Origin of the sequence: Rhodococcus sp. 14-2483-1-1, from assembly GCF_002259335.1 — a bacterium.
Classification (GTDB): Bacteria; Actinomycetota; Actinomycetes; order Mycobacteriales; family Mycobacteriaceae; genus Rhodococcoides.
In genome coordinates this window covers 285,077-331,699 of the sequence record NZ_NPFX01000003.1, presented here as the reverse complement: position 1 = coordinate 331,699, position 46,623 = coordinate 285,077, and the positions used below count along the sequence as shown (strand labels likewise).

Annotated in this window: 46 protein-coding genes and 1 pseudogene (1 of these 47 running past the window's edge); 27 read left to right on the top strand and 20 right to left on the bottom strand. The window is 64.7% G+C overall.

Going from position 1 to position 46,623, the window contains the following annotated elements:
* Positions 1 to 114: pseudogene (locus CH294_RS27745) on the bottom strand (citrate synthase); the annotation flags it as partial.
* 78 nt (positions 115 to 192) lie between these two features.
* Between CH294_RS27745 and pdxH the strand changes: the two are divergent.
* From pdxH to CH294_RS03290, 5 genes are all read left to right on the top strand, one after another.
* Complete coding sequence (pdxH, locus tag CH294_RS03310; protein WP_094736982.1) at positions 193 to 867, top strand: pyridoxamine 5'-phosphate oxidase; 675 nt, start codon at positions 193 to 195, stop codon at positions 865 to 867.
* A 5-nt stretch (positions 868 to 872) separates the two neighbouring features.
* Positions 873 to 2,171: an MFS transporter gene (locus CH294_RS03305; RefSeq protein ID WP_170944569.1), complete on the top strand. Its 1,299-nt coding sequence runs from the start codon at positions 873 to 875 to the stop codon at positions 2,169 to 2,171.
* Positions 2,155 to 3,084 (top strand): aldose 1-epimerase family protein, encoded by a 930-nt coding sequence (locus tag CH294_RS03300; protein WP_094736980.1) that lies wholly within the window; start codon positions 2,155 to 2,157, stop codon positions 3,082 to 3,084. Before CH294_RS03305 ends, CH294_RS03300 begins: the two co-directional genes overlap by 17 nt.
* A complete protein-coding gene (locus CH294_RS03295) occupies positions 3,081 to 4,019 on the top strand; it encodes a carbohydrate kinase (protein WP_094736979.1) in 939 nt (312 codons plus the stop codon). Before CH294_RS03300 ends, CH294_RS03295 begins: the two co-directional genes overlap by 4 nt.
* Before the next feature lie 70 nt (positions 4,020 to 4,089).
* Positions 4,090 to 5,388 (top strand): citrate synthase, encoded by a 1,299-nt coding sequence (locus tag CH294_RS03290; protein ID WP_032377399.1) that lies wholly within the window; start codon positions 4,090 to 4,092, stop codon positions 5,386 to 5,388.
* A gap of 128 nt (positions 5,389 to 5,516) precedes the next feature.
* Here CH294_RS03290 and CH294_RS03285 read toward each other — a convergent pair whose 3' ends face one another.
* Positions 5,517 to 6,317 carry a carbon-nitrogen hydrolase family protein gene (locus tag CH294_RS03285; protein WP_094736978.1) on the bottom strand — a complete coding sequence of 267 codons (801 nt, stop codon included), beginning with the start codon at positions 6,315 to 6,317 and terminating at the stop codon, positions 5,517 to 5,519.
* Positions 6,318 to 6,363: 46 nt separating this feature from the next.
* Here CH294_RS03285 and CH294_RS03280 point away from each other — a divergent pair, with 46 nt between their 5' ends.
* Positions 6,364 to 7,005: a GntR family transcriptional regulator gene (locus tag CH294_RS03280; RefSeq protein ID WP_032404390.1), complete on the top strand. Its 642-nt coding sequence runs from the start codon at positions 6,364 to 6,366 to the stop codon at positions 7,003 to 7,005.
* On the opposite strand, the gene CH294_RS03275 is transcribed toward CH294_RS03280, so the two are convergent.
* Complete coding sequence (locus CH294_RS03275) at positions 6,977 to 8,326, bottom strand: MFS transporter (protein ID WP_032404389.1); 1,350 nt, start codon at positions 8,324 to 8,326, stop codon at positions 6,977 to 6,979. The two genes, CH294_RS03280 and CH294_RS03275, sit on opposite strands and share 29 nt — an antisense overlap.
* A gap of 130 nt (positions 8,327 to 8,456) precedes the next feature.
* On the opposite strand from CH294_RS03275, the gene CH294_RS03270 reads away from it, so the two are divergent.
* On the top strand, positions 8,457 to 9,131 hold the full coding sequence (locus tag CH294_RS03270) for a DUF2848 domain-containing protein (RefSeq protein ID WP_094736977.1): 675 nt from the start codon (positions 8,457 to 8,459) through the stop codon (positions 9,129 to 9,131).
* Positions 9,132 to 9,216: 85 nt separating this feature from the next.
* On the top strand, positions 9,217 to 9,576 hold the full coding sequence (locus CH294_RS03265; RefSeq protein WP_032377394.1) for an FKBP-type peptidyl-prolyl cis-trans isomerase: 360 nt from the start codon (positions 9,217 to 9,219) through the stop codon (positions 9,574 to 9,576).
* Between the two features lie 7 nt (positions 9,577 to 9,583).
* Here the strand turns inward: CH294_RS03265 and CH294_RS03260 are convergent, their stop codons facing one another.
* The 4 genes from CH294_RS03260 to CH294_RS03245 all read right to left on the bottom strand — a co-directional run bounded on the left by CH294_RS03260 (position 9,584) and on the right by CH294_RS03245 (position 12,934).
* Positions 9,584 to 10,621, bottom strand: a complete 1,038-nt coding sequence (locus CH294_RS03260) for a 2-oxoglutarate and iron-dependent oxygenase domain-containing protein (RefSeq protein ID WP_094736976.1) — start codon at positions 10,619 to 10,621, stop codon at positions 9,584 to 9,586.
* A gap of 62 nt (positions 10,622 to 10,683) precedes the next feature.
* Positions 10,684 to 11,985, bottom strand: a complete 1,302-nt coding sequence (locus CH294_RS03255) for a HAMP domain-containing sensor histidine kinase (protein WP_094736975.1) — start codon at positions 11,983 to 11,985, stop codon at positions 10,684 to 10,686.
* On the bottom strand, positions 11,982 to 12,710 hold the full coding sequence (locus CH294_RS03250; protein WP_094736974.1) for a response regulator transcription factor: 729 nt from the start codon (positions 12,708 to 12,710) through the stop codon (positions 11,982 to 11,984). The genes CH294_RS03255 and CH294_RS03250 overlap by 4 nt, the downstream gene beginning before the upstream one ends.
* A 17-nt stretch (positions 12,711 to 12,727) precedes the next feature.
* The gene (locus CH294_RS03245) at positions 12,728 to 12,934 is read right to left on the bottom strand and encodes a hypothetical protein (protein WP_032378310.1); all 207 of its coding nucleotides are present in this window, start codon (positions 12,932 to 12,934) and stop codon (positions 12,728 to 12,730) included.
* Between the two features lie 141 nt (positions 12,935 to 13,075).
* Between CH294_RS03245 and CH294_RS03240 the strand changes: the two genes are divergently transcribed.
* Positions 13,076 to 14,404: a deoxyribodipyrimidine photo-lyase gene (locus tag CH294_RS03240; protein ID WP_037155010.1), complete on the top strand. Its 1,329-nt coding sequence runs from the start codon at positions 13,076 to 13,078 to the stop codon at positions 14,402 to 14,404.
* Positions 14,405 to 14,410: 6 nt separating this feature from the next.
* Here CH294_RS03240 and CH294_RS03235 read toward each other — a convergent pair whose 3' ends face one another.
* Together CH294_RS03235 and CH294_RS03230 are read right to left on the bottom strand one after the other, a co-directional pair.
* Positions 14,411 to 15,313 (bottom strand): DMT family transporter, encoded by a 903-nt coding sequence (locus CH294_RS03235; protein ID WP_094736973.1) that lies wholly within the window; start codon positions 15,311 to 15,313, stop codon positions 14,411 to 14,413.
* Between the two features lie 73 nt (positions 15,314 to 15,386).
* The gene (locus CH294_RS03230) at positions 15,387 to 17,243 is read right to left on the bottom strand and encodes a propionyl-CoA synthetase (protein WP_094737012.1); all 1,857 of its coding nucleotides are present in this window, start codon (positions 17,241 to 17,243) and stop codon (positions 15,387 to 15,389) included.
* 240 nt (positions 17,244 to 17,483) lie between these two features.
* On the opposite strand from CH294_RS03230, the gene CH294_RS03225 reads away from it, so the two are divergent.
* Positions 17,484 to 17,882: a hypothetical protein gene (locus CH294_RS03225; RefSeq protein WP_094736972.1), complete on the top strand. Its 399-nt coding sequence runs from the start codon at positions 17,484 to 17,486 to the stop codon at positions 17,880 to 17,882.
* Positions 17,883 to 17,952: 70 nt separating this feature from the next.
* Here CH294_RS03225 and CH294_RS03220 read toward each other — a convergent pair whose 3' ends face one another.
* The 7 genes from CH294_RS03220 to CH294_RS03190 form a co-directional block, all read right to left on the bottom strand.
* A complete protein-coding gene (locus CH294_RS03220) occupies positions 17,953 to 19,437 on the bottom strand; it encodes a carboxyl transferase domain-containing protein (protein WP_094736971.1) in 1,485 nt (494 codons plus the stop codon).
* A 24-nt stretch (positions 19,438 to 19,461) separates the two neighbouring features.
* On the bottom strand, positions 19,462 to 20,661 hold the full coding sequence (locus tag CH294_RS03215; RefSeq protein WP_094736970.1) for an ABC transporter permease: 1,200 nt from the start codon (positions 20,659 to 20,661) through the stop codon (positions 19,462 to 19,464).
* Positions 20,658 to 21,551, bottom strand: a complete 894-nt coding sequence (locus CH294_RS03210; protein WP_094736969.1) for an ATP-binding cassette domain-containing protein — start codon at positions 21,549 to 21,551, stop codon at positions 20,658 to 20,660. Before CH294_RS03210 ends, CH294_RS03215 begins: the two co-directional genes overlap by 4 nt.
* Before the next feature lie 16 nt (positions 21,552 to 21,567).
* Positions 21,568 to 22,119 carry a hypothetical protein gene (locus CH294_RS03205; RefSeq protein ID WP_094736968.1) on the bottom strand — a complete coding sequence of 184 codons (552 nt, stop codon included), beginning with the start codon at positions 22,117 to 22,119 and terminating at the stop codon, positions 21,568 to 21,570.
* 2 nt (positions 22,120 to 22,121) lie between these two features.
* On the bottom strand, positions 22,122 to 22,658 hold the full coding sequence (locus CH294_RS03200; protein WP_094736967.1) for a hypothetical protein: 537 nt from the start codon (positions 22,656 to 22,658) through the stop codon (positions 22,122 to 22,124).
* Positions 22,655 to 22,927, bottom strand: a complete 273-nt coding sequence (locus CH294_RS03195; protein ID WP_094736966.1) for a helix-turn-helix transcriptional regulator — start codon at positions 22,925 to 22,927, stop codon at positions 22,655 to 22,657. Before CH294_RS03195 ends, CH294_RS03200 begins: the two co-directional genes overlap by 4 nt.
* 64 nt (positions 22,928 to 22,991) lie before the next feature.
* Positions 22,992 to 23,447 carry a MarR family winged helix-turn-helix transcriptional regulator gene (locus CH294_RS03190; RefSeq protein ID WP_094736965.1) on the bottom strand — a complete coding sequence of 152 codons (456 nt, stop codon included), beginning with the start codon at positions 23,445 to 23,447 and terminating at the stop codon, positions 22,992 to 22,994.
* An 81-nt stretch (positions 23,448 to 23,528) separates the two neighbouring features.
* Here CH294_RS03190 and CH294_RS03185 point away from each other — a divergent pair, with 81 nt between their 5' ends.
* On the top strand, positions 23,529 to 24,359 hold the full coding sequence (locus tag CH294_RS03185; protein ID WP_094736964.1) for an alpha/beta fold hydrolase: 831 nt from the start codon (positions 23,529 to 23,531) through the stop codon (positions 24,357 to 24,359).
* A 64-nt stretch (positions 24,360 to 24,423) separates the two neighbouring features.
* Here the strand turns inward: CH294_RS03185 and CH294_RS03180 are convergent, their stop codons facing one another.
* Positions 24,424 to 26,055, bottom strand: a complete 1,632-nt coding sequence (locus tag CH294_RS03180) for an ABC-F family ATP-binding cassette domain-containing protein (protein ID WP_094736963.1) — start codon at positions 26,053 to 26,055, stop codon at positions 24,424 to 24,426.
* A gap of 59 nt (positions 26,056 to 26,114) precedes the next feature.
* Here CH294_RS03180 and CH294_RS03175 point away from each other — a divergent pair, with 59 nt between their 5' ends.
* Both CH294_RS03175 and CH294_RS03170 read left to right on the top strand, forming a co-directional pair.
* Positions 26,115 to 26,963, top strand: coding sequence for an aldo/keto reductase (locus CH294_RS03175; protein WP_094736962.1), 849 nt, complete (start codon positions 26,115 to 26,117; stop codon positions 26,961 to 26,963).
* Positions 26,964 to 27,003: 40 nt separating this feature from the next.
* Positions 27,004 to 27,831, top strand: a complete 828-nt coding sequence (locus CH294_RS03170; RefSeq protein WP_094736961.1) for a uroporphyrinogen-III synthase — start codon at positions 27,004 to 27,006, stop codon at positions 27,829 to 27,831.
* 18 nt (positions 27,832 to 27,849) lie between these two features.
* Here CH294_RS03170 and CH294_RS03165 read toward each other — a convergent pair whose 3' ends face one another.
* Complete coding sequence (locus tag CH294_RS03165; RefSeq protein ID WP_094737011.1) at positions 27,850 to 28,923, bottom strand: NAD(P)-binding domain-containing protein; 1,074 nt, start codon at positions 28,921 to 28,923, stop codon at positions 27,850 to 27,852.
* A gap of 56 nt (positions 28,924 to 28,979) precedes the next feature.
* Here CH294_RS03165 and CH294_RS03160 point away from each other — a divergent pair, with 56 nt between their 5' ends.
* The 3 genes from CH294_RS03160 to CH294_RS03150 all read left to right on the top strand — a co-directional run bounded on the left by CH294_RS03160 (position 28,980) and on the right by CH294_RS03150 (position 31,909).
* On the top strand, positions 28,980 to 29,711 hold the full coding sequence (locus CH294_RS03160; protein WP_094736960.1) for an enoyl-CoA hydratase: 732 nt from the start codon (positions 28,980 to 28,982) through the stop codon (positions 29,709 to 29,711).
* Positions 29,708 to 31,042, top strand: a complete 1,335-nt coding sequence (locus CH294_RS03155; protein ID WP_037155043.1) for an ammonium transporter — start codon at positions 29,708 to 29,710, stop codon at positions 31,040 to 31,042. Before CH294_RS03160 ends, CH294_RS03155 begins: the two co-directional genes overlap by 4 nt.
* Positions 31,043 to 31,234: 192 nt before the next feature.
* Positions 31,235 to 31,909, top strand: a complete 675-nt coding sequence (locus tag CH294_RS03150; RefSeq protein WP_037175505.1) for a hypothetical protein — start codon at positions 31,235 to 31,237, stop codon at positions 31,907 to 31,909.
* Positions 31,910 to 31,976: 67 nt separating this feature from the next.
* On the opposite strand, the gene CH294_RS03145 is transcribed toward CH294_RS03150, so the two are convergent.
* The gene (locus CH294_RS03145; protein ID WP_037155046.1) at positions 31,977 to 32,924 is read right to left on the bottom strand and encodes an alpha/beta hydrolase; all 948 of its coding nucleotides are present in this window, start codon (positions 32,922 to 32,924) and stop codon (positions 31,977 to 31,979) included.
* Positions 32,925 to 33,121: 197 nt separating this feature from the next.
* Between CH294_RS03145 and shbA the strand changes: the two genes are divergently transcribed.
* Positions 33,122 to 33,697 (top strand): RNA polymerase sigma factor ShbA, encoded by a 576-nt coding sequence (gene shbA, locus CH294_RS03140; protein ID WP_037155048.1) that lies wholly within the window; start codon positions 33,122 to 33,124, stop codon positions 33,695 to 33,697.
* 113 nt (positions 33,698 to 33,810) lie between these two features.
* Positions 33,811 to 35,457 (top strand): membrane protein, encoded by a 1,647-nt coding sequence (locus tag CH294_RS03135; RefSeq protein WP_037155050.1) that lies wholly within the window; start codon positions 33,811 to 33,813, stop codon positions 35,455 to 35,457.
* 70 nt (positions 35,458 to 35,527) lie between these two features.
* Here the strand turns inward: CH294_RS03135 and htpG are convergent, their stop codons facing one another.
* Positions 35,528 to 37,453: a molecular chaperone HtpG gene (gene htpG / locus CH294_RS03130; RefSeq protein WP_094736959.1), complete on the bottom strand. Its 1,926-nt coding sequence runs from the start codon at positions 37,451 to 37,453 to the stop codon at positions 35,528 to 35,530.
* A gap of 94 nt (positions 37,454 to 37,547) precedes the next feature.
* Between htpG and CH294_RS03125 the strand changes: the two genes are divergently transcribed.
* The 9 genes from CH294_RS03125 to CH294_RS03085 form a co-directional block, all read left to right on the top strand.
* Positions 37,548 to 38,663, top strand: a complete 1,116-nt coding sequence (locus CH294_RS03125) for an MBL fold metallo-hydrolase (protein WP_094737010.1) — start codon at positions 37,548 to 37,550, stop codon at positions 38,661 to 38,663.
* Between the two features lie 23 nt (positions 38,664 to 38,686).
* On the top strand, positions 38,687 to 41,101 hold the full coding sequence (locus tag CH294_RS03120) for an HAD-IC family P-type ATPase (protein WP_094608339.1): 2,415 nt from the start codon (positions 38,687 to 38,689) through the stop codon (positions 41,099 to 41,101).
* Positions 41,102 to 41,141: 40 nt separating this feature from the next.
* Positions 41,142 to 41,330, top strand: a complete 189-nt coding sequence (locus CH294_RS03115) for an antitoxin (RefSeq protein ID WP_032377365.1) — start codon at positions 41,142 to 41,144, stop codon at positions 41,328 to 41,330.
* Positions 41,331 to 41,408: 78 nt separating this feature from the next.
* Positions 41,409 to 43,037 (top strand): Na+/H+ antiporter, encoded by a 1,629-nt coding sequence (locus CH294_RS03110; RefSeq protein ID WP_094736958.1) that lies wholly within the window; start codon positions 41,409 to 41,411, stop codon positions 43,035 to 43,037.
* Positions 43,038 to 43,065: 28 nt separating this feature from the next.
* Positions 43,066 to 44,247, top strand: a complete 1,182-nt coding sequence (locus CH294_RS03105; RefSeq protein WP_249305010.1) for an alpha/beta hydrolase — start codon at positions 43,066 to 43,068, stop codon at positions 44,245 to 44,247.
* Positions 44,244 to 45,416, top strand: a complete 1,173-nt coding sequence (locus CH294_RS03100; RefSeq protein ID WP_037156002.1) for a histidine kinase — start codon at positions 44,244 to 44,246, stop codon at positions 45,414 to 45,416. The genes CH294_RS03105 and CH294_RS03100 overlap by 4 nt, the downstream gene beginning before the upstream one ends.
* The gene (locus CH294_RS03095; RefSeq protein ID WP_037155058.1) at positions 45,413 to 46,213 is read left to right on the top strand and encodes a LytTR family DNA-binding domain-containing protein; all 801 of its coding nucleotides are present in this window, start codon (positions 45,413 to 45,415) and stop codon (positions 46,211 to 46,213) included. The genes CH294_RS03100 and CH294_RS03095 overlap by 4 nt, the downstream gene beginning before the upstream one ends.
* A gap of 67 nt (positions 46,214 to 46,280) precedes the next feature.
* A complete protein-coding gene (locus CH294_RS03090) occupies positions 46,281 to 46,586 on the top strand; it encodes a hypothetical protein (protein WP_249305017.1) in 306 nt (101 codons plus the stop codon).
* Between the two features lie 6 nt (positions 46,587 to 46,592).
* A protein-coding gene (locus CH294_RS03085; protein ID WP_094736956.1) for a cation acetate symporter crosses the window boundary here: on the top strand, positions 46,593 to 46,623 show its beginning. The gene runs 1,712 nt beyond the window's last position; 31 of the gene's 1,743 nt are visible here — the first part of the coding sequence; the start codon lies at positions 46,593 to 46,595; its stop codon lies off the right edge, out of view.

Below are 46,623 nucleotides of genomic sequence, written 5' to 3'. Positions count from 1 at the left end.
GCCGCGGTAGCGCAGTGCGCCGCCGTCCTTGTCGGGTTCGGCGATGTCGGAGGTGAACGCGACGACACCTTCGAGACCGGAGACGAAATCCTCGGGAACGTGTTGAACAGCCATGGCCTGTGGACTCCCTCGTCGCGTTTGCGCCCGGCTCTGCGCCGCATCCGGGCGTACTGTGCCAGAACCATAGCGAGCATGTACGCGGGAGTAGCGTCTGGGTTCGTGTCTGCAGATCAACAGCGCCTGGCGCACATGCGCGTCGACTACGGCGAGCCCGACGACCTCGATGTCGATGCTCTGGCCGGCGGGTGGTTCCCACTGGCACAGCAGTGGTTGGCCGACGCGGTAGCGACAGATCTACCCGAGCCCAATGCCATCGTGTTGGGGACCGTCGACGAGGCAGGCAGACCCGCGACTCGCACCGTGCTGTGCAAGGGCCTCGACGCCGACGGCGTGGTCTTCTACACCAATTACGACTCGGACAAGGGCCGTGCGCTCGCGGTGAATCCCTACGCGTCGGTGACGTTCCCGTGGATCGCGAGTGCCCGGCAGCTCACCGTGCGGGGCTCGGTGGTCAAGGTCGACGCCGAGACCACCGAAACCTATTGGCGCACCAGGCCGCGCGGCTCCCAGCTGGGGGCATGGGCGTCCGAGCAGTCACGCGCTGTCGGCTCGCGGGAAGACCTGGTCGCCAAGCTGGCCGAGGTCACCGCAACGTTCGACGGTGTCGAGGTACCGGTACCGCCGAACTGGGGCGGCTTTCGCGTCGAGCCGGAGACGGTCGAATTCTGGCAGGGCCGAACCAGCCGTATGCACAACAGGATTCGCCTGACGGTGGCAAGTGGTGTGATCGAGCGTCTGCAGCCGTGAGCGGGTTGCGCGGCATTCTTGCCGATACGACACCGCTGAAGACTCCGGCCTACCGTCGGCTGTGGTTGGCGAACATCGTCACCGTCATCGGTGCTCAGCTCTCCATTGTTGCTGTGCCGCAACAGGTATTCCAGATCACGCTGAGCTCTGCCTATGTGGGGCTGACGGGTGTGTTCGCCCTGGTGCCGCTCATCGTGTTCGGTCTGTGGGGCGGCGCGCTGGCCGATGTGATGGACCGCCGCACCCTGCTGATGATCACCACGTGCGGTCTGATCGGAACTTCCGCTCTCTTCTGGCTACAGGCGTTCCTGGGCCTGAACAACGTCTGGATCATCTTGGTGCTCTTGGCTGTTCAACAAGCATTCTTCGCGGTGAATCAGCCGACCCGCAGCGCGATTCTGCCCAGGATTCTGCCTGCCGAACAGCTACCGGCTGCGAACTCTCTGAACATGACGGTGTTCAACTTCGGTGCGATCGCCGGTCCGCTCAGTGCGGGCATCCTGATCTACTACATCGGGCTCGAGACCCTCTACTTGATCGACACCATCGCACTGTTCGCAACACTCTGGGCAGTGGTTCGGCTGCCGGGAATTCCGCCGGCGAAGTCGGGTCAGCGAGCCGGATTGCGTTCGGTGTTCGACGGTTTTGCGTATCTCGCCACCCAGAAGGTGCTGCTGGCTTCGTTCGTCGTCGACATCATTGCCATGGTGTTCGGTATGCCCAGGGCTCTCTTTCCACAGATTGCGCACGAGAGCTTCGGTGATCCGGCGTCGGGCGGGCCGGTGCTGGGCATGTTGTTCGCGGCCATGTCCGCAGGCGCGGTGGTGGGCGGAGTGTTCTCCGGCTGGCTTCCACGAGTGCGCAGGCAAGGCCTGGCGGTGCTGATCTGCATCGTCGTGTGGGGCGTGGCGATGATCGGGTTCGGCGTCGCCGTCGGCGCGGCCACCGACGGGGCGACCGCCGTTGCCCTGTGGTTCGCGCTGGCGTTCCTGGCTCTGGGCGGCGGGGCCGACATGATCTCGGCGGCGTTCCGCAGCACGATGCTGCAGACGGTTGCGACCGACGAGATGCGCGGCCGATTGCAAGGTGTCTTCATCGTCGTCGTCGCGGGAGGGCCTCGTATCGGTGACGTGCTGCACGGTGCCGCAGCCGCGTCGGTGGGGACGGCAGCCGCCGCGGCCGGCGGCGGCGTACTGGTCGTCATCGGTGTCTCGATCGCGGCGCTGGCTCTTCCGGCATTCATTCGCTATCGAGTGGGTGCCGTCGTCGGACCGAAGGTGGTAGACAATGACTCCCATGGCTGATGCACAGACCTACTCGTTGACGAGCGGTAAGTATCGGGCAGACATCGCTGCCGTCGGAGCGGGCCTGCGAGTTCTCGAATACGACGGTGCCGCGCTCACCGAGACGTGGGCGGCGGGTTCGAAGCCGCCGCTGTCGGCGGGGCTGGTGTTGGCCCCGTGGCCCAACCGGACGGCCGACGGGACGTTCGCCTTCGAAGGCGTCGAACATCGGTTGGAGATCAGCGAGCCCTCGCGAAACAACGCCAGTCACGGTTTCGTCCGAAAGGTGGCGTGGACTCTCGTCGAACACACCGACAGTCGCGTCGAGCAGAGCGTGGACGTCGGGACGCACCAGGGATGGCCGTTCTCGTTGACGGTGACGGTGGTGCACGAGCTGTCGGCGGACGGTCTCACCGTGACCGCGTCCGCGAAGAACACCGGTGATTCGGCCGCGCCCTACGGGATGGGTTTCCACACCTACGTCCGAGTGGGGGATGTGCCGCTCGACGAGTGCACGCTCGAGCTCTCCGCCGGGACACGGCTACCGCTCGATCCGGTGCGCAATCTGCCCGTGGGCAATTCGGTTCCGACGGCCGATACCGAGTACGACTTCCGGGAGCCGCGCACGCTGCAGGGCGTGCAGCTGGACACCCCGTTCAGTGCGTCGCTGCCCGACGGCGACGGCCGTGCGAACCATGTTCTGCGTGGCCCCGACGGCACTGCGACCGTGTTGTGGACCGACGCGAGCTTCGGCTGGGTGCAGGTGTTCACCGCCGATCCGGCCAACGATCAGGCCTATCCCGACCGAGGGCGGGCGTTGGCGATCGAACCGATGACGTGCCCACCCGATGCGTTGAACTCCGAGATCGATCTGATCGTGCTCGAGCCGGGGCAACTCTGGTCGGGCACCTGGGGAATGAGGTACGAGAAGTGACGATTCTGGTGTGCGGCGAAGCGTTGGTGGACTTGGTCCCGGTGCACGAGGGGCCGCTGCTCTCGCCCAAGCTCGGCGGCGGACCGTTCAACGTCGCCGTCGCGATCGGTCGATTGGGTTCGCCCGTCGCGTATCTCTCACGGATATCGCGCGACCCCTTCGGCGAGCAGATCCTGGCGAGTCTGCGCGACGCAGGCGTCGACGTCTCGTGGGTCCAGCGCGGCGACGAGCCGACCACCTTGGCGATGACCACTCTCGCCGAGGACGGCAGCGCCGAGTACTCGTTCTATGCCGACGGCACCGCCGATCGGCTCGTGGCCGATCCCGGCGATCTCCCGGAAGAGATCAGTGTTCTCTCGTTCGGCACGTTGTCGTTGCTCTACGAGCCCGGTGCGTCGATGTATGCGGGATTGCTGCACCGGGCTCGGGCGGCGGGCAAGCTCACGATGCTCGACCCCAACATTCGCCCGGCCGCCATCGACAGCACCAGCGGCGACATCACCGCCGACGGTTTCCGAGACCGCTTCCGTTCGTGGTTGCCCAGCATCGACATCCTCAAGGTGTCCGAGGACGACTCGTACTGGTTGGGTCTGGGAACGCAGGGGACAACCGTCGACGACTGGCTCTCGGCCGGGGTCACCGCTGTGGTCATGACCCGCGGCGGCGACGGCATCTCGGTATTCACCGCAGCCGACGAAATCTCGGTGCCGGGTGTGGCCGTCGATGTCGTCGACACGATCGGCGCTGGTGACACCGTGCACGGGGCTCTGCTGAGCTTTTTGCAGAAGGAGACCATTATCACATCGAACGCGGTGAAGGCGATGAGCAAGCAAGATTGGCAACAAGCGCTCGAGTTCGCCGCGAAGGCAGCGGCAATCACGGTTTCGCGCCCCGGTGCCGACCCTCCCTGGGCGTCCGAGGCGTCGAGAGACTAGTTTCACTATCGACGTAAGAACTGTCCGCTTCAAGTACGTGTCCGTTACACGAGTTCGAGAGGGACCATTCGTGCCCGCTGAGAATGACGCCAAAGCCACCCTCACCTATCCCGGTGGCGAATACTCCATGTCGATTGCCGAGGCTTCCGAAGGCAACAACGGCATCGAGCTGGGAAAGTTGCTGGCCACCACCGGCTATACGACATTGGACGGCGGGTTCGTCAACACCGCATCGACCAAGTCGGCCATCACGTACATCGACGGTGACGCAGGCATCCTGCGCTACCGCGGATACCCGATCGAACAACTTGCGGGCAAGTCGTCGTTCATCGAGGTCAGCTACCTGCTGATCTATGGGGAGCTGCCGTCCGCAGATCAGCTCGAGACGTTCACCGACAAGATCCGTCGACACACCCTGCTGCACGAGGACCTCAAGCGGTTCTTCGACGGCTTCCCGCGCAACGCTCACCCGATGCCGGTGCTGTCGAGCGCAGTCAACGCGCTGTCGGCGTACTACCAGGATTCCCTGGACCCCAACGATCCGGCACAGGTCGAGCTGTCGACCATCCGCTTGCTGGCCAAGCTGCCGACGATCGCGGCATACGCCTACAAGAAGTCCGTCGGCCAGCCGTTCCTGTACCCGGACAATTCCAAGAGCCTGGTCGAGAACTTCCTGCGCCTGACGTTCGGATTCCCGGCCGAGCCGTACGAGGTCGATCCCGAGATCGTCAAGGCACTCGACATGCTGCTCATCCTGCATGCCGACCACGAGCAGAACTGCTCCACCTCGACGGTGCGCCTCGTCGGATCCTCGCAGGCCAACCTGTTCACCTCGATCTCCGGCGGCATCAACGCGCTGTGGGGCCCGCTGCACGGCGGAGCCAACCAGGCCGTGCTCGAGATGCTCGACAAGATCAAGGCCGAGGGCGGCGACGCCACGGACTTCCTGCGTCGAGTGAAGAACAAGGAAGACGGCGTCAAGCTCATGGGCTTCGGACACCGTGTGTACAAGAACTTCGATCCGCGCGCGACGCTGGTCAAGGAAACTGCGCACACGATCCTCGGCAAGCTGGGCAACGGCGACGAGCTGCTCGAGATCGCCCTCAAGCTCGAGGAGACCGCTCTCACCGACGATTACTTCGTCGAGCGCAAGCTGTACCCCAACGTGGACTTCTACACCGGCCTGATCTACCGCGCGATGGGCTTCCCGCCGCGCATGTTCACGGTGTTGTTCGCGATGGGCCGTCTCCCCGGCTGGATCGCGCACTGGCGCGAGCAGAACGAGGACACGACCGGCAAGATCGGCCGTCCGCGCCAGATCTACACCGGCTACACCGAGCGCGACTACCAGGACGTCAGCTCCCGCTAGCTCCCGCTGTACAACAATGCCGCCGACTCCTTCGGGAGTCGGCGGCATTGTTGTATCCCCGTGCCGAACTCGAAGTTATGGACGGATTTCGGTCGAATTTCGTCCCCAACTTCGAGTTCGCGGCACGGTCAGGCGTCGAAGTGCCTGCGGTTCTTCAAGACCGGCAGCGTCTTTCGCACGGCGTCGACCATGGCGGTATCGATGTCGATCGTCAGCATGCCGGGCGTCGCGTCCAGTTGCCCAAGAATCTCGCCGGTGGGGGAGCAGACGATGCTGTGTCCTACGCCCAATGGTGCATTTCCCTCGGCGGCAGCGGGTTCAGCTTGATCGCAGGCTGCGATGAACGTCGTCGAATCCAAGGCGCGTGCGCGAGCGAGCAGGGTCCATTGGTCGACTTTGCCGTCACCTGATCCCCACGATGCCGGAACGACGACGAGTTCCGCGCCGAGGTCGCCGAGTTTTTGGAACATCGCCGGGAATCGAATGTCGTAACAGGTCGCGAAGCCCACTCGAACTCCGGCGATGTCCACCACCAGCGGGTCCGAACCCGGTGCGACGGTGTCGGATTCGGCGAATCCGAACGCGTCGAACAGGTGAATCTTGTCGTAGCTCGCATCGATGCCGGGGCCGGTGACGAGCAGCGTGTTGGTCACTCGGTCATCCGCGGCGGGGGTGAACATCCCCGCGACGACGGTGATGCCGGCATCGGACGCGATGGAGCGCACCGCCTCGGCCCATTCGCCGTCGAGAGGCTGTGCGAACTTTCGGATGGGTCCGCCGAAGCAGCGCATCGTCGCCTCGGGAAACACGACGACGTCCGATCCGGCATGTGCGGCGGCACGAGCATGAGTGTCGATGAGTTCGAGGTTCTCGGAGGGGTGCTCGCCGCTGGTGATCTGGGCGAGGCTGATGCGAATGGACGAGCTCACGGTGTGACTCCTGGTTTCGTCGGAGGAAGACAGGTATACATATCGTATGCAGCCGCTGTCGGGGAGGGAGAAGGCGTATCTGTTCGTGCGCGATCAGGTGCTGTCGTCACCGGCCGCCACCGGCACTTTTCTCAACGAGCAGGAGCTCGCAACGCGAATCGGTGTATCGCGCACGCCGGTTCGTGAAGCGCTGCTGATGTTGCAGTCCGAGGGTCTGGTCGAGATGGTGCCCAAGCGCGGTGCGCACGTGCCGGCGATGTCCGGACGGCAGATCGCCGAACTGATGGATCTGCGCGGTGTCCTCGAACGGCACGCAGCCACCCGTGCGCTGCGCGCCGGGGACGCTCCGATCGCGGCGATGCAGCATGCGCTCGAGCAGCAGGAATTGCTGATGAACTCCGACAGTGCGGATGCGCCGAAGGAGTTCATCGACTGGGACGGGACGTTTCACCAGAGTCTGATCGATTCGGCTGGAAGCGATCTGCTCTCTCGTACGTATGCCGGCCTGCGAGCGCGCCAGCTTCGCGTGGGGTTGAGTGCTTTGTTCACCGCGGCCAACCGGCAGCATCGGGTGTGCGCCGAGCACCAGGCCATCATCGACGCACTGGGTGCGGGCGATGAGGGCCTGGTGCACGAGAAGATCGACGCTCACCTCGAGGTCACACTTCAGACTCTGCTGCGCGCGTAGCCTTTTCGTTCTCCTGGTTCAGGAGCACGTAGTGCTCGTCCTCGGTGGGGTCGGGGTTGCGCCCGAGTGCGAGGCCGACGAGTGTGACGGCACCGACGATCACGATGTATCCGGCGATCGGTACCCAACTGTCCGTCTTGTCCAACAGGTACACGAAGATCAGCGGTGCCATCGCTCCGCCGAACACTCCGGCGATCGTGTACGCCAACGAGCTACCGGTGGAGCGCAATCGCACGCTGAACTGCTCGGTGACGAATGCTGCCTGTGGCCCGTACATGAACGAGTGGAACGCCAGGCCCACAACCACACCCAGAATCAGCAGTGGTAGAGATCCTCCGCCGATGACGAGGAAGAATATCGCGCTCCAGGCAACACCGCCGACGGCTGCGACGCCGTAGACCAGACGTCGATTGATGCGGTCCGAGACGGCTCCGGCCAGCGGGATCAGGCCGAGCTGGCACGCCGATCCGATCAGGATGGCCGTAAGCACCTCGCTGCGTTCGAAGCCCAGTTTCTGCGTGCCGTAGGTGATGGAGAAGACCGTGAACAGTGCGTAGATGACGTCGGGTGCGACACGAGACATGATGCCTGCCACCAGTGGTCGCAGTTCGGTCTTGAACACTTCACTGATCGGAGCTTCGGAGCGATCGCCGCTCTCCTGAAGTGCTTTGAACACCGGGGTGTCCTCGAGCTTCAATCGGATCCACAAACCGAACCCGACGAGTACGGCCGAGAAGAGGAATGCAACACGCCATCCCCAGGACTCGAACTGCTGGTCGGTCAACGACAGCGTCAAGATTGCAAGTGCGCCGTTGGCGAGCAGGTTACCCGCCGGTGGCCCGATCTGCGCGGCGGACGACCAGAAGCCCCGCTTACGGGGATCACCGTATTCACTGGAGAGCAGAACGGCTCCGCCCCACTCGCCGCCGACGGCAACGCCCTGGCAGAACCGCATGGTGACGAGGATGATCGGGGCGGCGATGCCGATGGTGTCGTAGCCGGGGATCAAGCCGATGGCGAACGTCGTGACGCCGATCAGCATCAGGGTGATGACGAGAAGCTGCTTTCGGCCGATGACGTCGCCGAGTCGCCCGAAGACGAATCCACCGACCGGACGGGCGATGTACCCGACGGCGTACGTCGAGAAGGCCAGCAAAGTCCCGGTCAGTGGGTCGCTGTCCGGGAAGAAGACCAACGGGAACACCAGCGCTGCGGCGGCCGAGTAGACGGCGAAGTCGTACCACTCCAATGCCGTTCCGGTCAGGCTGGCGGCAAAGGCCTTGGCCAGGCCCTTTCTATCCACCGAAACTGGTTCGGTCATGACGACTCCTTCGTGTGCCTGGGATCACTCTATCCGTTGTACGTGCTCCATACTTGCTGTATACAAGACGTATGCGCAAGGCTTTGGGCGTATCGGAAACAGAAAATTTACGAGGAGAGGGTCCTTACTGATGCTCACATTCACGTTGCCCGACGGCACGACCGAGTCGGTAGAAGTGACCGCACTGCTCAATGCGGGCTATGCCGGTCGCAACCAGGAGGAGGTGGCGTCGCATATCGCCGAGCTGGCCGAACTGGGCGTGCCGGCTCCGACGGTGACCCCGGCGCTGTATCCCATCTCGCCGTACCTGGCGCAGCAGACCGATGCCGTTGCCGTCCAACATGGTCGCACCTCGGGTGAGGCGGAATGGGCTCTGGTGATCCTGGGCGACACGATCGACGACGTGCTGCTCACGGTGGCATGCGATCACACCGATCGTGACCTGGAAGTTCACAGCGTCGCGTGGAGCAAGAACGCGGCTCCCGACGTGCTCGGCACCGGTGCATGGCGGTTGAGCGAGGTGGCCGACCGACTGGACGACATCACCCTGACCGGCTGGGCCGATGGAGTGCTCATCCAGTCGGGAACGCTCGGTGATCTTCTCGCTCCGCAGTACTGGCTGGACGTGCTCACCGAACGTGGACTGTTCTCGCGTGGAACGGTATTGATCTCGGGCACCATCTCGATGCACCACGGGGTGAATCAGTTCTCCGACGCCTGGAAGGTGGAGATGGGCGACCCCGCAACCGGCAACGCGTTGACCTGCGAATACAAGACGAATTTGATGCCAGCTCCAATTGGCTGACCGTCACGACGTAAAGTCGAAGCGGAATATGCCCAGAGCTTCACAGCCGGCGTCGGCGGGCCGGCATCAACCGCAGGAGACTTCAGTGACGAAGCCAGTGATCGAATTTCAGGCCGGACCGGCACCATTGGACCTGGTGACGGTCGACCTCGTCGAGGGTGACGGCGCAGAGGCAGTTGCAGGCGGCACCGTCGAGGTGCACTACGTCGGCGTCGAGTTCGATTCGGGCGAAGAGTTCGACTCGTCCTGGAACCGCGGCGAATCCATCCAGTTCCCGTTGCGCGGATTGATTCAGGGTTGGCAGGACGGCATCCCCGGAATGAAGGTCGGCGGACGCCGTCAGCTCACCATTCCGCCGGAGCTCGCCTACGGCCCAGCCGGCGCAGGTCACCGCCTGTCCGGCAAGACGCTCGTGTTCGTCATCGACCTGCTCGACGTCAAGTAACTGCAGGTCAAGTAACTGCAGGTCGAGTTACTGCGCGTCGCACCCGCTCGGCTTCGCGGGTTGCCGAGGCATTCGCCGTTCCGCCTCGGGAACCCGCGAGCTTTGCCTGAATGTGTTCGGCCACGGTCACCGGTCGGTACCGGGGCACTGCGCCGGCCTCGATGCACGACGCCAGCGGCGCGATTACTGCGTCGAGGTTGCCGTCGTGGAAGAAGGCAGCAGAACGCCTGCGCTGGATCGTCCCGCCCGATACCGGTGGCCGCACGCGATGCAGGGTCGACATCCAGCGATCGTTGGTCAATCGGGCTGTCAGATCACCCAGATTCACCAGCATCGCGCCCTCGGCAGGCTGCACGTCGTGCCACAGTCGGTCGGTGCCGAGGACCTGTAGGCCGGGTACCCGATCGGCCCAGAGCACCGTCACCAATCCGTAATCGGTGTGCTCGCTCATCCCGGTGAGTTCGCGCTCCGGTACCTCGGTGCCCGGATCGAGCGCGTAGTTGTTCATTCGCAGCGTGTCCAGTGACCGATCGGTGATGCGTGAGAACAGGTTCGGCGATTCCCCGAGGGCGTCGGCGAACACCCCGGTCAGCGTCCGGGCCACGCGGGCAGCTTCGGCGAAATACAGTTCGACGGCGTTCCGGAACCCGGCCGACTCGGGCCAGGTGTTCGGCTCACCGGTGCCGACGTTGAATGCCTCGAAGTAGTCGTTCATGCCCGATGCCGAATCGAGCCCAAGGCTCAGGCTCAGCGTTTCGCTCTTCGGTGCGGTGTAGCCGCGGTTGAGCTCGGGCGGGCAGATGTAGGCCGATTTCTGCGCTGGGTCGAGTCCGAAGAACGAATCCATCGCCGCTGCGAGCCCGGCAACGATCTCGTCTCGGATGCCGTGTCCCACGATCTGCATGAAACCGACTGTGCTGCATGCATGGTCGACTTTCGATGCCACTCCTCGGCGCGCGGTCGCGTCGGCGTCCGGGGAGCGATCACCCAGGACGTACGGCGAGATGTCGATGATGGGAACGGTGAAATCCGATGACGAGTGCACGAGTCCATCCTCCTCGCATCGGTCGATCCCGCGGGTTTCTCCCGAGTAACGAATGCGGCAACCTAGCGAATCTGCAACTCCATCACCAGGCGCGCGCCGCCCAGTGGACTGTCGGTGAAGTAGACACGGCCACCGTGCAATTCGGCCTGCTGTGCAACCAGTGCCAGGCCGAGTCCCGAGCCACCCTTCGCTGCCCTGGTGCCGCGCTCGAAGCGGCCGAACACCGATTCGCGTTCATCGTCAGGAACACCGGATCCGTTGTCGTCGATCAGAACGCGCACCGTCGTGTCCACCCGTTCGGCGGTGATGACGATCGTGGTTGCGTTGCCGTGCCGGACGGCATTGCCGATCACGTTGTCGACGGCCAACCGCAGACCGGTCGGTAGTGCGCGCATCGTGATCTCGGAATCGGGAGCGGACTCCACGCGGATGTCGAGCTCGGGGTGCAGTCTCTGCGCGTCCTGGGCTGCGACGTCGCAGATGTCGATGATGTCGGTCTCGACTCTGTCACCCTCACTGGACAGTTCACCCGACGCGAGGCGTTCCAGAGCGGTCAGCGTCGTCTCCACCCGTCCCTGCGTTCGCTCGAGGTCACCCAGAATCTCCCGCTGCTGTGCGGGTTCGAGGTCGAGGGTTCGCAGGACCTCGATGTCGGTGCGCATCGCCGTCAGTGGGGTGCGCAGTTCGTGTGCGGAGACGGCCGCGAAGTCGCGTGCGGTGTCGAGGGCGGCATTGGTGCGGTCCTGTGCCTCGTTGAGTCTGGTCAGCATGCCCCCGATCGCGACTGCGAGTGCGTCGGCCTCGGTGACGCCGGTGCGGGTCTCGGGAGCGGTCGGTGGCTGCGCGCTGACTTGCCGGGTCAGCGTCACCAGCGGTCTGACGGCTCGCCCGCCGAACAGCCAGCCCAGGCCGGTGGATACGGCGATCGCAACCAGCCCCAGCATCAGCACCTGTTTTTGTTGCTCGTCGGTCACCTGTTGTGCCTCGAGGGCCGGCACGCCGATCGAAATGGAGATCGTGGACACGACGGTCGATACTGCCGTGTAGACGCGGAACCGTTGGCCGTCGACGTCGACGGTCTGCGATCCGGTGTCCAGCGCGGGCAGCCGCGTCGGTGTGGACGCCACCACGATGTCACCGCTGCGAATGGTGACGGCGAATGCGCCGGAGAGTTGATCGATGAAGGCCTCCAACGTCGACGAATTCGGGACCAGCACCTGGGAGGCTGTCGTCAACCGTTCGTCGAGCTGATTGACGTTGTTGCGGGAGATGGCGACCGAAGTGACCACCGCGAGTGCGGCGACCACGAGGGTGGCACCGAGGGCCGTGGCGGCAGCGACGCGGGCGCGCAACGAGAAGCTCATGCGGCATCTCGGACGACGAATCCGACGCCGCGGACGGTGTGCAGGATGCGCGGAGACCCATCGGATTCGAGTTTGCGACGCAGATAGCCGACGAACACGTCGACGACGTTGGTGTCGGCGACGAAGTCGTAGCCCCACACCAGTTCGAGCAATCGCTCACGCGTGAGGACCACGCCCTTGTTCCGGGCCAGAATTGCCAGCAGCTCGAATTCCCGCTTGGTCAGGTCGATGTCGACTCCGCCGCGATGCACGCGATAACCGGGGATGTCGACCACGAGGCTCCCGATGGCCACCGCCGAGTTCGATACACCCGAATCTGCTGCCGGCACAACTGGATTGGTGCCGCGCCGGCGCAGCATTGCGCGGATCCTCGCAACGAGTTCGGCCAGCACGAACGGCTTGGTGAGGTAGTCGTCGGCACCGGATTCGAGCCCGGCGATGCGATCGTCCACCGAGCTACGGGCACTGAGCACACAGATCGGGATGTCGTTTCCCATCGCACGCAACGCGGTCACAACGCTGGCCCCGTCGAGTACCGGCATGTTGATGTCCAGCACGATCGCGTCGGGCGTGGATCTGGAGACCACGCCGAGTGCCTCCGCTCCGTCCGATGCGGTGATGACGGTGAACCCCGACAGGCGCAGTCCACGTTGCAGTGAGGACAGCACGTCGGCGTCGTCATCGACGACGAGGACGGTGGCGGGGGAACTCGACGATTCGGTCACGCGTCCATTGTGACGGTTCAGGCAACCCAGCTGTCGACGGTGGTTCGGCGTTCCTCGGGCGTCTTGGCGAAGAACTCCTCGAGCGCACTGCGGCGGCCGGTGTCGGCATCGAGTGACCAGGCGAGTGCCGGAGCCTTGGCGTAGAGCTGCTCGTAGTACTTCTCGAAGGTGCAGGTGCTGTTCACCAGGGAAAGAGCGCCGGGGAAGGGGCGGGTGTTCGTCATGATGTTCTCCTTTTCTCTTCTGTGTTTCCCAAGGTAGAGGCCCATGTTGCGGCCTTGGTGAGCCGTCGTTGGCGATTCTCTGAGAATTGCGCGGGGCGACGGTGCGGGTTGCACTCCGGACGGTTGGGTAAGACTGGAACCATGTCGCTCGTATGGTTTCGCCGTGACCTCCGTCTGGGGGATCTGCCCACACTCACCGCCGCCGCCGAGTCCGGAGATCCGGTACTCGGGTTGTTCGTGCTCGACGACCGCTTACTGAAGCCCTCCGGCGGGCCGCGCAAGGACTTCCTGTTCCGTTCGCTCGAGGCTCTGAACGAGCAGCTCGACGGCAGGTTGATGGTGGTGCACGGTGACCCCGAGACGGTGGTCCCGAAGGTGGCGAAGGCGATCGACTCCGAGGACGTCCACATCAGTGCCGACTACGGCCCGTACGGCCGCGATCGCGACAAGCGTGTGGGCGAGAAGGTGAATCTGGTCGAGACCGGCTCCCCGTATGCGGTCGCCCCCGGGCGGATCCTCAAGAACGACGGCGAGCCGTACAAGGTGTTCACCCCGTACTCGCGCCAGTGGCTGGAACACGGCTGGCGCGGACCTGCCGATACGTCTGCCGCCAGTGCGACGTGGATCGACCCGGACGAGGTCAAAGGTGTTCGGCGCGTGAAGATTCCTTCCGAGAAGGAGGCGTCCGACGCGGCAGCGGGAGAGGCGGCCGCGTCGAAGCAGTGGAAGGAATTTCTCGACGAGGTTGCTGCGTACGACGACGAGCGCAATCGTCCCGACCTGGATTCGACGAGCCGAATGTCGGTACATCTGAAGTACGGAACCATTCACCCGCGGACGATGTTGGCCGACCTCGGCAAACTACGCAGCGAAGGGTCCGCGTCGTACCGTCGGCAGATCTGCTGGCGAGACTTCTACGGCGACATACTCTTTCAGCGTCCCGACAGTGCGCGTGAGAACTACGTCAAGAAGTTCGACAAGATCGAACTCGACTCGGGCAAGCACGCCGACGAGTTGTTCGAGGCCTGGTGCAAGGGTGAGACCGGCTTCCCGATCGTCGATGCCGGTATGCGGCAGTTGAACTCGGAGAAGTGGATGCACAACCGGGTCCGCATGATCGTCGCGTCGTTCCTCGTCAAGGATCTGCACCTGCCGTGGTGGCGGGGCGCGCGCTACTTCATGCAGCATCTCGTCGACGGCGATCTGGCCAGCAACCAGCACGGCTGGCAGTGGACCGCGGGAACCGGTACCGACGCCTCGCCGTACTTCCGTGTGTTCAACCCCATCACCCAGGGCGAGAAATTCGACCCCACCGGCGACTATGTTCGACGCTGGGTGCCGGAGCTGCGCGGTGAAGAAGGAAAAGCAGTGCACACGTTGAAGTTCGGTCGACCCAAGGGCTACGCGGAGCCGATCGTCGACCACAAGCACGAGCGTGAAGTGGCGATCGCACGGTTCAAGGCGCTGTAGCGGCTGCTATTTCCTGCGGGACAACCCGACTCCCACCAGGCAGATCACTCCGCCCACCACGGCGAGGTAGTGCGGGACTTCGCCCAACAGCAGCCACGCGAGAGTGATGGTGATCGGCGGCACGGCGTACGTGGTGATGCCGAGCTTGCCTGCGTTCATTCTCGTCAACGCATAGGCCCACGTGCTGAAGGCCAGTGCGGTCGGGACCAGGCCGAGGTAGATCAGTCCGCCGGTGGCACCGGTCGAGGCGGTCGCCAGGTCGTCGAGCAGTGCCGGTGCGAAGGGCAGCGTGCACACCGCGCCGATGGTGCATGCCATCCACGTGACCTGAAGTCCGGGGATCGTCCGTAGCACCGGCTTCTGGCTGAGTACTCCGATCGCGTAGGTCACCGCGGACACCAGACACAGTGCGATGCCGAGGAAGTCGGCGTCTGTCTTGGTGGTCGAGGTGGTGGTGACGGCGGTGACGACACCGACCATGACGGCCCCGGCGAACGCGATGCCTGCACCGATCACCAACCACCTCGGAAAGCCCTCGCCCAGAAGTAGACCCGCGAACAGGGCGACCAGAATCGGCCCGATCTGAATGATCATCGACGTCGTCCCGGCGTCGACGCGCTGTTCGGCGGCATTGAGGGAGACGTTGTAGATGCCGAACCAGAAGACGCCGATGCTGATGATCTGCAGCCACTGTGTCCGATTCGGCTTGACCCACCTTCTCTTGACGAGAACTATTGCGCCGAGTGCGAACGAGCCGATGAGTAGCCGGCCCAATGCCAGCGGGCCGGCACCGAACGACTCGCCGACGCCGCGAATCGCCACGAAGGCCGAGGCCCACGAGACCACCGTGACTATGACCGCACCGAGGGCGAGCCAGTCGACGGCAGGACGGGTGTCGAGATCTGTCATGTCGATGACGCTATCGCGCGGGACATCCCTGTGGCGCGCGGGTTTCGGCCATGGTTGCTCGTATTACCGCCGTCTATCTGCCGAGCAGCTTCTCCAGTGCATCGAGGACGGCCGGATCCTCGATGGTCGACGGCACGCCGTACTCCTCGCCTGCGACGATCTGGCGCATCGTCTTCCGCAGGATCTTGCCCGATCGGGTCTTCGGGAGCGCTCCGACGATCGTCACGTCGCGGAACGTCGCAAGGGCACCGATCTGATCGCGCACCATGGCGACCAGTTCGGTACGCAGCTGCTCCTCGGTGATGTTCTCCCCGGCTTTGAGTACTACGTAACCGCTGGGGCGCTGGCCTTTGAGGTCGTCGTGGATACCGATGACGGCGCATTCGGCGACGGCGGGGTGGCCGGCGAGCACCGCCTCCATCGACCCGGTCGACAGGCGATGCCCTGCAACGTTGATGACGTCGTCGCTGCGCCCGAGTACGTAGACGTAGCCGTCGGCGTCGATGTAGCCGGAATCGCCGGTGAGGTAGTAGCCGGGGAACGTATCGAGATACGAACGCTGGAACCGTGATTCGTCGTTCCACAGACCTACCAGTGCGCCCGGCGGCAGTGGCAGCTGCACGACGATGTTGCCCTCGGTGCCTGCGTCCACCGGATTACCCGACGCGTCGAGGACGCCGACCTGGAAGCCGGGTACCGGTACCGTCGGCGATCCGGATTTGATCGGAAGTGGCTCCAGGCCGCGAAGATTGGCGCAGATCGCCCACCCGGTCTCGGTCTGCCACCAGTGGTCGACGACCGGACGGTCGAGCGTGCGCGAAATCCACTCGTAGGTATCGGGATCCAGGCGTTCGCCGGCGACGAACAAGGTCTCCAGAGACGAGACGTCGTACTTCTCGAGCTCGGCGGCGTGGGGATCGACCTTGCGGATGGCGCGGAGCGCAGTCGGTGCGGTGAACAGGGCGCGGACACCGTGATCCTGGATCACCCGCCAGAATGCGCCGGCATCGGGAGTGCCGACGGGCTTGCCCTCGTACAGAACCGTTGTGGCACCGGCGAACAGGGGTGCGTAGACGATGTACGAATGTCCGACGACCCAGCCGACATCGGACGCCGTCCACATCACCTGGCCGGGCCCCACGTCGTAGATGTTGCGCATCGACCACGTCAACGCGACCGCGTGGCCGCCGTTGTCGCGCACCACGCCCTTGGGCTTACCCGTCGTTCCTGAGGTGTAGAGGATGTACAGCGGATCGGTGGCCAGCACCGAAACCGGTTGTGCGGCGGTGGCGTCGGCGATGAGGGTGTCCCAGTCCAACCAGTCGTGGCTGCCGGGGATTCCTTCGCGCGTTTTGACGATCACCGCCGGTACCTTCGCAGTCGTCAGCGTCAGGGCGCGCTGCACCAGCGGGAGATATTCGATGACGCGACCCGGCTCGAACCCGCCACTGGCGGTGATCAGCAGTGTCGGTTCGGCGTCGTCGATGCGCGCTGCAAGCTCCTTGGCTGCGAAGCCACCGAACACCACCGAATGCACTGCGCCGAGCCTGGCGCATGCGAGCATCGCGACGACGGCCTCGGGAATCATCGGTAGGTAGATCACCACGCGATCGCCCGGCCCTACGCCCTGCCCGCGGAGTACCCCGGCGAAGCGAGCGACCTGATCGAGCAGTTCGGCGTAGGTGTAGCTGCGGGTGAGACCGAGCATCGCCGAGTCGTAGATCAACGCGGTCCGGTCGCCGTGCCCGGCATCGACGTGCCGGTCCAGGGCATTGAAGCAGGTGTTCAGACGGGCCCCGGGAAACCAGCGCGAGCCGTCGAACGCACTGGTGGGAGGGGTATCCCAATCGACTGCTGCTGCGGCTTCGAGCCAGAATTGCTCGCGGTTGTCGATACTGTCGTCGAACGCCTGCCGATACTCGCCACTCATGTTGTGGAGCGTAGTTCGGGGCTGCGTGGTGCGGGCCGGGTTGCGCACTACCGGCGACAACCGGCGGAATCCCGTCGACCGACGGTCGTTGCGTGCACTGGTGCCCACCGCGGCGGCCATGCCCCGTGGATAGCGTCGTTCTGTGCATTCCGGCCCGCGCCGTCAATATTCGATGCTGCGCCGTCAAGATTGCGTCAACACCTCTGTTCGACGCCACCGCGCGGCGCAAGACTGCTTCTCATGACACTTCTCGACATGCTTCCGTCTCTCGGTGCCGCCTACGTTGCGCGGTGCGATCCATCGCTGTGGCCCGCCGATACGCACTGTGTGTGTGGCCGAATCACCGTCGACGGCGTTGCGCTGGAGGATCTGGCCGATGCGCAGGGCACTCCGGTGCAGTGGGGCCGCATTCTGGTGACTCGGGTGCGCTCGGTCATCGCAGGCGAGGTGGGCGTCGATGCCGAGTTCGGTGATCTGCTGCAAGCCGTTGTGGTCAATCGACATTCGGTGGGTCCGGTGGTCAAAGTCGACGTGCACAGCCCAGGGCGCAGTTGCGTCAGTCCGGTCGAGTTGCCCGCAGACCTCCGCGCGGGCGACGTAGTAGCGCTCGTGACCTCGCAGGTGCACCAAAACTCGTAGCAGGGGTCGGCGGGAGTGGAGCCTGCGGAACGACCTATTGGGGGCGCCCGCTCACATGCGGCGGAGCCGCTCATCCCAGCGTGCGGTAGCGGCCCAGCCTGTTCCGAGTCCGAGTGGCGGGATCGACGGTCGACAACCCGCGCAGTTCTCGGGCGATGGCATCGGCGATGCGACCGGAGAACGCGGCCGGTTCGTCGGCCGCGTCGGGCAGTTCGGGGACGATGGCGTCGACGATGCCGTCGCGTAGTAGATCGACCGACCGGATGCCCTGTGCCTCGGCCATCTCTGAAGCGTGGACGGTGTCGCGGTGCACGATGGCACTGGCACCCTCGGGCGGAAGTGGTGCGAGCCAGGCGTTCTGGGCGCACAGGACTCGATCGGCAGGCAGCAGCGCGAGGGCTCCGCCGCCGGTGCCCTGGCCGAGCAGCACCGACACCGTAGGGGTATCGACGGTGACCAGATCCGAGATGGAGCGCGCGATCTCGGGTGCCAGACCGCCCTCCTCGGCTTCTTTGGACAGTGCTGCGCCGAACGTGTCGATCACGAGCACCAGTGGGATCCGCAGTTCCTCGGCCAGCCGCATTCCGCGTCGGGCCTCGCGCAATGCCGCGGGACCCATTGTGGCGCTGGCCGAGCTGCTGCTCCGGTCGTTTCCGAACAACACACAGGACGCGCCGCGGATGCGGCACAGCGACAACAGGATCGAGGTATCGGCCTCGCCCTGCCCGGTACCACTGAGCGGAACCTGCTCGGTAGCAGCATGTTCGATCAGTTGCCGAATCCCGGGGCGATCGGCGCGACGCGACGACTGCACCGAATACCAGGCCGACCGCTCGGTCATGGGCGCGGCACGTTCATCAGCGATATCGGTCCACGCCGGCGCGTCGAGGATCACCCGAAGGGCTCGCGTGAGTAGATTCCCCAACTGATCGACCGGCACCACCCCGTCGATGACCCCGTGCTGGTAGAGGTTCTCGGCGGTCTGGACTCCGTCGGGAAAAGGCTTGTCGTACAACGCCTGATAGACGCGGGGGCCGAGGAAACCGATCAGGGCTCCGGGTTCGGCGACGGTGACGTGGGCCAGCGATCCCCAGGATGCGAAGACACCGCCGGTCGTGGGATTGCGGAGGTACACCAGATACGGCAGATGTGCCATCTTGTGTGCGGTGACGGCGGCGGCGATCTTGACCATCTGCACGAACGCGAGTGTGCCCTCCTGCATTCGCGTTCCGCCGGACGTGGGGGAGGCGATCAGCGGCAACAGTTCGGCGGTGGCGCGTTCGACAGCGGAGGTGATGCGCTCGGCCGCCGCCACGCCGATGGAGCCGGCGAGAAAAGCGAACTCGCACGCGATGATCACCACGCGTCGACCGTCGATGGTGCCCTCGCCCGTCAACACCGACTCGTCGACGCCGCTCTTCTCACGAGCCTTGGCCAGATCCCTCAGATAGGACTCCCCAGGATGGACGTCCACCGGCGTGGCGTCCCATGACACGAACGATCCGCCGTCGAGAACGGAGTCGAGAATCTCGGCGGCGGATGTCCGTGGGCTCATATCGGGGAGCCTACGCAGCGAACCCTAGCGAGCAAACGCTTCCTTCCACGAGACGGTCTTGCCGATGCGCAGAATGGATCGCTGGTAGATCTTGGCTGCACCCATCGCCAGGATCGCGGTGGTGACGATCATCAGGACCGCCGATCCGACGATCTGCACCGGCGAGGTCACGCCGGCGGCGATGCGCAACGGCATCATGATCGCGGAGAACGGGGGGATCCAGCTCAACGTGTTCGCGAGAGTGCTCTCCGGATCGCTGACGGAATAGAAGGCGGCGAAGAACATGGCCATGATCAGGATCAGCAACGGCATCGTCGTCGAGTTCACGTCCTCCTGCCGCGAGACCATCGACCCGCCCGCCGCGTAGAGCACTGCGAAGAAGGCGAAGCCCAGGATGAACCAGGCCAACGTGGCAGCGAAGACACTGACGGCGGCACCGGTGACGGTGAGTACGCCCGTGCCCAATCCTGCTCCCACACCGGCTATTCCGTAGAGGGCGAGCTGCAGGATGCCGACGGCGCCGATACCGAGGATCTTGCCCCAGAGCAACTGCAGGGGGCGAACGGTGGAGAGTAGCAGTTCGACCACGCGTGAGGACTTCTCTTCGACGACGCCCATCGCGACGTACATACCGAAGCCGATGATCTGGGCGTACAGCAGGAACACTGCCGACAGCGCCAGGGCGGTCCGCTGACCGGCTTCGGGGTCGGGCGGATCGATCGCGTCGACGGTGACCGTCGCGGCACCCGTCGTCGCTGCGAGTTCGTTCTGGTCGACACCCTGTTGCGCCAGTGCAATATTCGTAGCCTGCGTCGCAACACTGCCCTCGACGACGGCGCGCAACGTTCCGGTCAGATCGGACTCGGTGACGGCTGTGTATGCGCCTGCGGTTCCGTCCGGAACCAGCGCCACATCGAGATCCCCGGATTCGACGCCGCTCCGTGCGGCGGCTGCGTCGGCGACGTCACGGACCTCGACGGGGCTGCCGACGGCGTCACCGGTTGCCTCCAGTACGGCCGCGAAGGACTGATCTCCGGCGACGCCGATCACGTCGCGTTCCTCGTCACCGCTGCCGGAGAAGATCGAGTACGCGATGATGCCGCCGACGATGACGGCCAGAATGATGACGTTGCTGATGACGAAGCTCTTCTTCATCACCTGAACGGTGAACTCGCGCTTGGCAATCAGTGAAACCGCGCTGAAGGAATTCAGTTGTGAGCTCATGCCACTACCGCCTCTCGGAACAGGTCGCTCAGGGAAGGTTTCTGGATGGAGAATTCGTGTACCGGTCCGGTCGCGAGCGCGGCCCGCAGAACTGATTGATCGTCGGCTCCCGGTGCCAACCCCAGAACGGTGATGCCGTCGCTCTGGCCGAGGACGCTCACTCCGTCGATGCCCGACGCCCATCCGGGGGCGGCGTTCGGTGCGTGGACGTGCAGGTGCGAATCTCCCGATCCGCGTAGTTCGTCGACGGTGCCGACGGCTTTCATCGAGCCCGCGGCGATGATGCCGACGCGGTCGCACAGGCGTTGCACCAGGTCGAGTTGGTGGCTCGAGAACACCACCGGTACTCCGGCAGCGGCCTTTTCGCGGAGGACCTCGCTCATGACGTCGACGGCGATCGGGTCGAGGCCGGAGAACGGCTCGTCCAACACGAGAACCGCTGGGTCGTGCACCAGCGCTGCTGCCAACTGCACGCGCTGCTGATTACCCAGGCTCAGCGCGTCGACGGTGTCGTTCACTCGCTCGTCGATGCCGAGACGTTCGGTCCAGCGAATCACTGCGGCTTTGGCATCCTTCGACGACAAGCCGTGCAGCTCGGCCATGTACGCCAGTTGTGGGCCGACCTTCATCTTCGGGTACAGGCCTCGCTCCTCGGGCATGTATCCGATGGTGCGGCGGACGTCGAGGTCGACGGGTTTGCCGCCCAGCAGAACCTGGCCGGAATCTGCAGACAGGACGCCCAATGCGATGCGCATCGTGGTGGTCTTGCCCGCGCCGTTGCTGCCGACGAAGCCGAACAGCTCGCCCGGCCGGACGTCGAAACCCAGGTTGTCCAGGGCGATCTTGTCGCCGTATCTCTTGGAGACGGAGTCGATCGTGAGGGTGCTCATGGTGCCCTTTCGGTCGTTACTGCTGGTCGAAATCTTCGGTGTCTTCTGGTTCGGGGTCGGGGGTGATCCAGGCGAGAATTATTGCGGGGGTGGAGATTCCGATCATCAAGGCCGCGAGGGTCCAGCCGCCGCCGGCGTAGGCGAGACGGGGGAGGTCGGGAAAAGTCGTGGACAGGAAGATCAGGGCGAAGGCTGCGAGCATGACCAACCCTTGCGTGACAGTCAGGCCGATGGATCGAGCCTCGTTGCGTTGCTGTACTTCCCACTCGTCGAGCGCGCCAGTGGGGGCATCGCTGTGGCGGCCGGAGACCGTCTGCAGAGCTGTCCAGATCGGAATGAAGATGACTGCGGCGGGAATCCAGACGATCGCGGCCCACGAGAAGAACAGCGTCGAGATGCTGACGACGACGAACGTCAGGTCGGCGACAATTACCGCGACGGCCAGAATGCGGCGACGATGCTGCGTGCGCCACTTCGGAAGCCAATGTCTGGTGTTGGCGTCGTTCTCCAGGAATCGCCGCGTGCGATAGGCCTGATAGCGGGTGAGGATGTCGGGTCGCGGGGTCATTGTCAGCCGTCCTCGGGGTCGGGGTCGGGGTCGGGAGTAGTCCACGCGAGAAGCATCGCGGGGGTGGCCCCTCCAGCGCTCAATGCGGTCAGCATCAGTGCGCCGCCGGAGATCCCGAGATTCGTTGCCCCGAAGATCGATCCGAGGAACAGGTACGCCGCAGCAGCGGTGCCCAACGCCTGAGTAACCGTCAGGCCGATGGATCGGGCCTGGTTGCGGAGCTGGACTTCGAGCTCGTCGAGCGCTTCCACCGGTGCCTCGGCGCGCCGATTGGACACGATGCCGAGGATGATGGTCGCGAACGCGAACACGATGTAGCAGATTCCCCAGGATCCGATCGCCCACTCGAACAGTGGGTCCGACAGTGCGAAGGCCGCGGACGCCGTGAGCAGCACGAGAAGGATGGTGACGAAGGCTCGGCGTCGTTTCTGGGCTCGCAATCCCGGTAGCCAGTTCGCGTAGGTCTTTTCGTTCTCCAAAAACACTTTCGTCCGGGCTTCCTGATATCTACCGAAGATGCTGGGACTGTGCGTGTTCATCGATCCTTCTCCCTTCGGAAGAGTTCGGCGGAGAGTGGTCCGAGTTCTTCTCGTGAGAACACTGCTTCGATCGGCAGATCGAAGACGTCGCAGATGCGCATCGCGAGGTCCAGGCTCGGGTAGTGGTCGCCTCGCTCAAGGGCGCCCACCGTCTGGGGATTCACTTCGACGAGTTCGGCCAGTTGCGCGCGGCTCATCTTTCGTTCTGCCCGCAGAACACCCACCCTGTTGTAGATCGGGAGCGCGGTACCGCGCTTGATGGGGCTCATGACGATGAAGTGTTGTATAAACCCAACGATCTGTCAACGGTTGATAACAGATTGCTTCAGTGGGCTACGTTTCCTGTTGGTCCCGGGCGTCGGCAACGATGGCGCGCATGGTCGTCAGGAACTCGTCGATCGTTGCCCGCTGCTCGGGTGTGAAGCGCGCCAGCTCGTCGACTGCTCGGCCGATGACGGGGCCGAAGAACGTGGTGCCGAGTTCCGACGCATGCGCGGTCACGCGCAGCAGTACTCGCCGGCGATCGGCTGGGTCCGCTTCGCGTGATACCAAGTCGCGCTTGCTCATTCGATCGACCAGGGCTGTGACCGAAGCGGATTCCAGGCCCAGCTGGGTGCCGAGCCAGCCGGGCGTGGCGCGCGTTCCGGCTCGGTCCGCGTCGAGGAGGCAGATCAGCGCCCGGATATCCGTCGGGTGGAGCGCATGTCTCTGCGCGAACTCCGCGCCCAGAAGGTCGAGGTCGACCGTCAGTGCGCGTAGCTGGTGGACGGTAGAGGCGGGCTCGGTCATGTGCTGATCCCTCGGGAGATGCTGGACGTGAAGTCTCTCTATTGTCTACTATCTCGATCATCGAGAGAATAGAGGGTTGCCGTGACGTTGGAGAAGTTCTATGCCGCCTACGACCAGGTGCTGCGGAAGTGGCCTACACATACCCAGGCCATCGACGTGAACACGGTGCACGGCTCCACACGAATCAACGCCTGCGGACCCGTCGACGGTCCGGCGCTGGTGCTGCTGCCGGGCGCTGGCGCGACGTCGACCGTCTGGTTCGCCAACATTGCAGCGCTCTCGCAGCACTATCGGGTGTACGCGGTGGACCTGATGGGCGACGTCGGACGGAGCGTTCCCGGTGAACGTGCCATCGAGTCTGTCGAGGAGCTACTGGGTTGGCTGTCGGCCGTCCTCGACGAGTTGAACCTGCCAACCATGGAGCTCTGCGGCCACTCCTACGGCGCGATGATCGCTCTGGCGTACGCCTTGCGCAACGAGAGCCGCGTCGATGCACTGACGCTACTCGATCCCAATTCCTGCTTCGGCTCCATGAGTCCGCGGTACCTGCTGCATGCCCTGCCGATACTGCTGTCGCCCAACGAGAAGCGGCAGCGACGCTTCGTGCGATGGGAAACCGATGACGCGCAGTTGGATTCGGATTGGCTCGACGTACTTGCTCTGGGAGCAGCGCATGCCCCGACCACAAAAACCATTGTTCCGAAGCGGCCGAAGCCTGCTGCGTTCGAGAACTTCGGTGTGCGTACCACCGTGGTCCTTGCAGGGAAAGGGAAGGTGCACAATGCCGCTCGGATCGAATCGGCTGTGCATGCGGTTCTGCCTCGAGCGAGGACGGTGGTGCTGGACAACGCAACGCATCACACGTTGCCGATGCTTCCCGCAGCCGAGGTCAACGAGATCCTGCTGAGCTGACGTGAATCGGGTGCAGCTGACCGCGCTCACCGCGGTCAGCTGCACCCGATTCAGTCGCTGCCCATTACAGTTCCGACAATTGCCCGTCGGCCATCGTCCAGTGGCGAGTGCTGCGGACCGTATCGAGCATTCTGCGATCGTGCGTCACCAGCAGCAGCGTGCCCTCGAAGTTCTCCATCGCACGTTCGAGTTGTTCGATGGCGGGCAGGTCGAGATGGTTGGTCGGCTCGTCCAAGACCAACAGATTCACGCCGCGGGCCTGCAGCAAGGCCAGTGCCGCACGGGTTCGCTCACCGGGCGAGAGTGACGACGCCGGCCGCAGTGCATCGTCGCCGCGTAGGCCGAACTTGGCCAGCAGTGTGCGGACTTCTGCGTCGGGCCACTCGGGAACCGCTGCGCTCAAGGCGTCGGATACCGTGCCCTCTCCGACGAAATATGCTCGTGCCTGGTCGATTTCACCGACGGCGACCCCGGATCCCAGTGAGGCCGTGCCCTCGTCCGGGCTGAGCCTGCCCAGCAGTACAGACAGCAACGTCGTCTTGCCGGAGCCGTTGGGCCCAGTGATGAGGATCCGATCGCCCCACTCGATCTGCGTTGTCACCGGTCCGAATGTGAACCCGGATCGCCGGACGACAGCACCGCCCAACACCGAGACAACGGTGCCGCTGCGGGGGGCCGCCGCAATCTCCATTCGCAGCTCCCATTCCTTGCGGGGTTCTTCGACCACCTCGAGCCGCTCGATGCGGCGCTGTGTCTGACGGGCTTTCGCGGCCTGCTTCTCTGTCGACTCGGCGCGGGTCTTGCGGGCGATCTTGTCGTTGTCGGTGGCCTTGCGGCGTGCATTGCGCACCCCCGACTCCATCCAGTTCCGCTGCATCTGCGCGCGAGATTCCAACGCCGACTTGGTGTCTGCGAACTCGTCGTACTTCTCCCGCGCATGCTGGCGCGCAATCTCGCGTTCCGCCAGATAGGACTGGTAGCTGCCGTCGTACACATCGATGCGACGCTGCGCCCGATCGAGCTCGACGACGCCCGTCACCGTCCGCGCCAGGAATTCACGATCGTGACTGACGACGACGATCGCTGCCCGCGTCGCGACGACGAACTGCTCCAGTTGCTCGAGGCCCGCCAGATCGAGGTCGTTGGTCGGCTCGTCGAGCAGAAGAATGTCGTAACGCGCGAGCAGAATCGCGGCGAGACCGGCGCGGGCAGCCTGCCCACCGGACAGCGCCGTCATGAGCGCAGACCCGTCGACATCCAGACCGAGATCCGCCAGCACCTTCGCCGTGCGCTCCGCCAGATCCGCGCCGCCGAGAGCCAGCCACTTCTCCAGTGCTGGGGTGTAGAGGTCCTCGTCACTCGAACCGAGAGCCTCGGCGGCCGCGTTCATCGACGATTCGGCCTCGGTCACCCCGGTGCGTCGACCGAGAAAGTCCAACACCGTCTCTCCGGTAATGCGCTCGGGCTCCTGCGCCAGATAACCGACGGTCGCGTCGGGTGGGCTGGTGTAGATCTCACCCTCGTGATCGGCCGTCCCCACCCCGGCGAGCAGCGTCAACAGTGTCGATTTACCTGCGCCGTTCGCACCGACGAGCCCGATCACATCGCCCTCGGCCACCGTGAGGTCGAGGCCGGAGAACAGAGTTCGATCGCCGTGAAAGGCGGCGAGATCATCGATACGAAGCGTGGCAGTCACCGGATAAGTATCTCTGGCGGGATGGGAACAGATTCACCGTGCCGCCCGTTGCCATTCGTATGACGTATTCAGCCGAGACCAGTACTGTCCCGACCATCGTGCTCAACGACGGCACGTCCATTCCCCAGCTCGGGTTCGGTGTATGGCAGGTTCCCGACGACGGTGCCCAGGCCGCAGTGGCCGAGGCTCTGAAGGTCGGATACCGCAGCATCGACACCGCCAAGGTGTACGAGAACGAGGCCGGCACCGGCAAGGCGATTGCCGAGTCCGGCATTGCCCGCGACGAGCTGTTCATCACCACCAAGTTGTGGAACGACGATCAGGGCTACGACTCCACCTTGAAGGCGTTCGACGCGAGCATGGATTGCCTCGGACTGGAGTACCTCGACCTGTACCTCATTCACTGGCAGCAGCTCGATCGCGACCAGTACATCGACACCTTCAAGGCGTTCCAGAAGCTCAAGGCCGACGGCCGGATCGGTTCGATCGGCGTCTCCAATTTCACCATTCCCACCCTCGAGAAGCTGATCGACGCGGTCGGTGAGACGCCGTCGATCAACCAGATCGAGCTGCACCCGCGCTTCATCCAGGAAGAGCTTCGCGCTTTCCACACCTCGAAGGGCATCGCCACCGAGGCCTGGAGCCCGCTCGGCTCCGGCACCGTTCTGGACGATCCGGCCTTCGCGCCCATCGCCGAGGCGCACGGAGTCACCCCGGCCCAGGTGATTCTGCGCTGGCACATCCAGCTCGGCAACGTCGTGATCCCCAAGTCGGTCACCCCCGAGCGTATCGCCAGCAACTTCGACGTGTTCGGCTTCGAGCTGAGCAACGACGAGATTCAGCAGATCAACGCGCTGGACTCCGCCGACGGCCGCACCGGCCCGGACCCGGACAAGTTCAGCAGCTGACCTGTCAGTTCCAAGTACGTCGGGGGCCTAGTCTGTACCCATGTCGGAACCGCTCGACGGCAAGACCGTTGCCCTCACCGCCGAGCGGCGCGCGGACGAATTGGCCACCATGCTCGAACGCCGCGGCGCGAACATCGTTCACGCCGCGGCGATTCACGTTCTGCCCCTGATCGACGACTCCGAGTTGAAGTCGGCCACCGAGGGCATCGTCGAGCGACCACCGCAGATCGTCGTGATCAGTACCGGCATCGGTTTTCGGGGTTGGCTCGACGCGGCGGCCGACTGGGGTATCCGCGAAGACCTTCTGACAGCACTGAGTCACACGCGGATCATTGCCCGAGGTCCCAAGGCGCGCGGGGCAATTCGTGGCACGGGGCTTCGTGAAGAGTGGTCGCCGGCCACCGAGGCCTCGCAGGAGGTCTCCGATCATCTTGCCGCCGAAGGTGTTTCCGGAGTGGACGTCGCAGTTCAGCTGCACGGCGTCATCACCGAATGGGAACCGACGATCCACCTGAGCGATGCGCTGAGCGAACTCGGTGCGCACGTCAGACCGATCCCGGTGTACCGCTGGATCCGTCCCGTCGATCAGGCTCCACTCATCGACTTGCTGTCGCAGATCATCGACCACCGCGTGGACGCGGTGACGTTCACCAGTGCCCCCGCCGTCGCGTCCCTGCTCTCGACCGCGAAGGACAACGGCCTGCTCGACGCCTTCCTGGACGAGCTTCGAGGCCCCGTCGCCGCGATTTGCGTGGGGCCGGTGACGTCGGCGCCGTTGGATGCGTTGGACGTCCCGACGTCGATGCCGAGCCGGGCACGATTGGGTGCGCTGGCGAAGTTCGTGACCGAGCAGCTCGCCTCGCCGTAAAGACCTCGCCGCAAAGACTCAGCCCAGCGTTTCCAGCAGCTCCGTCACCGCGGCTCGTCCCGCGCGATTGGCTCCGATCGTGCTCGCGGACGGCCCGTAGCCGAGCAAGTGGACGCGATGGTTCGCTGCCACTCGAGTGGCGAGTCGACCGTCCATGACGATTCCTCCGCCGTGCCCGCGCAAGCGCAGAGGGGCCAGGTGGTCGAGTGCGCTGCGAAAACCGGTGGCCCACAGAATCACGTGGGCGCGTTGACTCGATCCGTCGTCCCACACCACCGAATCTGCGGTGATCCTCGAGAACATCGGCCTGCGCTCGAGCGCGCCGCGCTCGCGTGCGGCGGCCAACGACGGTGTCAGCAACAGCCCGGTCACCGATACGACCGAGCCCGGTGGCAGGCCCGCCCGCACCCTCTCCTCGACCATCGCCACGGCCGTGCGTCCGGCATTCTGATCGAACTCACCGTCCCGGAACACCGGTGGTCGGCGCGTCACCCACGTTGTGGTCGTCACCCGGGAAATCTCGTCGAGCAGCTGGACGGCCGAGATCCCGCCGCCCACCACCACGACGTGCTTGCCGACGAACTCGTCGGCCGTCCGGTAATCCTTCGTGTGCAATTGCCTGCCGGTGAATGTCTCGGCTCCGTCGTAATGCGGAACGAACGGCTTCTCCCACGTTCCTGTGGCATTGATCAATCCCTCGGCCATGACGACCGTCTCCCCGGCCTCGACCCGGAAGAGAGGTTCGCGATCGCACACGACTGTCACCGTGACGGGGCGTCGAACATGCAGTTCGAAGCGGTCCTCGTACTCGCGGTAGTAGCGGGGGACTGCCTCGGCGGCCGGAATGGTGTCGGCCGGCTCGTCGCCCAGCGTTTCGGCGAAGGTCATACCGGGCAGGTCGTGTACCCCGTTGACGGTGCTCAGCGTCAACGACGGCCACCGGAACTGCCAGGCGCCGCCGGGGCCGGGGGCGCTGTCCAGCATCACGAAGCCTGCGCCTGCATCCAGGCCTGCTCGATGGAGGTGGTAGCCGGCCGAGAGTCCGGCCTGCCCCGCGCCGATGACGGCAACTCGAGTGTCGATCACGCCTATCAGTAGATCAGCCACCCAGTAGGTAAAACCGGTACTGGTCGGTAACCTCTGCTCTCGTGATCGGACTCTCTCGTGACGGCGATGTCGTCACTCTCGAATTGCAGCGCCCGGATCGACGCAATGCGTTGAACACGGAGCTGTGTCTTGCGGTGCGCCACGGTGTGGAACAGGCCGAGCGAGACGGGGCGCGGGTTCTCGTCATCACCGGTCAGGGCACCAGCTTCTGCGCAGGTGCGGATCTGACCGGTGATGCGTTTCCCGACTCGTTCGGGCAGATCCTCGAGGAGATGTTGAGCGCCGTCGAGTCCGTGTCGATTCCGGTGATCGCGGCGATCAACGGCCCGGCCGTAGGGGCAGGGACGCAGTTGGCCCTTGCGTGCGATCTTCGGGTCGTTGCGCCGGGAAGCTTCTTCGAGATTCCATCGACGCGACTCGGTATTGCCGTGAGCAACTGGACCATCAGGCGATTGGCCGCGCTCGCCGGTGGGGGAGTTGCGCGCACGATTCTGCTCGGCGGGGAGCGCGTGTATGCCGAGCAGGCCTTCACCTGCGGTTTGGCGAACAAACTCGGCGATCTCGCGGTTGCAACGCAGTGGGCCGAGTCGATCACCGAGCTCGCTCCGCTGGCTCTGCGTCATCTCAAGCTCGTGTTCAACGACGATGGGATTCACGATGATCCGACGCCGGAGCAGCATGCGGCGTTCGAGGCCGCGTGGAGCAGCGAGGACATGAAGGAAGCGCGGCGGGCACGTGCCGAGAAGCGCAAGCCGAAGTTCGTGGGCAAGTGATCACCGGAGCGCCCGATGCGGGCGACACCGCGTGGCTGCTGGCCAGTACTGCGCTGGTGCTGCTGATGACGCCAGGCCTGGCCTTCTTCTACGGCGGCATGGTGCGCTCGAAGAGTGTGCTGAACATGATGATGATGAGCCTGTCGGCCATCGCCGTGGTGTGGCTGCTGTGGTTGGTGTTCGGCTTCTCGATGGTGTTCGGCGACAACGTGATCGGCGGGTGGATCGGAAACCCGTTGCAGTACGCCGGTTTCGAGGGTCTGTTGGGCGGGGTCTACACCTCGGCCGGGGGAGCGGTGTCGATTCCGCTGGTGGGAACCGTTCCTGCACTGGTGTTCGCGGCGTTCCAGGCCGGATTCGCCATGGTGACGGTGGCGCTGATATCCGGCGCTGTCGCAGACCGGATGCGGTTCGTTCCCTGGGTGCTGTTCGCGGCGTTGTGGTCCACCCTCGTGTATTTCCCTGTGGCGCACTGGGTGTTCTCGCTCGACGGGCTCACCAGTGAGTTCGGCGGATGGGTGACGAACAGGCTCGGCGCGATCGACTTCGCCGGCGGTACCGCGGTGGAGATCAATGCCGGAGTTGCCGGGCTGGTGCTCGCGCTCGTGGTCGGCAAGCGTCGCGGCTGGCCGCGAGATCCCATGCGCCCGCACAACCTTCCGGCTGTCATGCTCGGTGCCGGGTTGCTGTGGTTCGGTTGGTTCGGCTTCAACGCGGGATCGTCGTTGGCTGCGGACGGCGTCGCCGCAGTGGCCCTGGTGAACACGATGGGTGCCGGAGCGATGTCCATGGCGGCGTGGCTCGTCGTCGAGAAGTGGCGGGACGGGCACGCCACGTCGTTCGGCGCGGCCTCGGGCGTCGTGGCAGGTCTGGTGGCCATCACACCGTCGTGCGCAGCGGTCACTCCGATCGGTGCCGCGGCGATCGGCATCGCGTCGGGTGCCTTGTGTGCTCTGGCCATCGGCCTCAAATACCGCTTCGGTTACGACGATTCGCTCGACGTCGTCGGCGTGCACCTCGTCGGTGGCATCGTCGGCACGCTGATGATCGGGCTCGTTGCCAGTGCGCAGATGCCGGCGGGTGTGGACGGTCTGTTCTACGGCGGCGGCCTGCATCAGTTGGGGGTGCAGGCGATCGCGGTGGTCGCGGTGTTCGTCTACTGCGCGGTGGTCACTACCGGAATCGCGTTCGCGATCAAGGCTGTCATGGGTGTGCGCGCCGACGCGCAGCACGAAGCCGACGGCCTCGACGAGCACGAGCATGCCGAGTCCGCCTACGACTTCGGAGTGGGTCACGGGGGCAGCAACAAGCCTGGTCTTTTCGGTAAGTAGGGGCAACCCGTACACGCCCTTTACGAACCGATCGGTCGTTGAAAGTCGTTCTGTCCCTTTCGGGTTGATGCGATCGATCGTTGTTCGATTCGACCCCGTTCGTTCATCTTCGGTTCGCCTCGACCGCTTGTTGGCCCCATAGTTTTTCGCTGCTCGACATCGAGTGATGGACACGACGAAAGACTGAGGAACATGAAGCTGACTCGATTCGCGGCAACGTCCGCATTGGTCATTGCAGCGATGACGACCGCCATGGGCACCGCCTATGCCGATCCGGCACCGGCTCCCGCTGCTGCCGTCGGTTGGAACGTCACCCAGGCCGGCAACCAGGTCCTCGTCGACACGACGGCCGGCACCCTGAGCAACGAAGACAACCACCTCGTCGTCCGCGATTCCAGTGGTGCCGTGGTCGACTCGGTGCCGCTGGCCATTGCCGCCGACGGATTCTCGCACCCCGTCGCCGCCGTGATCGACGGTAACCACGCCACCCTGACCGCCGATGTCTCGCCCGCCGCGGCAACCCCGGTCTCCACCTCTCTCCCCGGCCTGCAGCAGGTCGACCTGCCCGCCGCAGTTGCTGGTGTCAAGGACAACCTCAGCCTCACGGCCTCGGTCGGTGGATTCCTCGGTGCTGCAACCGGAATCGTCGGCGGATGCCTCCTCGGAATCATCACCGGAGTCGTCGTGACTGCGCCGGTTGCAACTCTTCTCGGAGCCGGCCCCATCGGCGGCTGCGTCATCGGCGCGATCGCCCTCGGTGCCATCGGATCGCTCGCCGGCACGTCCGCCGGTGGCCTCGGCGCGGTCATCGGTAACGCCGGACAGTTCATCCAGCTGCTCAACGCTCCGCCCGCAGTCAAGAAGTAACACCGCCTCGACAACAGTGCTGTGGCCCGCATCGGATATCCGGTGCGGGCCACAGTCGTCGAAAGGTCTAGCGTGCCAGGGCGAGATCCCCCACGTGAGCACGCCGAGCGGTTGTCACGAGTTCGACGACGGCCTCCGCCACCTCGTGTGCTCGTTCGAGAATCACCATGTGCCCGGCCTGCGCGACGCGCACCAGCCGTGCGTCGGGAAGATGGGCGGCAAGGGTTTCCGAGTGCCGCATCGGCGTCATCAGGTCGTCCGAGCCGCACAGCACCAGAGTGGGAATGGAGGCGAGTGCCGCCAGGCCGGCGACCTCGTCGAGGCCTCGAAACGCGCCGAGAAACCCGGCCATCGTCACGATGGACGTGTCGCCGAGCATGGCCGTCGCCAGCGTGACCACCCGCGGGCTGACTTTGCGGGAGCCGCATCCCGCCGTCCTGACGATGGGGGCGCAGACCCCGCGACTGAGCCTCTTGGCACCCGACATCAGTCGAGGGGCGCGTCGAACAGCCGCCTGAAACGCCGACACGGCCGGATGCGCGAGGCAACTACCGAGCCCGTCGTCGGTGATCCCGCCGGCGGACGTCGCGATCAACCCGACCCCGACGAGGCGGGAGCCGATGGCGTCCGGGTACTGACGCGCGTAGGAGAGCGCCGTCATGCCGCCCATCGAGTGTCCGATCACGACGAACGGTCCCACCGGGACGACAGCGCGGATCACGTCGGCCAGGTCCTCGCCGAGCTGATCTATGGTGCAGCTCTCCGGCACGGCCGCGCTCGACTCCCCGTGACCGCGGTGGTCGTACATCACGATTCGGACGTCGTCTCCCCACGTGTGTTCCACCTGCCGGCGCAGGTCCGTCCACGACTGCATCCGCAGGCAGTGCCCGTGCACGAACACCGCGGTCAGAGGTGCATTCGGATGTCCGAATTCGCGAACCGCCAGTGCAGTGCCATCGCTCGCAGCGACGGTGCTGCGGCGACCGACCTGATGGGTCTGCTCGCTGATGTTCATGTGCGCTCCGCGGGTGTGAAGGTCACGTGCTGCGACGAGGTTGTTGTCGGGTACTTCGCTCCCGCGACACGCCGTGTTACCTGAATCACATTTTCTTCGGATGTGATAGCCACTGCGACCAAGCCGAGCGGGAATCTGCACCGAAGCACTGATGAGCGTTCAGGTGAGGGCGCGCGTTGCCAGTGAGGAGATCGGCCATGGGCGTGGACAGGCTCGACGAGGTAGTACCGCAGGCCGTCGCGGGAGATCGAACCGCCCTCGAGCAGGTGCTCGTGCTGATCCAGCCGCCGGTACGCAGATATTGCGCCGCCCGAATCGGCAACCTCGACGTCGCCGCCGACGATGTGGTGCAGGACGTATGCCTCGCCTTGGTCACCGCCATTCCCAAGTACCGCGACATGGGGAAGCCCTTCATGGCCTTCGTGTACGGAATCGCTGCCCACAAGTTGGCCGACGCCGGGCGTAAATCTGTATTGCGACAGACGTTCTCCATCGACGACATGCCCGAGGAGCAGTCTCAGGACGCCGGGCCGGAGCAGCTCGCTCTCGGCGGTGAACTGCGCAGTCACGCGCAGGCGCTGATGGACACTCTGCCGACGAAGTACCGCAAGATCATTCTGATGCGAGTGGTGTGGGGTCTGACGGCACCGCAAACCGGCGCTGCCCTCGGGATGACGGCCGGAGCCGTGCGGGTGGCCCAGCATCGGGCGATGAACATGCTTCGTGCCGAACTGTCGAACTTCTCGCTGCTGGACGCCCGCGCAGTCGCCTGATAGAGCCGCGAAAGCGGGTATTACCAGCGTATGTCCGATTCGTCGGAATGAGTAACAGTAGCTACACATACGCAAGACACTGCGGCAACGTGGCAGACCTACGTTACTGATCCATGACCGCCGTACAGCCTGCGCCGACAGACACCGCGCTGAAAGAGACGCTCGAGGACTACACGCTGCGCTTCGCGCCGCGTAGCTACCGTAAATGGGGAACCGGTGTTGTCGCGACGTCCGCGCTCGGCGGAATCGCGTATCTCGCGGACTTCGCCATCGGTGCCAACATCGGAATCTCGTACGGGACCGGCAACGCGCTCTGGGGCATCCTGGTGTTCGCCGTCGTGATCTTCCTGACCGGGCTCCCGCTCGCCTACTATGCTGCCCGCTACAACATCGACCTCGATTTGATCACTCGGGGAAGCGGATTCGGCTACTACGGGTCGGTGGTCACCAACGTCATCTTTGCGACGTTCACGTTCATCTTCTTCGCGCTCGAGGGTTCGATCATGGCGCAGGGACTCGAACTGGGACTGAATATTCCGTTGCCCATCGGGTACGCGGTGTCGACGATCATGGTGATCCCGCTGGTCATCTACGGCATGAAAGCCCTTGCCAAACTTCAGGTCTGGACCACCCCGCTGTGGCTGGTGCTGATGGTGCTGCCGTTCGTCTACCTGGTAATCAGCAATCCCGATTCGGTCGGCGAGTTCTTCGCCTTCGGCGGCCAGGACGGGGCCGACGGCAAGGGCGTCAACATCGGATCGGTGATGCTCGCGGCCGGCGTGTGTCTCTCGCTCATCGCGCAGATCGCCGAGCAGATCGACTACCTGCGTTTCATGCCGCCCAAGACTCCGGAGAATTCCCGGCGCTGGTGGACTGCAGTGCTTCTCGCCGGACCGGGCTGGGTGATCTTCGGTGCCCTCAAGCAGGTCGTCGGACTCTTCCTCGCCGTGTACCTGATCGCCAACGTCGTCGACGGATCCACCATCGCCAACGAGCCGGTGCACCAGTTCCTGGAGATCTACGAGAACTTCATGCCCGGCTGGCTCGCCATGACCCTCGCGGTGATCCTGGTCGTCATCAGCCAGATCAAGATCAACGTCACCAACGCCTACTCGGGATCACTGGCGTGGACCAACTCCTACACCCGCATCACCAAAACGTATCCGGGCCGCATGGTGTTCGTTCTGTTCAACCTCGCGATCGCACTGATCCTGATGGAAGCCAACATGTTCAGCTTCCTCAACAACATCCTCGGCTTCTACGCCAATTGCGGTATCGCATGGATCGCGGTGGTGGCCTCGGACATCGTGTTCAACAAGTACATCCTGAAGCTCTCGCCCAAGGTGCCCGAGTTCCGACGCGGCATGCTCTACAACATCAACCCGGTCGGCTTCGGATCCATGGCGGCCTCGGCAATACTGTCGATTCTGGTCTTCTTCGGGGTATTCGGATCCGCGATCAAGCCCTACTCGCCGATCGTGGCTCTCGTTCTCGCACTGGTACTTCCACCCATCCTGGCGGTGGCAACCAAAGGCAAGTACTACCTGCGACGCACCGACGACGGGATCGATCTGCCGATGTTCGACGAGCACGGCAACCCGTCCGACGAGCTCGTGATGTGCCATGTCAGCGGCATGGAATTCGAGCGACCCGACATGATCGCATCCAACGTGCCGGGGCCGGACGGCGAGAAGCAGTACATCAGTTCGCTCTCGCTGAGCACCGACAAGACGGGGGAGCACATCCTGCCTCCGCAGTGACTGCGACTGCGCCGCAGTGGTGTGGTCATGCCCCGCCTGGGGCACTCGACCACACCACTGCCGCAGGCACTCAGATCGTGCGGGTCAACCGATCGGCGAGCAGCTTGGAGAACTTCGCCGGATCCTTCAGCTCCGTACCCTCGGCGAGAAGTGCCGTGGCGTACAGCAATTCGGCAGTCTCGGTGAGGTGCGGGTCATCGCTGCGATCCTCGCGGGCCTTCTTCAATCCCGTCACCAGATCGTGGGTGGGGTTGAGTTCGAGGATTCGCTTGGAGGTCGGCACGAACTGTCCCGAGGCCTTGTACATCTTCTCCAGTTGCGGGGAGAAGCTGAACTCGTCGCCGACGACGCAGGCCGGTGACGTCGTCAGACGCGTCGACAGACGTACCTCCTTCACGTCCTCGCCGAGGGTATCGGTGAGCCACGTGAGCAAATCTGCGAATTCCTTGTCCTGCTCCTCGCGCTTGGCCTCGGACTCCTTCTTCTCCTCTTCGGTGTCGAGGTCCACCTCGCCCTTGGCGATGGACTGGAACGACTTTCCGTCGAAGTCGGTGACGTTGCCGACCCACACCTCGTCGACCGAATCGGTGAGCAGCAGCACCTCGAGCCCGCGCGCCTCGAACGCCTCCATGTGCGGCGAGCTCTCGATCTGCTGACGCGATTCACCCGTCATGTAGTAGATCTGCTGCTGGCCGTCCTTCATCCGGTCCACGTACTCGGCGAGGGTGGTCACGCCCTCCTCGGAGTTGGTGGACGCGAACGACGCGATGCCCAACAGGGTTTCGCGATTGTCGTTGTCGGAGATCAGGCCTTCCTTGAGGACCGTACCGAACTGCGACCACAGCGTCTTGTACTTGTCGGGCTGCTCGCTCTGCAGTTCCTTGACCGTCGAGAGCACCTTCTTGGTGAGGCGTCGACGGATCGCCCGGATCTGCCGGTCCTGCTGCAGGATCTCGCGAGAGACGTTGAGCGAGAGGTCCGCTGCGTCCACGACACCCTTGACGAAGCGCAGGTACTCGGGCAGCAGTTCCTGCGAGTCGTCCATGATGAACACGCGCTTGACGTACAGGTGCACGCCGGCCTTGCTCTCGCGCATGAAGAGGTCGAACGGCGCCTGCGACGGAATGAACAGCAGCGCTTGGTATTCGAACGTGCCCTCGGCCTTGAACGGGATGACCTCGAGCGGCTCGTCCCAGGCGTGGCTGACGTGCTTGTAGAACTCCTTGTACTCCTCCTCGGACACCTCGTCCTTGGAGCGGGTCCACAGTGCCTTCTGCGAGTTGATCGTTTCGGTCTCGATCGTGACCGTGTCCTCGCCGCCTTCCTCTTCGCTCTTGACGCGCTTCTCGACGTCGATGCGAATGGGCCAGGCGATGAAGTCGGAGTACTTCTTGACCAGTTCCTTGATCTTGCGCTCGGACGCGTAATCGTGGAGGTGGTCCTCCTCGTCGGCCGGCTTGAGGGCCAAGGTCACCGAGGAGCCCTGCGGGGCGTCGTCGACGTCGGTGATCTCGTAGGTGCCCTCGCCGGTGGACTCCCACTTGGTGGCAGTGCTCTCGCCTGCCTTGCGGGTGAGCAGCGTGACCTTCTCGGCCACCATGAACGTGGAATAGAAGCCGATGCCGAACTGGCCGATCAATTCCTCGGAAGCAGCTGCATCCTTGGCTTCCTTGAGCTTCTTGCGGACCTCGGCGGTACCGGACTTCGCCAGCGTGCCGATCAGGTCGATCACCTCGGAGCGGGACATGCCGATGCCGTTGTCGCGGATGGTGAGGGTGCGGGCCGCGGAGTCGATATCGATCTCGATGTGCAGATCCGAGACGTCGACGTCCAAGTCCTTGTTGCGGTACGACTCCAGGCGCAGCTTGTCCAGCGCGTCCGAGGAGTTCGAGATCAGTTCACGGAGAAAGCTGTCCTTGTTGGAGTAGATGGAGTGCACCATCAGATCCAGGAGCTGACGCGTCTCCGCCTGGAATTCGAGCTGTTCGGTACTCAATGTCTCCCCTTCTAGCAGCAAAACCGACGCGAATATTCTACGGCAAGGCTACGGGTGAGCTGCGAAGACGTCGGCGCCGCCTACTGTGGTGGCCGTGACGAAGACGAAGTTCGTACTGGGAGCCACGGCAGCGTTGAGCGGGGCATGGTTGGCGCGTGCCCTGTGGGGTCTGCCGTCGGCCATCGGTGCCCGGCGAGTGCACATCACTCCCTACGCCGCCGGGTCCCCGCGATACCGCGATCGCCGGTTCCACAACTCCGACCCCAGTTCCAGCTACGTGCCGGGCCGCGGCGACAAGGGCGAGAAGAACATGTTCGTCTCGCTCGTCACCGAACGCGGCAAGGGCAGGCCGCAGCGGCCGATTCCGTTGGCCCCGCCGATCGCTCCGGTGGACGCGGGCGAGCTTGCAGTCACCTGGTACGGACATTCGAGTGTGCTCATCGAGGTCGACGGCTATCGCGTCCTCGCCGATCCGGTGTGGAGCAATCGCGTGTCCCCGTCCTCGGTGGTGGGTCCGGCGCGGCTGCATCCGACGCCGGTCGAGTTGATCGACCTGCCGCGGGTCGACGCCATCGTGATCTCCCACGATCATTACGACCATCTCGACAAGGCGACGGTGCAGAAGTTGGCGAGCACGCAGTCGGCACCGTTCGTGGTGCCGCTGGGAATCGGAGCGCACCTGCGCAAGTGGCGGGTGCCCGAGGAACGCATCATCGAACTGGACTGGGACGAGCAGACGAACCTCGGTGGCCTCACCGTCACGTGCACCGAGGCTCGGCACTTCTCGGGCCGCGGTCTGACCCGGGACTCGACGCAGTGGGCGTCCTGGGCCTTCGCCGGTCCGGTGCGACGCGTCTTCTTCGGCGGCGACACCGGCTACACACCGAAGTTCGCCGAGATCGGCAGCAACTACGGCCCCTTCGATCTGACGCTTCTTCCCGTCGGTGCCTACGACGTGCGGTGGCCGGACATCCACATGAATCCGGAGGAAGCGGTCACCGCGCACGTGGATCTGACGGCGTCGGGCATCTTCGTGCCTATCCACTGGGCGACGTTCAACCTGGCTTTTCACCCGTGGTCCGAGCCGATCGTGCGCCTGCACGCCGCCGCACAGGACGTCGGAGTGCAGGTGGCGGTGCCGATGCCGGGGCAGCGCATAGACGGCACGCGAACCCTGCACGACGATCGTTGGTGGTCCCGGCTGGGCTGACCGAACAGGTTTAAGCTGCACGCATGTCTATCGACGCCGATGCGCAGCGTGATGCCGGGCTGACCGAGGCGGAAGTCGCCAGGCTCAAGTCCGAGGGTAAATCGAACGACGTTCCGGCCCGCGCCTCTCGTTCGGTTCGCGACATCGTCCGCGGCAACGTATTCACTCGCATCAACGCAATTCTCGGTGTGCTGTTGATCATCGTGCTCTCGACGGGTTCGGTGATCGATGGCATGTTCGGGCTGTTGATCGTCGCGAACAGTGGCATCGGCATCATTCAGGAGATTCGCGCCAAGCGCACGCTGGATCGGCTGGCGATCGTCGGTCAGAACAAGCCGCAGGTACGACGCGACGGTGTCTCGCAACAGATTCCGCCCGACGAGGTCGTTCTCGGCGACATCGTCGAACTGGGGCCCGGTGATCAGATCGTCGTCGACGGCGAGGTGATCGAGACCGCGAGCCTCGAGATCGACGAGTCGTTGCTCACCGGTGAAGCCGACACGGTGCACAAACTTCAGGCAGCGCAAGTACTTTCGGGCAGCTTCGTGGTCTCGGGCAGCGGTGCGTATCGCGCGACGAAGGTGGGGCGCGATGCCTACGCGGCCAAGCTCGCCGAGGAGGCCAGCAAGTTCACCCTGGTCAAGTCCGAGCTGCGTAGCGGTATCGACAAGATCTTGAAGTTCATCACGTACCTGATGATTCCGGCCGGCGCGCTCATCATCTACAACCAATTGTTCTCCAGCGGGCAGGCTTTGAGGCCGGCCCTCAACGGCATGGTCGCAGCGCTCGTTCCGATGGTCCCCGAGGGCCTGGTGCTGATGACGTCGATCGCGTTCGCGGTGGGTGTGATCCGGCTCGGTCAACGGCAATGCCTGGTGCAAGAGCTGCCTGCGATCGAAGGGCTCGCCCGGGTCGACGTGGTGTGCGCCGACAAGACCGGCACGCTCACCGAGAACGGGATGCGGCTACACGAGTTGGTGTTGATCGACGACAGCGATTCCGATTCCGCCACAGCCGCTCTCGCATCTCTGGCGCACGACGACCCGCGGCCCAACGCGAGCGTGCAGGCCGTCGGCGAGGCGTACCCCGACTCGCCGGGGTGGACGCAGAGCGCCGTGGCCCCGTTCTCCTCGGCCAAGAAGTGGAGCGGCCTGTCGTACGGAGAGCACGGAAACTGGCTGCTGGGTGCCCCGGACGTGTTGCTCGACCCGGGCTCCGAGACGGCTCGACTGGCCGAATCCACCGGTTCCAAAGGCCTGCGGGTATTGCTGCTCGCCAGCAGCGACATCCCGGTCGACGCCCCGGATGCGCCCGGTGTCGTCTCCCCGCGCGCGCTGGTGATTCTCGAGCAGAAGGTGCGCGAGGACGCCCGAGAGACGTTGGACTACTTCGCAAGTCAGCACGTCGAGGTGAAGGTCATCTCCGGCGACAATGCCGTCTCGGTCGGTGCGGTTGCCGGGTCGCTCGGCCTACCCGGCGGCGACGCCCCGATCGACGCGCGAGAGCTGCCCGAGGACTCCGAGAAGCTGGCCGACACTCTCGCGAATTCCACCACGTTCGGCCGCGTCCGGCCCGATCAGAAGCGGGCAATGGTGGGCGCGTTGCAATCTCGCGGCCACACGGTCGCCATGACCGGTGACGGCGTCAACGACGTGCTGGCTCTCAAGGACGCCGATATCGGTGTCTCGATGGGCTCGGGAAGTGCGGCCACGCGAGCCGTCGCGCAGATCGTGTTGTTGGACAACAAGTTCGCCACTCTGCCCTACGTCGTGGGGGAGGGGCGACGTGTCATCGGCAACATCGAGCGAGTCTCCAATCTGTTCCTGACCAAGACCGTGTACTCGGTGCTGCTGGCGTTTCTCATCGGGCTTTCGGGTGTGCTCTCGCAGATCTTCCACTTCGAACCGATTCCGTATCCGTTCCTGCCGCGACACGTGACGATCGCGGCGTGGTTCACCATCGGCATTCCGGCGTTCGTGCTCTCGCTCGCGCCCAACAACGAGCGGGCGCGCAGCGGGTTCGTCTCGCGGGTGATGCGGCTGGCCGTCCCGTCCGGGCTGATCGTCGGTTCGTGCACGTTCGTGTCCTACCTGCTGGTGTACGCGGGCCCCAACGCCACCGAGGCTCAGGTGACGCAGGCCAGCACGACCGCGCTGATCACCTTGATCATGATCGCGCTGTGGGTGTTGGCCGTCGTCGCACGGCCCTACAACTGGTGGAAGATCCTGCTTCTCGCCGGATCGGTCGGCGGTTACCTGTTGCTGTTCGCAATCCCGTTCTGCCGTACCTTCTTCAAGCTCGACCCGTCCAACATCGGAGCCACCACCAGTGCATTGATCATCGGCGGCATCGGAATCGCGCTCGTCGAGGTTGCGCACCGGTTCGGATCGGCACTGCGCAATCGAACATCACTACGCAACACGCAGTACAAAACGTAAGCTTCCAGGTGTTCGATCATTCCAGCGACAGGAGACAGTCATGGGCTTCGCAGACAATCTGAAGGGCATCGTCGACAAGGGCAAGGACCTTGCGGCCGAGAACTCGGACAAGATCGACGACGTCGTCGAGAAGGCGGGGGACTTCATCGACAACAAGACCGGTGGCAAGTACTCCGACAAGATCGACAAGGTTCAGGAAGCAGCCAAGAAGGCAATTCCGGACAAGTAGGACGTACCGGTCGTCCGGAGTTCGTCATAGCGGCCGTCGGTCGCGCCATAGTGTGCGGCTGACGGCACAATCGTCTCGGTGGACGGACCGATTCTTCTTCTCGTAGTCATCTTCGCGATTGCCGTTGCCGGTTTCGCCAAGCGTCTGGACCTTCAGGTCCCGCTCGTTCTGGTCACCGTCGGGTCGATCGCGTCGTTCGTTCCCGGCGTTCCGCATGTGAGTCTCTCGCCTCAGCTGATCCTCGGCGTGGTGCTTCCGCCGCTGCTCTACTCGGCTGCGCTCGATTTCTCGTTCGTCACCTTCCGACGGAACCTCGGCCAGATCCTTCGGCTCGGACTGGTCATGGTGATCGTGACGACGGTCGCCGTCGGCTGGTTCGCGAATCTACTGATTCCCGAACTGACGCTCGGTGCGGCCCTGGTGCTCGGTGCCGTCGTGGCCCCGCCCGATGCGGTGTCTGCGATCGCCGTCGGCCGCAAGCTCGGCCTCCCCGCGAGAATGATGGCCATCCTCACCGGCGAGAGCTTGGTGAACGACGCGGCCGCACTGACCCTGTTCACCCTGGCCGTGGCGTCGGTGACGGGGAGCCGCATCGAACTGGGTTCACCGGTGTTGTACTTCGGCTACGAGATCGTCGGGGGCGTTCTGGTCGGGCTGGTCCTGTCGCGCATCGTCCGGTTCATCCGCAAGCGCATCGCCGACTCGGCCCTCGAGACAGTGCTCGGTCTCGTGCTGCCGTTCGCGGCCTTTCTGGCGGCGGAGGAAATTCATGCCTCCGGTGTCCTGGCCGTTGTCACCGCCGGCTTCGTGTTGGGCCGCATCACCGCAGACGTCTCGGTCACCACTCGGGTGCAGGAACGCCAGGTGTGGCCGACGCTGGATCTGCTCCTGGAGGCGTTCGTGTTCGCCTACATGGGTTTACAGCTGAAATTCGTGATCGAGGAAGTGCAACGCGAGGGTTTGCCGGTCCATCACGTGTTCGGATACGCGCTGGTGGTGCTCGTGGTGGTCATGGCCGTCCGCCCAGCCTGGATTTTCGTCAATTCCGGTCGACACATGTTGTTTCGCAGACTGTTTCGGCGAAAGGCACCACGCGAGACCGGTCTGAGCTGGCAGCAGAACCTGGTGCTCTCGTGGGCAGGCATGCGCGGAGTGGTGACGCTTGCCGCGGCCGCCGGTGTGCCGTTGACGACGGTGGCGGGCGACGAATTCCCCGGTCGCGCAGTGATTCAGGCCGTCGCGTTCGTCGTCGCCGTCGGAACGTTGCTGCTGCAGGGCCTGACGCTTCCGCTGATGATCCGCCGACTCGACGTTGCCGATCCACTCGAGCAGCAACGCACCGACAATCAGCGATTGCTCTCGCAGGCCATCGCCCGCACCGCCGCCGAGACCTACCTCGAGCGTGCTGCGAAGGACGGAATCGCGGGCGTCGACAGTGATCGGGTAGCCGAGGTGATCTCGCGCGTACGCCGTTCGGTGCGGGCACGGTTGGACGCGGACGAGACCGAGGACAGGGAGAAGCGAATCGCGGCGGCCGGAGCGCTGTTCGATACCCTGCGGCACAACGTGCTGGTCGCGCAGCGGGCGGCGCTGGTCGCCGCCCGTGACTCGGGGGAGCTGGACGACGAAGCTCTGCGCGCAGTGTTGAATGGTCTGGACGTGGAAGAGATTGCGGCCGAGGCCCGCATTCAACGACGCACGACGTAGACGAACGCAATGTAGGAGCGCAGAGACAGTGAGGTCGAGCGGGTTGGTGGCGGCCGCGGCCCTCGCGTTCGCTCTGTCCGCCTGCAGCACACCGGCGTCACCGACACAACCGTCCGTCCCGGCTGCGATTGCTGCGCCCGAGGGCTCCGAACGCGGCGCGATCGTGTCGTCGATGCAGCTGGGCCAGGTCGACATCGGCGTCGCGTACCTCGGTGGAACGGCCTTCAAGATCGTCTACCGCACCACCGACGGGGTGAGCGGTGGCGGTACCGAGACGTCGGGAACGGTGTTCGTGCCCAAAGGTTCTGCGCCTCCGGGCGGCTGGCCGATCGTGTCGGTGGGGCACGGCACCACCGGCGTCACCGACGAATGTGCACCCTCGCTCTACCCGAATCTGTTGGGCACCATCGGATTGGTGACGCCGTTCCTCGAGCGCGGCACCGTGGTGGTGGTGACCGACTACCAGGGGCTCGGAACACCCGGGGATCCGGCTTACCTCGACCGAGACGCCGCCGCCTACGACGTCATCGACGCGGTGCGCGCGGCCCGTAACGTGGTGCCCGACGTCGGTACCCGGTGGGGTGCAGTGGGCACTTCCCAAGGTGGGCAAGCGGTCTGGGCAGCTGCCGAGCGCAACGCAGACTACGGCGACGGCTTGCAGTTGGTGGGTGCCGCGGCGCTCTCGCCCACCGCCGATCTGACTCGCATCCTCGCCCCCGAGACCGAACAGACCTTGCCGCGCCAGCTGCTGGTGCCGTATCTGTTCGAGGGTCTGCACGTCGCGGATCCGAGTGCCGAGCGTTCGGACTACATCCGCGGCACGTTCGCCGACAACGTGACCGCACTGACGGCGTGCAGCGATCTGCTCGGCTTCTCCAAGGCCGACGCCGGAGCTGTCATCGACCCGGCCGATGCTCTTCCGGTCACCGAGCAGGCAGCGGATCGGATGACGGACTGGCTCGAATCGGTGGCGCTGCCGACATCTCGCACCGATGTTCCGCTGTTCGTACTGGTCGGCGAGCGCGACGATCTGATCGATCCGCAGTGGACTCGGGATGCCGTTGCGACTGCCTGCGGCATGGGCGACGACATCGAGTTCAGGGCCGAACCGCAACAGGGCCACGCCGAGCTGGCAGCCAACGCCATCGGAGTCGACTGGCTCGTCGAACGATTCCTGAACGTACCGACTTCGGGTACGTGCGTGCGATGACGGCTGCCCTGGCCTGGCTGGCAGTGATCGTGGCGCTGATCGTCACGGTGATCGCAGTCATCAGCCTGCGTGGTCGACGCGATCTGACCACACCGGCCGAACGAGCCGTGCACTCCACCCTGCACACCGCATCCCTGGCGGCCAAGCCCCTGCGTGACGGTCTCGACGCCCGCTCGGCATCGGTCGCGGCACCTCATCTGCGGGTGCTGACCGGGGCGGACGCGCTCGGTATCTGCGATCCCGACGGTTCCCTGCTGGCCTGGGACGGTCCGTGGGACGAGCTGACACCGGCGTTCGTGGAGGCGGCGAAGCGAGCCGTGGACGGGCAGCGGCGAGTGCTGGTGCGCCTTCCGCTCGGTTCGATCCACCCGGTGAAGGCGCTGGTGGCGCAGCCGCTGGTAGTCGACGATTCGCCCGTGGTCGGGGTGTTGGGTGCGGCCATGGTCGACGAGCCGGGGCCGGGCGTGCTCGGTGCCATCGCCGAGGTCGCGCGTTACGCGTGCGGGCAGATCGAGCTCGCCGAACTCGATGCGTCGAGGGCTCGGTTGGACCGCGCCGAGGTGCGGGCGCTCCGAGCGCAGATCAGCCCGCACTTCATCTACAACGCACTGGGCACCATCGCGTCGTTCGTCCGTACCGATCCGGATCGGGCCCGCGAACTGGTGCTCGAGTTCGCCGATTTCACTCGATATTCGTTCCGCAATGCCGGCGAATTCACCGTCCTCGCGGACGAGCTTCGCAACATCGACAGGTATCTGACGCTCGAGCGCGCTCGCTTCGGTGATTCGTTGCAGGTCTCGTTGCAGGTCGCGCCCGAGGTGTTGGGGGTTGCGCTGCCGTTCCTCGCGCTCCAGCCGCTCGTCGAGAACGCCGTCCGGCACGGCCTGTCGGGCAAGGCCGACGGCGGCCGCGTGACGATCATCGCGGCCGACGAGGGCACCGATGCGGTGATCAGCATCGAGGACGACGGCGTGGGGATGGACCCCGAGGTGCTGCGGTCGGGCAGCCTGCACACCGAGGACGCGGCCCATGTCGGATTGGCGAACGTGGACGATCGGCTGCGGGCGGCCTTCGGAAACGACTACGGTCTCGTCGTGGACACCGCACCGGGCGCAGGCACCAAGGTGAGCATGCGCGTGCCGAAATTCAGGCCGGGTGTGCGGGCATGACGCAGGCCGGAACCTCGAGCGGGCGCGGATTGGTCGTGCTCGCGGTGGACGACGAGCGCCCCGCGCTGGACGAGCTCGCCTTCCTGCTTCGCGAGCAGGACGCCGTCTCCGAGGTGTTCACCGCGCAGGACGCGACCACCGCGCTCCGGCAGCTCCAGCAGAGCTCCGCGCAACCGGTAGTCGATGCCGTGTTCCTCGACATCAACATGCCCGGCCTCGACGGACTCGAACTGGCCGGCATCCTGTCGGCCTTCGCGCGGCCACCCGCCGTCGTGTTCGTCACCGCCCACGACGATCGGGCACTCGCCGCATACGATCTGGGTGCCGTGGACTATCTGCTCAAGCCACTGCGCGAGGATCGGCTCGCCGAGGCCGTTCGACGCGTCCTGGTTGCCCGCCGTCGACCGGCGCAGGCCGCCGACACCTCCGCCGACGAAGTGATTCCGGTCGAACTCGGCGGAACCACCACGTTGGTGCACCGGTCCTCGGTCGCATGGGTCGAGGCCGACGGTGACTACGCCAGATTGCATACCGGTACCGGCTCGCACCTTGTGCGGATACCGATCTCGGCACTCGAAAGTCGCTGGGCCGATGCGGGATTCCTGCGGGTGCACCGCTCCTATCTGGTCTCGCTGCGGCTGGTGACGGGAATCCGCAGCGTCGGTTCGGGTCTGGTGGTGTGCTTGCGGGGCAGTGGCGATCTGGCCGCCTGCGAGTTGCCGGTGAGCCGCAGGCACGCCAGGGAGCTCAAGGACAGACTGGTCCGCGGGCCGCTGCAATCGTGGTCGTCGCGATGATCAGGGGTGCGCGGTGAGCCAGCCGCATCGGCAACGCGTCGTACTCTCGCAACGTCGCGGTGCACGGATGGTGCGCACCCGCGTAGAAGTGCAGGAGCAAACCGAGGTGGGCGACGCCCTGGTTCGTAGTCTCGTTCGTGCCCAACTGCTGCTGTCGGTGCGGTTGGCGGTGATGACGCTGTCGATACTGTTCGCAATCCCGTTGTCCGGCTTGCTGCTCGAGCGTTTCACCGATGTCGCCCCGCTGGGTATCGGGTTGCCGTGGTTGGTGCTGGGGGTGGCAATTTATCCGCTGCTCTTCGGGGTCGGCTGGGCGTACGTGCGCCGGGCCGAGCGCAACGAGACGGAGTTCGTCGATCTGGTCGAGGACTAGGCTTCGGTGAACCAGTCCATTCCCGTCGCAACGGTGA

Bases quoted from the DNA above. Each gene is read 5' to 3' on its own strand.
- pdxH (WP_094736982.1), top strand. From the start codon at position 193: ATGTACGCGGGAGTAGCGTCTGGGTTCGTGTCTGCAGATCAACAGCGC.
- CH294_RS03300 (WP_094736980.1), top strand. From the start codon at position 2,155: ATGACTCCCATGGCTGATGCACAGACCTACTCGTTGACGAGCGGTAAG.
- CH294_RS03280 (WP_032404390.1), top strand. From the start codon at position 6,364: ATGCAGCCGCTGTCGGGGAGGGAGAAGGCGTATCTGTTCGTGCGCGAT.
- CH294_RS03275 (WP_032404389.1), bottom strand. From the start codon at position 8,326: ATGACCGAACCAGTTTCGGTGGATAGAAAGGGCCTGGCCAAGGCCTTT.
- CH294_RS03270 (WP_094736977.1), top strand. From the start codon at position 8,457: ATGCTCACATTCACGTTGCCCGACGGCACGACCGAGTCGGTAGAAGTG.
- CH294_RS03255 (WP_094736975.1), bottom strand. From the start codon at position 11,985: ATGAGCTTCTCGTTGCGCGCCCGCGTCGCTGCCGCCACGGCCCTCGGT.
- CH294_RS03245 (WP_032378310.1), bottom strand. From the start codon at position 12,934: ATGACGAACACCCGCCCCTTCCCCGGCGCTCTTTCCCTGGTGAACAGC.
- CH294_RS03240 (WP_037155010.1), top strand. From the start codon at position 13,076: ATGTCGCTCGTATGGTTTCGCCGTGACCTCCGTCTGGGGGATCTGCCC.
- CH294_RS03235 (WP_094736973.1), bottom strand. From the start codon at position 15,313: ATGACAGATCTCGACACCCGTCCTGCCGTCGACTGGCTCGCCCTCGGT.
- CH294_RS03230 (WP_094737012.1), bottom strand. From the start codon at position 17,243: ATGAGTGGCGAGTATCGGCAGGCGTTCGACGACAGTATCGACAACCGC.
- CH294_RS03225 (WP_094736972.1), top strand. From the start codon at position 17,484: ATGACACTTCTCGACATGCTTCCGTCTCTCGGTGCCGCCTACGTTGCG.
- CH294_RS03220 (WP_094736971.1), bottom strand. From the start codon at position 19,437: ATGAGCCCACGGACATCCGCCGCCGAGATTCTCGACTCCGTTCTCGAC.
- CH294_RS03215 (WP_094736970.1), bottom strand. From the start codon at position 20,661: ATGAGCTCACAACTGAATTCCTTCAGCGCGGTTTCACTGATTGCCAAG.
- CH294_RS03210 (WP_094736969.1), bottom strand. From the start codon at position 21,551: ATGAGCACCCTCACGATCGACTCCGTCTCCAAGAGATACGGCGACAAG.
- CH294_RS03205 (WP_094736968.1), bottom strand. From the start codon at position 22,119: ATGACCCCGCGACCCGACATCCTCACCCGCTATCAGGCCTATCGCACG.
- CH294_RS03200 (WP_094736967.1), bottom strand. From the start codon at position 22,658: ATGAACACGCACAGTCCCAGCATCTTCGGTAGATATCAGGAAGCCCGG.
- CH294_RS03195 (WP_094736966.1), bottom strand. From the start codon at position 22,927: ATGAGCCCCATCAAGCGCGGTACCGCGCTCCCGATCTACAACAGGGTG.
- CH294_RS03190 (WP_094736965.1), bottom strand. From the start codon at position 23,447: ATGACCGAGCCCGCCTCTACCGTCCACCAGCTACGCGCACTGACGGTC.
- CH294_RS03175 (WP_094736962.1), top strand. From the start codon at position 26,115: ATGACGTATTCAGCCGAGACCAGTACTGTCCCGACCATCGTGCTCAAC.
- CH294_RS03170 (WP_094736961.1), top strand. From the start codon at position 27,004: ATGTCGGAACCGCTCGACGGCAAGACCGTTGCCCTCACCGCCGAGCGG.
- CH294_RS03150 (WP_037175505.1), top strand. From the start codon at position 31,235: ATGAAGCTGACTCGATTCGCGGCAACGTCCGCATTGGTCATTGCAGCG.
- CH294_RS03145 (WP_037155046.1), bottom strand. From the start codon at position 32,924: ATGAACATCAGCGAGCAGACCCATCAGGTCGGTCGCCGCAGCACCGTC.
- shbA (WP_037155048.1), top strand. From the start codon at position 33,122: ATGGGCGTGGACAGGCTCGACGAGGTAGTACCGCAGGCCGTCGCGGGA.
- CH294_RS03135 (WP_037155050.1), top strand. From the start codon at position 33,811: ATGACCGCCGTACAGCCTGCGCCGACAGACACCGCGCTGAAAGAGACG.
- CH294_RS03120 (WP_094608339.1), top strand. From the start codon at position 38,687: ATGTCTATCGACGCCGATGCGCAGCGTGATGCCGGGCTGACCGAGGCG.
- CH294_RS03115 (WP_032377365.1), top strand. From the start codon at position 41,142: ATGGGCTTCGCAGACAATCTGAAGGGCATCGTCGACAAGGGCAAGGAC.
- CH294_RS03100 (WP_037156002.1), top strand. From the start codon at position 44,244: ATGACGGCTGCCCTGGCCTGGCTGGCAGTGATCGTGGCGCTGATCGTC.
- CH294_RS03095 (WP_037155058.1), top strand. From the start codon at position 45,413: ATGACGCAGGCCGGAACCTCGAGCGGGCGCGGATTGGTCGTGCTCGCG.
- CH294_RS03090 (WP_249305017.1), top strand. From the start codon at position 46,281: ATGGTGCGCACCCGCGTAGAAGTGCAGGAGCAAACCGAGGTGGGCGAC.